The sequence below is a fragment of the Bacillus sp. PSXD-155 genome, assembly GCF_049310765.1.
GTDB classification, from domain to species: Bacteria; Bacillota; Bacilli; order Bacillales; family Bacillaceae_G; genus Bacillus_A; species Bacillus_A cereus.
In genome coordinates, this window is record NZ_JBMOWC010000027.1 from 1 (window position 1) to 57,671 (window position 57,671).

A 57,671-nucleotide genomic window follows, 5' to 3' on the forward strand; every position below is an offset into this window, starting at 1 on the left:
TCGTTATGGTTACCGTCGCATTCGTGATGAATTAACGAATCGTGGCCAGAAAGTGAACCACAAGAAGGTTCAGCGCATTATGAAAGAGCTTGGGTTAAAGTGTGTTGTGCGTATGAAGAAATATAAATCCTATAAAGGAAAAGTCGGTAGAATTGCACCTAATATTTTAGAGCGTAATTTTCATACAGATGCACCGAATCAAAAGTGGGTAACAGACATCACAGAGTTTAAATTGTTTGGAGAAAAACTGTATGTATCACCTGTATTAGATTTGTATAATGGTGAAATTATTACCTATACAATTGGTTCTAGACCGACGTATTCGCTTGTTTCAGGCATGTTAGAGAAAGCATTGGAACGTTTACCTGAAACCCACCAGCTACTGATGCATTCGGATCAAGGATGGCATTATCAAATGAGACAGTACGTCCGGACACTTGAATCAAGAGCTATCGTCCAGAGTATGTCTCGAAAAGGCAACTGTTACGACAACGCAGTAATAGAAAATTTCTTTGGGATTATGAAGTCGGAATTCCTCTACATAAAAGAATTTGAAAATGTAGAGCACTTTAAAATAGAATTAGAAAAATATATAGATTATTATAATACGAAACGGATTAAGGCAAAATTAAAAATGAGCCCGGTACAATACCGGACTCACTTTTATCAAGCTGCCTAATGAAATAACCGTGTCTAACTTTTAGGGGTCACTTCATTTTCTTACAGCTCTTCTTTTTCATATGTATTTCTAGTCATGGCAAATACACACATATCCCTTAATCCGTTTCCATCTACCGCAACACTCGCACTTTCTAACGTACCTTCTAACTTAAAGCCTAATTTCTCAGGTATCGCTCTACTCTTCTTATTTAAAGAATCACAACGAATTTCTACACGGTTTGCTTTCAATTCAGAAAAAGCGTAATCCGTTATACCTTTCGCAGCCTCTACCATATAGCCTTTTCCGCTAAACCTTGTATCAATCCAATATCCGATTTCAAATTGAGGTATATCCCAATTAATACGATGTAATCCGGCTGAAGCAATAAATTCACCTGTTTCTTTCGAAAATACTAGTAATCTTAAATCCTCACGTTGCAAAAATTGAATATGTGATTTTCTAATACTTTCTTCTATTTCTTGCTCTGTTTGCTCTTTTTGTGCAAACACCATCCAAGGTTTTAGTTCTTGTATTGAAGCCTGAATTGCATCATATACCACTTTACCATCTCCTGGTTTCGGCATTCGAATAAAAAGCCTGTCAGTATAAAATTCAGAAGGAAAATCGAATAATAACGGATTCACTGTAAACACTCCCCATAATTCTTTTATATATAATAATATCCATCTCAAGTTATATAGTAAAGAATTTTCTGAATTGAAAACCTTTTACTCATTCACTTCCGCCGCTACACGAATTCCAGATTCAATCGCACCTTGAATCCATCCGTGATATAGCGTTGTATGATCTCCAGCGAAGAATATTCTCCCCTCTGGTTTGACAATCGCTGGTTGCAGCTCAGATTCTTGACCTGCTTGAAAAAGTGCAAATCCTCCAAGCGCATACGGATCCAATGTCCAGCTTTTTGATATTCCAGATATGAACTCATCATACACTTGACCACCTAATATTGTTGCTAAGTTGTGTAATGCGTAATAAATACGATCACCTTTTGATAAACCATCCCATAACAATGCGTCATAAGACCATGTATAGCTACCTAACATCATAGCCGGTCCTTTCTCACCAATTCCATAACTTGGATAATAGGCATAACGAATTGGCAAATCTGTTATAATTCTGCCACCTAATTGTCCTTGTTCTTCCCAAAATCGGCTTTTAAATTGAATTCCTATTTTCGTCGCAGGCATATAATGTAATTCACGAATTGCTTTCCATTTTTCATGAGATATAGAATCAAACGGATCTACTTCTACAAAACGCATTGTCGAAAACGGAATGGTAACAATAACTAAATCTCCTGTAATACTGCTATATTCAAAAGTTTCCTCGTTCCGATAGAAAGCTGTCACACCATTATCGTGTTGATGTAGCTTCATTAATTTTTGATTATATATAATATTCTCTTCTAATTGCGGTAAAAATGACTTTGGCAATCTATCGTTCCCGCCCACAATTTCACAAAATCCGCTCTCCTCTTGCATAATGTATAGAAAGCGTAAAGTCTCTACAAACGATCGTTCCAAAAAACCTTCTAAATCTAATAGAACACCAATCATCTCAATTGTTACTGGCGAAAAGTAAGTATTATACTGATAAGGGTGATACTTCAAAAATTGTCCTGTGGAATATCTCCCAAAATCCTTCACTACAACATCCCAATTTTTCTCTGGATTTCTTTTAATAAAATTTATTATCGGCTGTACTGCTAATAACAATAGTTCTTCAGACGTTTTTCCCACTTCATTCATTTCCACAGGATACCTTAAAATATTTGGATCCTTTTCATATTGTTTCAACGTCGTTTTCCGTCCATTTACGTATATAATATCCGTCTCATTTCTATTAATAAAAGGACCCACCTGTAGCCCAAATTTTCTTATATACGCCATCGTTAATGTATGCGAATACGGAATTCTCATTGCTCCGACATCTAAATATAATCCGGTATCTTCCATTCTAACCGTTTCTATACGGCCACCTACCCGGTTGTTTGCTTCAAAAATTTTCACATCATGTCCTGCAGCCTTTAATAAAGATGCTGAAACTAATCCAGCCATACCAGCTCCCACTACAATAATTTGTTTTGGATTTATCGTCTTCTTCAATCCTTTATCTATAACTTTTAACGCTTCATCCATTTCAGTGTTATACATTATATCTTTCTGCACAATTCCACCCCTTACTTCATCAAATAGACGTTAGTGGTTTAGTGCATTTTATTCATAAATCTCCATAAACATAACACCATTGCAATTTGAATATTCACTAAAAGTACATAAGAGACAGATTTCATATTTCTTTATGCTTCGTATAATATAGCAATCGCAACGAAGGAGTGACTAAAAAATGAAACATACTTATGATTACCACGCTACAAAAAAGCATTTAGAATTAAAGAAACAAAACTTATGTAAAAAACTTAGCAATATGACACTATCTGAAAAAGAACGTGAACAGCTAAAATGTGAAGTTGACAACTATGAATATATTTTAAATCTGGTTGAAATGAATCATTATGAACGCGGATTTTCTCATTAAAAGCGGAAATAGGATTATCCACTTTTCATTTTGAGCATTTCACTACGCATTTTTCATAAGTAAATATATAATAGGATGTACATTAAGATTGAGAGGTATATTCTATGATCAAGTTAAGTGTATTAGACCAATCACCTATTTCAGATGGTAGCACAGCAGCCCAAGCTTTTTCACATACAGTTACGCTTGCACAAGAAGTTGAAAAACTCGGATTCACACGTTTTTGGGTATCCGAACATCATAATTCCGTAAGCTTAGCTGGTTCAAGTCCAGAAATACTTATTTCTCATATTGCCGCAAAAACGGATCGTATTAGAGTCGGTTCAGGTGGTGTTATGTTACCACATTATAGCCCATATAAAGTTGCTGAGAATTTCCGTGTTCTAGAAGCACTGTATCCGAACCGCATCGATCTCGGTGTTGGTAGAGCTCCTGGTGGTATGCCAATAGCAACTCGCGCACTTCAAGAAGGGAAAATGGTCTCACTTGATCAATATCCAGAACAAATTGCAGACGTTGCAATGTACTTACATGATCAAATACCAGAAAACCATCACTATGCAAACTTAAAAGCCACTCCAGTTATCCCAACATCTCCTGAAATGTGGATGCTCGGTTCTAGCGGAGAGAGCGCTAAAATTGCTGCAAACAATGGAGCTTCTTTCGCATTTGCACAATTTATTAATGGCTTCGGAGGCCCTGAAGTTATGAGGGCTTACCAAGAACAATATCAGCCTTCATTTTTAGGAGATAAGCCTAATTCAATCGTTGCCATCTTTGTTATATGCGGAGAAACAAATGAAGAAGCGGAAAAAATTGCTTCTAGTTTAGATTTATCAATCTTATTATTAGAGCAAGGAAAACGAACTACTGGTACACCTTCTATTGAAACTGCTCAAAATTATTCATACAGTGCTTATGATTTATTCCGTATAAAAGAAAATCGTCAACGTATGATTGTTGGTGATCCGTCTTCTGTAAAAGAAAAAATAATAAACTTAAGCAAAGCATACAATACTGACGAATTTATGATTGTCACGATTACCCATCAATTTGAACATAAATTAAAGTCTTATCGCTTACTAGCAAATGCTTTTAATTTATAACTCTAAAAAGAGATGCATCACATATGATGCATCTCTTTTTCTTACTACTTATTGTTTTTATTTCCTATATATTCAATAGCTTCTTTTAATAGCTCATCAAAGTTAATAGGATAATCATGATTTAAGTTAGGCACAACTTTATACTTATGTTCTATATTGTTATCTCTTAATAATCGTACAAATTGCTGCGTGGATTCGAAACAATCTCCATCTTGATCCCCGCATACTATATATCCTTTTATATGTTTATCCTGCAGCACTCTTAGCAACTCATCCCATTCTTCAATCTCAGGAAGCCATGGTGCCATAAAAATAAAACCATCTACATCTATATCTTTTTGTAAAATCGTATATAAAGCTACTCTTGCCCCTGCAGAAAAACCACCAATTATCACATTTTCTACTGTATGATTTTCTATAAACTTATTGTAATGCTCTTTTAATTCTTCTTTCCCTCTCTCTATATCATCCCAAACAAATCCATCTGAAAACTGAATTTGTGAAGACTGTGGTAAAGCTAACGTGTAATCTTGTGTCAAAACTGATTTCCAATATGGCTCTACTATTTGAATATTTTCTTGATCACCATGTAATGTAAGTAGTAGATTCCCCTCTTTCTTGCTGTATATATATTTCACATCTGGTCTTTCCTTTTTATGTGCTAATTCTTCTCTTTCTTTACATAATTGCACCATTGTATGAAATTCTTTAAATTTATGTAGTGATTTTAAATCTTCGTCAGAAATTAAATATTCATTTCCATACCAGAATCCCTTTTCTATAATGGCCTCCCTCATTAAATGTAATGCTTCTTTTTCAAGTCCTGATGCACTTGCGAGCGCATACTTAAAATTATATATTTGCGCCTCATTCCCTATTACACCTGTAGCGTTTTCCATTATATAATTGTACGCTTCAAAACTTCCTTTATTTGCATAACAACGTAACGTTTCATTTAATAATTGAATGTAAGTCATACTATTTTTCATGTACCAATTCCCCCGAAACTTTTTATAATATTTATTTTGCGAATCTTTATACCACTTTGTGAAGATTTTATATAACTCGCCCTAGCAATATCTTATTGTCCGAATGATACTTAATAGTTATCCTTCCCTGTCCAATACATTTAATATAAATATCAATAAACTGAAAAGTCAATATTTTTAAAAACAAAAAAAGACAACAATATATGTATTGTTGTTTTCATTACGTCTACCCGCTCTTTTGTTTTTTTCTATCTGGTTTACTTGAAACTAAATAATGTTTTTCTGAAATATATAAGTCTCTTTTTAAGCTACGATTTAAGTAAGGTCCTAGTTTCATTCCGCATATGAGGCGATCTTCGCTACCTTCAACAATTGGAAACATTTCTTTTTCTGTTACGTATTGATCTACTGCCTTTTGTACGACATCAATTTCTTTCACTAGGTTTAAATTTTCTGCTGTATGTTCAAATACCTCAAGCGTTTCCTTCGTTATGAGAAAATCATTTGTTGGAAATGCAGGTAAATACGGTTTTAACAAATCATAATTTACTGTATAATCTTCATTTACTAATACTGTATAAACGATATTAGCATTCGTTTCTAAAAACTGAGCCATCGCTTGTTCTAATTCATCTTTCGTAATTTCCCGCTCTTCTTTTCCAGTTCTGAAAAAGCGAAACATCGCATCGCCTCCTTTTTACTATATTATAGCATAAAAGAAAACTGAAAAATCATAAAAAAACCCATTGAAATAATTTTTCAATGGGTTTTTTTATATTTTTTATCGTTATTTTAAGAATGCACTTAGCATCCATACATGTTGTTCTAATGTTGTATGAATTGCTAACAGCATGTCAGCTGATGTTTCATCGCCAGCTTCGCCCGCAACTTCCATACCTTCTTTTAATTCTTGAATAAGTGCAGAATAGTCATTCACTAATGTTTGCACCATTTCTTCTGCAGATTCTTTGCTTGTCCCTTCGCTGACACTAGATGTTGCAAGATATTCTTTCATTGTCGCTAATGGTTTACCTTCTAAAGCTAAAATACGTTCTGCTAACTCATCAATATACGTTCCAGCTTCATTATAAAACTCTTCAAATTTCTCATGTAATGTAAAGAAGTGTGGCCCTGTCACATACCAGTGATAATTATGTAGTTTCACATATAACACATTCCAGTTTGCTACCTGCTTGTTTAATACTTCAACAACATTTGTTTTCGTACTCATACAATCCACTCCTCTTATCATTTTGTAATGTTTATCTTTTAATAACCTAATTACATTTTACCATACATTCCCTTTCCTTTCGAACAATCGGCTTATATGTAACAAAGTTTTAACACCTTTAATACTTCCCTAATATCATTTAATTCATGTATTTTTTCAAACACTTCATACGTCTAATTGTCCAAGCTCATACATATGCATAATAGTACATCAAGCTCATCATAGTAGAAAGAGGGATAACATGGACAATCAACAATGGCAAGTAGCAAAGAAAGTAGCCGCTACTTATATCGGAACTGTCGTTGGAGCTGGATTTGCTACTGGACGAGAAATTGTTGAATTTTTCACAGTGAATGGATTATACGGGACAATTGGCATATGTGTAAGTGGATTTTTTTTTATTTGGCTCGGCACAAAGATGATGTTACTTTCATCACAAATCGGGGCATTTTCAGCGCAAGAATTTAACAAGTATTTATTTGGGGATGTATTTGGGAATGTTGTAAACACATTATTATTACTCGTTTTATTCGGCGTAACGAGCGTTATGTTATCAGGGGCTGGTGCAGTATTTGAAGAGCAACTTCGCTTACCAAGACAACTTGGTATTCTCATTACAGTTATCGCTTGTCTCATTATAAGTAGCCGCGGACTACAAGGTGTTTTTGAAGTAAATACACTTGTCGTACCTATTATGATGATTTTTATTATCGGACTTGCTATTACAACCTTTTTTCACGGTACACCTTCCATTAATAACACTATTCCTGCAGAGAGTTGGAATATGAAATGGATTACTAGCCCTATTACATATGTCGCCTTAAATCTTTCTCTTGCCCAAAGTGTTCTCGTCCCATTAGCCAGTGAAGTAAAGGATCGAAAAGCCATTTTTTGGGGTGGGATTTTAGGTGGTGCTGGACTTTCTTTAATTTTATTATGCAGCCATTTAGCAATCTTATCAGTCGATCAATTTTATCAATATAACATCCCAATGGCTGAAGTCATAAGAAGATTTAATGCAACTTTTCACTTCTTCTTCGTTCTCATTATTTTCGGTGAAGTTTTCACAACTTTAGTTGGTAATGTGTTCGGGATGACAAAACAGATGCAATCTATTACCGGGTGGAAAAATAACAATATTATTTTCTTCATTTTACTAATTAGTTATTGCTTTAGTTACATCGGTTACAGTGACTTACTTCACATTCTATATCCTATCATCGGATGGGTAAGTATTGTTATACTTCCAATCATTGCGTTTAAACAACTTCAAAAAACATAAAAAAGCATCCATGTTATTGGATGCTTTTTTATGTTCATTCACAATCATCACATACTTCCCAGTACGGCCCCATTTCTAATGCTAAATATGGCTTTAACTGCAACCGAATCATTCGACTAGGCATGCGCTCTAAAACAAATTGGATACCTTCTTCATCTTCGTCTAATTCAACTTTTGAAATCGCAATTCTTTGCATAGTCGTAATGGGAATTCCATCTTTATATAAAGTGATTTTCACCTCATCGTATTCATTAAAATACAATTCGACACTCATTTGATTTTTCAGTATTTCATCAACAATTTTAAATGTATTATTTTGTTCTTGGATTATATATTTCCATCCGCCTCTATCTTCTTTCGGAGCTGTTTGAAATAATGTCTCCAAATCCTCGTATAGCATAAGATAACCCCTCTCTTACTAAAAAACGATGAGTATTTTATATACCCTTTATCTCTATCACTATCCATAGCTATTGTACCATATATCACCGTTCTTACCGTATTCATTTGCTTTATACATACTTATAAAATAACTAATTCTATCTCCATTATTATGTATATTACCTCATTACTCCATACACTCTTACAAGTTCAAATAACGTAAGACTTTAATCCATACAAATATTGTCTACTCTCCGCTTTTATTAGCTCACAACATTCACATTTTTACATATAGTAAGACTACCACAAATAAAAAAGGAGAGTGACTTATACCACTCCCCTTAAAAGAACTTCCCTATAGCTGCTAAAACTAATACGATTATTAAAATTGCAAATAATAATGAGACAATGAAACTAAAAATAGGTAACGCTTTCTTTTCATTCTTCTTAAATAGTAACTTTAAACTAAGAAAAATATTTACTGGTACAAGTATAAAATAAAAATATTTAACAATTTGTACCGAGCTATTCGAAAGTGTTTTTAATATAAACACTTCAATTAGAAAAACAATAAAAAATGAAATACTTAGCCAAAATGAGACGTAACTAAGCCAAGAATGTCTTTTTGTCCCCCAATACACTCCCATAATACTCTCCTTTTATTTGTATTCTATACGTTAATAATTATACACAAAGCTAACAAATACCTCTATTTTTCGACAAACATTATGCAAAATGCCATTTTAAACGTCATAAAGGAAGTTTACATCCCTATTTGATTTTACACAATAAAACAGACTACCCTCTAGTGGCATAATGCTACTAGGGGATAGTCTGTTCTCTATTAAACTTTAAATCTGTCAATTAGTCCTTGTAACTCTTCAGCCATTTGAGATAACGTGCCCGCTGCGGATCCAATTTCCTCCATCGAAGCTAGCTGTTCTTCAGCTGAAGCCGCAACGTTTTGTGTGCTTGTCGCATTATTTTGCGCTGTCATTGCAATTTGTCCTACCGAAATAGATACTTCATTTGCCCCTTTTGACATTCCATTAGCCGTTTCAACCATCGTCTTAATTTGATTAGCTATTTCATTTGTAGATTGTAAAATTTCAGCAAAGTTTTGCTTCGTTTCATTTGCGATAACAAGTCCAGATTGAACTTCCTCATTTACATGATTCATAGATTTGACTGTCTTACCCATATCATCTTGTATTTCACATATTAATTTACTAATTTCACTAGAAGATACGCTAGACTGCTCTGCCAATTTACGCACTTCATCTGCAACAATTGCGAAACCTCTTCCATGCTCACCGGCTCTTGCGGCTTCAATCGCCGCATTTAAAGCTAGAAGGTTTGTTTGATCTGCAATATTTTGAATTACTTCTAAAATATCACCAATTTGTTTTGATTTATTATTTAGTAATTGTATAACTGCATCTGATTGTGACACAGATTCTGCAATAGACTGCATCTGGTTTACTGTTCTTCCTACTAGTTTCCCACCATCTTCTGCTTTTTCACGAGTATGTGCAGAAGCCGTATTAATAGATGATGAACTATTTGCTACATGCTGAATTCCTTCCGTTACATCAAACAGTAACATAGCGCCATTTTCTACGCTTGTTGTTTGCGTCGTTGCCCCACTTGATATTTCATCCATGGCGATTGTGATTTGCTCAGTCGCTTCACTTGCTTGCCTTACACTTGCAGTTAGCTCTTCTGATGCCGCTGCAACATGCCCAGCTGAATCGTTAATTCTTCCGATTAACGTCCGTAACGAATTCGTCATCTCATTAAATCCTTTAGCAAGTTGGCCGATTTCATCATTAGAATGAATTTCAATTGTTTGCGTTAAATCCCCTTCACTTATTTCTTTAGAGGTAACAACTAATCTCTTTAAAGGCTTCGTAATTGAAAGTGTTACAAAATAAATAAGTGCTCCACCTATTACTAATGAGATAAGCATAACAATTAACATATTATAAAATACAGGTTGAGCAGCTTCAATTACTTCACTTGAGTACATAGTCCCACCAATTTTCCAACCTGTTTTTACATTTGTAGCAAATACCATATTCTTTTCACTACCGCCATAAGAATATGAAAAAGCACCGTGATTATCTTCATAAATTTTCTTTGCCCAAGAATCAGCCGCTTTTTCCCCTGATTTTTCTTGTGGATGAGCAATTATTTTTTGCTTTCCATCTAAAATGAAGGCATATCCTTTTTTACCAATATTAATTAACTTTGATGTTTTTAATAAATTATCTAAACTTAAATCTAGCGCAACAACCCCATTTTTATCTTCTGTTTGTTTTGCGATTGTTACGACAATATGTCCATTTCCTTTTGCCTTATATGGCTCAGTAACAACAATACCACCTTGTTTTGCAACCGCATCTTTATACCAAGAACGCTCTGTTGGATCATAGTCTGCTGCCATTTGTATATTTGGTTCTTGTACAAATTTTTTATCATTTCCGGCAACATATACTTGTTCAACATCTTTATTTAAATTTATATATTGAGATAACATTTTCCTTAATTCATCCTGATTATCTCCTTGATACATATTCCCCTGAATCACCCGTGCAAAATTATTCACATCATTAAATTTTGCATCAATCATTTGATTGATTAAATTATCCAGTATTTTTATATTGTCGTTGGCACTACTCTTAATTTGCGATTCAAAATTCTTTTTGGCTGTTTGATAAGACATGCCTCCGATTATAGAAACGGCTGCAATTAAAATTACAAAGAATGAAATTAATAGCTTTTTTGCTACTTTCATATCACGAAACAAATTTAATAGTTTACCCATTATGAACCTCCTAATTTTCAAATTTAAAAGTTAAATTGAGTTAATTATGAATATTTCCCATTCCTTAATTATTATTTTCATAACCTATTATGGTGAATACTTTGTAAAGTTTAAACAATTAATTTCTCTTTGTCTATATATACGAATAATATTATTATAAAATTTACAAATAGAAAAAACCAAAGGGGCCCCTTTGGTTTTTACATTTTTTTATGTTGTTTAGAAAGCTTTTTCCACTTATCACGCTCTGCTCTGGCAAGGATTACATCTTGTTTTCTCATAAAATACGCCAGTTCTCTTTGTAATTTTTTATAGCTTTTCAAACGATCTATCGTAATAAGTCCGTTATCAATTGCACTATGCACCGCGCATCCTGGTTCATTCTCATGCTTACAATCACGAAAACGGCATGTTGTCGCAAGTTTTTCAATATCAGAGAATGTTGTTTGAATCGCTTCGCTTCCTTCCCAAAGTTGCAATTCTCTCATACCGGGAGTATCAATTACGAGAGCGCCACTTGGCAATTGAAATAACTCTCGATGCGTTGTCGTATGCCTCCCCCTACTATCCTCTTCACGTATATCTCCCGTTTTTGCTACCTCAATTCCTATTAGTGCATTTAACAAAGTTGACTTTCCTACCCCTGATGACCCAACTAAAGCAATTGTTTTCCCTGAAGAAACGAATTGTTTCAACGAATCAATACCTGTATGCTCTAAACTATCAACAACGAAAATAGGAACACCAATTGCTATAGCTTCCGTTTCTACAATTTTCTGTTCCACATCATTACATATACTACTCTTTGTTAAAACAATAACTGGCATAGCACCGCTTTCATACGCTAATAATAAATAACGTTCCATCCTTCTAACATTAAAATCATGATTAAGTGCATTCACTAAAAATAAATAATCTACATTTGCTGCTATTACTTGTTCTTCCGTTCGAGTACCAGCTTCTTGTCTAGAAAAAGAGCTTCTTCTCGGAAAAACACGATGAATAATAGCTTTCTTTTCATTCTCTATTTTCTTTATATACACCCAATCACCAACAGCTGGATAATCTCCCTTCGTTACTGCTTCATGCCGAAACTTTCCAGACAGTTCTGCCATATATTCACCATCATTACAAATAATTCGATATATATGCTTATGCTCAAGTAAAATACGCCCTACTTCAAAGTTCTCTACAGCTTGTTCCTCAAAAAAAGAATCCCAGCCATACGATTCTAAAATATTTTGATTCAAATTGATATCCTCCCTAGTTTAAGCTAAGTGGAAGGATAGTGCGCTCACTTATATCGTTTCGCCCTTTCCATCCACCTTTGTATTTGGTTTATTATTCATATAAGTTATTTTCGCCATAATACATCACCCCGTTCTTATTTTAATTACTCTCATTATATGGAATTCTCCTATAAAAAGCTACATCATTTAACGTAATTTTCAAATAACTTGTTTTTGAGCATTCTAATTTGTCCTCGGTGACTAATTTCATCTTCTAGCACATGAAACCAAAGATAGTGCTGGTTATATACTACACCGTTAGGCCACTTTCTTTCTGACATGAGCCACTCATTACCTTGTTCACTTAAATACTTCAGAGATTCTTCTCGAACACTTTGTAGAAGTTGTACATAATACTGTATTTCATGACCACAGATTGCTCTACCCGCTTCCCCTAAATACAGTGCATCTTCCCATATTTCTAATTCTTCTTTTGTAAAGTCACGATCTTGAAATGAAATAAGCTGATGAACTTTTTCAATAGCTGCTATATGCTTTAATAAGGCGCCAATTGAATTTCCGCTGCTTTGCATAATTAAATCTAATTGCTCAACTGATAAATTTTTTACTTCGCCTAATGTTACAGCTCTCGTATGCTCAAGCAGGCTTACTAATTCCCCTATTTTTTTTGTATAACCATCTACACTTCTTATTCGATAATCTATATTCATATGACGCACCCCTTTCTGCATTCATATTATTGTAAAAATGATTCATATAATAGACTGAAATCTATCTAAATTTTCTGTTATAATTAATTTGAATACAAAATATACCCAAACAAACTTTCTCAATATGCTTATATGAAATATTAAAAGGAATCAATATAAAATAATCGAATCTTATTCACTAAAAGGAGTGGATTCGATGGAAATGTATCAATGGCTAACCGCTGTTCTTGTTGGTGGCATTACCGGCTTCGTTTCCCATCTAATCAATAACCAAGGTAAGTTATTGCTTCCACGCCGTTTGAAAACATTTTTTCATTTTGGATTTTTAACTGATATTTTTACTGGTAGCCTAGCCGCACTTCTTGGGCTCGTTTTATTCGATGTCACCGCAATAAAAGAAATTATAAAAGTATCCATTGTAACTGCTATTTCCGGTCAAACTTTTTTACTACATCAAGCTCTTGGTGGCGAACAGGCTAAAAATACGCAAATTGGGAAAGCTGATGAGAAGATTCAAGAAATTGACAAATTATTGCGACGTTAGTGTATACTTTCTTTTAAAATTATTGTTATAATGAGAAATAAATATTTTCTATTGCGTCGTTTGTCAGGAGAAAGGGTGTTTCGTATGACAAAAAAGAAAATAGAAGATTTCTTAACAAACTCCGAAAAAGAGGAACTGCTAGAAAACTATAAATGTTTACGAGAAGCCCGCACAAAAAGCGAAGCTAACTATTTTGGCGAAGCAGTAAACCATCTATTAAATAAAGCAAAACAACGAATTATTAAAGATGCAGGTATACATGATGAAAATGCTGCAACTGTTCAATCAAAGAGAAAAGCACTGTTTTAGCTACATTAGCTAAAACAGTGCTTTTTATTACAACATTTTTCACATTACTTTCACATCTATTTCACAATTATAAGTACTCCTATATGTTAAACTAGGTATATCCTTTTCCGAGGAGCTATATGCCGATATATAACCCCCTATCTATATAGGGGGTTTTTATTTTCCCATAATTTTATTACAAATCCTTTTCAATCATACAGCTCAACGACGAATTATTAAAAATACAGCAACTATGCAATCAAAAAGCACCTTTTTAACTTATCCTAAAAAATTGTTTTTTGATTTACTAAAACTTTATGATGCAATTCCTTTTTCATTATCTTTACTAATGTTTTCACCTTTTCTAAACAGAAATAAAGCTACAACATATAATAACGCAGTAAAGCTACCTACTAGTATAAAATTGTGAGATGTTGCAAATAACATTCCTGCTATTGCCGCACCAATCATTTGGCCAATGTACATCGAGGCGTTAGCAAGAGCAGCACCTGTTCCTCTTGCTATAGTAGACATGTTTTGTAAGTGTCTCATCATTAATACAAACAACATTCCTGTCACAAAAAATAAAACAAAGAAAAGTAATTCAACAAATATAATACTCTTTAAATAGGGCAGTATTACATATAACACTGCTATAAATATAATTCCACCATAGAAAGAAAGATTGTAACCAATTTTATTTACGAGTCTAGGGCCAAAAATATTACCAGCTAAATTTCCTAATCCTAGTACAAGCATAGCCGTACCTACTTCATGAACTTGTAAGCCAAATTGCATGGAAAGCCATACACCAAAGAATGAAAATGCAGCAAAATTTCCGGTTTGAAAAACAAAGTATGCAAAATAAGAAAGTGAAACCTTTGAATCTGTAAGTAATTGGTTATAACGCTGTAAAATAACTTTTTTATTTCCACCTATATGAACCGACTGTATTTCTGGTAATACAACATAAATAAGAATGACAAGTAGTGCTGATAATATACCAATGAAATAGAATGGGATTGTATAATGTATCGTTGCTAAATAAGCTCCCAGTGGCAGCCCTAAAATTTGAGAGACTGATAACCCTGCTGTTGCAACCCCAATTGCTTTCACAATTTGCTTCTTCTCTATAAGGAGCGGAATAGATGCCCACACTTGTGGAGATACAAAAGCTGCACTTACACCTGCTAAAAATCTAAATGTTAGCATCCATAAAAAACTCGGTGCAATTCCACACAAAAACGTACTTATTGCAAAAAAACTCATACCTAGTACCATCACTTTTTTTCTGTTTAATCCATCTGATATAGGACCAGCGATAAGCGCAAATCCAGCATATCCTAAAGCATACGAACTCACCATCCATCCTGACAACTCAGTTGAAACATGATATACCTGTTGTAATGTCGGCAACAGTGGTGAAATTAAGAAAGTGTCTGTACCGATCATAAACATTATCGTGAAAAATACAGCTAGTACTCTATTCATTTAGACCTTCTCCTTATATAAACAGAGGGTACTATCCCTCTGTTTCACTAATCTTCTAAAATAGATTGGATTTCTTTCATGACTCTTTCATTCAATGAAACGTCTACCGCTTTCACACTTTCTCTTATTTGCTCTGCCCGCTTTCCACCAGGTAAAACTGTATCAATTCCTTCTTTATTTAATAACCATGCTAACGCTAAATGAGACACTTCAATATCATTTTCTTTAGCTAGCCCTTTTAACTTTTCCACTTTCTTAAAATTACTCTTATATGTATTTTCTTCAAATAGATTTACATTTTGGCGCCAATCGACTTCATTCAATTTAAAATCTTCTGTATATTTTCCACCTAATATTCCAAAAGCAAGAGGCCCATATGGAATAAATGAAATACCCGCTTCTATACAATACGGCAACAGTTCTTCCTCAGCCGTACGTTCTAACATATTGTACGGAGATTGTACAACATCTATATGACCATGTTGGTTCGCTTCGTTTAATTGTTCTATGTTTACGTTCGATATTCCAATTGAACGAATTTTCCCTTCTTCTTTTAAACGAGTAAGCTCTCCGATTGAATCTATGTAACTTGTTTCAGGATTTGTAAAATGTAAATAATATAAATCAATATAATCAGTCTGTAATCTTCTTAAGCTATTCTCCACAGCATTTCTTAAATAACTTGGTTCATTGTTAATATAAGTTTCTCCATTTAACAACGGTTGAATTCCACCTTTTGTAGCAAGTATAAACTCATGACGTGTTCCCTTTAATACTTCTCCTACTAATTCCTCTGATCTACCGAAACCATATGAATCTGCTGTATCAAAAAATGTAATCCCTTGCTGAATAGCTTCTTCTACTAATTGCTTTCCCTCTTCTTCATTCACATCAGCATATAAATTATGTCCCCCTACTGCATTTGTACCTAAACCCAACTTTGAAATATTTAGTCCTGCCTTTTGCAATTTTGTATACTTCATTTTTTCTCCCCCTATATTTCTATTGTTCGAATATATTCGAACAATAGAAATATATCACTTTATATGTTATAGTGCAAATATCTTAACTTATACAAGTAGGTGAAATATGCGTACACTCTATCATCCAAATCGAGAAGAAATTCAATTTTCTTCTGTCTTATATGCACTTAGCGATCAAATCCGTTTACAAATTGTAAATATGTTACTAAAGAAAAATGAACAATCTTGTGGTGCTTTAAACATTCCTATTGCGAAATCAACTTTATCTCACCATTTCAAAGTTTTACGTGAGTCAGGTGTTATGTACACACGCCTTGAAGGAACACAACGTTTCATTTCAATTCGTCAAGAAGATTTAAATGCTAGATTCCCAGGTTTGTTACAAGTTGTATTACATGCGACAGAGCCATATTAAAAAACATCTCATATTCATATGAGATGTTTTTTAATATGGCTATTCTTTTAATAAATCTATTAATCCATTCCCTTCAGATGTACGTTCGTACCCTAAAGGTACAGTTCTTTTAATGAGTTGTGCATATATTTCCGGCTCTGATAACTTTCGACCGTATTCTTTCTCACACTGTTTAATGAGCAAGGCGAGCGCCCCAGCAACATGCGGCGTCGCCATGGAAGTTCCACTTAACACAGCATATTTCCCATCTGGATACGTAGATAATATTTCATCACCTGGCGCTACTAGATCAATTTCTTGATTTGAATTACTAAAACATGCAATCTTCCGCTCTAAATTCACAGCACCAACTTCAATTACCTCAGAATAAGCACCTGGGAAATCTAATTCTTCTGTTTCATCATCGCAATCTCCATTATTTCCAGCAGCACATACAACGAGAACATCCTGCTTTACCGCATTTTGAATTGCTTCATGTAATTCTGGAACATCTTGCGGACCACCAAGTGACATTGAAATAATTCTCACTTTCTCTTGATTCGGCCCTCTCCAATTTACAGCATAATGAATTGCCTCAATAATTTGCTCATAACTTCCAGAACCATCTCCCGCTAAAACTTTTAATACTAACATTTTAGCAAGTGGTGCAACTCCTAATACACCGACACCATTTTCAGTCGCGGCAATCGTCCCCGCTACATGAGTACCATGTCCGTTATTATCAAGATACACATTTGGATCAGCTTCATAATCTTTTGTGAAATTTCTTCCGTCGATAATACGATCTTTTAAATCTATATGATTAGTATCACACCCTGTATCTAATACGGCAACGACTACATCTTGCCCCTTCACACTCTTTTCCCATACTTGCGGAGCGTGAATCATTTGTACACCTGGTGGAATTTCATTTACTTGTTCTACCACCTTATTTACGGTAAACGGAATCAATTGTATACCTTTTTGTTTATTCACTGTACTACTCATCGTAATCCCTCCTGAAAATGTATTATTTTCATTTCAGACCACTTTTGAATACGTGTAAATGTAACATTCGTTTTATTCTTTTGGTTTTCCTTCTTTTCAAATATTTCTCAACATCATTTACTAACTCTATACTACTTTTTTATTTTCCCTATGATTTGTAGGAAGTAACACCCCATGTCGTTCAACTACTAACCAAAATAAGAGAACCAATTAATGGTCCTCTTACAGTCTTTTAAAAGAATGATATGTAATTTGAAAAATAATATAAATTAAGACTAAACCTCACTCTTGTTTAAAAACTTTTCTATTTCTTTTACTAAATATTCCGCTCCCTCTATCCCAACAGTAATATTTCCATTTGCTAATGATATGTTCTGTTCTGAAACATCACCTGTGATTTGGCAAGCATTGTAAGGTTGATATTTTTGTAAAATGATTTTATCTGCTTCTACAAAAATTTCAAGCGGTGATTTGATTTGTATTCCCAATACATCGCGTAATTCTTTAGGGATAACAATTCGTCCTAATTCGTCTACTTTTCGAATAACTCCTGTTGCTTTCATATTTCTCCCCCCCCTTACTCTATATTAATTTTTCCACCTCGCTTTTTCCATTTTATCACTTTTTGGCAATACTTGCCTCTTTTTAGAAAATTTTGTACTCGAGTTAAAAAAACACATTTAATGCATACGTAATCTCTCTTTCAATTGTTTTACATAACGGGATCTTATAAGTAAGAAGTATACAATTTGAATACCTATGAAAATACTTAATACAACTGTATTTTCTTTAAACAATGAGTACTCAAACATTTGCCCTAACGCAGTTAAGGCTACTGCCCCATGTAATGTTGCAACACCAATTGGAACGAAGAATAAAAGCGCCAATCGAATTGTAACTACCTTCGATAATTCCCCACTCGTCAATCCAACTTTTCGAATCATTTCGAACAAGCGAATATCATCCTCCAAATCGGAGAATAAACGGAAGTAAAGGAAACTTCCTGCGCAAACGAAAAATACTATACCAATAAAGAAACCTACAAATAAAATCGGTCCTGCAATTTGTAAACTTTGGTTTTGTTCGTACTCTTCCGCACTAAACGTTGACTGTTCTTGATACGGTTTAATTTGATGAGTAAGCTCTTTACCAATTTCAATCTCATCTTTCGTTCTTTCAGTTTTATACATATAATCTTTTGTCTCTATAAATCCATCTTGTAATGAATCATATTGATTATTAGAGATTACATAAACATTTCCTCTTAATATTTTCCCCAATGAAGATGAAGTAACTTTTTTCACCTTTAAACTTTCATTCATATTGGGTAAAGTAATTTCTTTTCTTTCTTTCATCGCTGGCCCTGGTATATCAGCTGACAAAAATACAATCTCTTTATTGGCTACAGTATTAAATGGTTCTCCTGTTAACTTTGCATATTCCTTATAATCTGATTCTTTTATAAAAGTGGCGCTTCTTAACGACTGTTCCTCCGTTTTCTTTGTCGAAATATTAGTTTTTGAAGCTGCTATATTATGTTTCTTTAATCCTTTGTCAATCATTTGTATATGTTGTGATTCGTTACTATTCCCTTGCTTAGAATGGTAATGAAACGCAATTGGTCTCTCCATTATCCCTTTCGTCATGGATGCGAAGCCGACTAATGTCCCTATTGCGGAAAATGCTACAGTAGAAATAATGGTTACAATAAAGAACATTCTTGCGTTATCTCTCATGCGATACGCTAAATCTGATAACGTAATAATATTAGTCTGTGTCCAATAGAAACGTTTACTTTTTTTACATAATCGAATAATAAAGACACTCAGCTGCTTGTACAACAAATACGTCCCAATAATAACTACCGTTGTAACAGGAATCATCATAATAAATACCATTGCGCCATGCGATAGAAGAGCTCCTACATAGCCAGCGCTAAGCAATACTACTGCTAATATTGAAGAAATGATTGATGCTTTCGGTTCCGGTTTTGCCTCTGCTGACCCTCTAAACAACTTCATAATTTTATTTTTACGAATCATTCCTGCACTAAACAATGATATGATCATAAATAATATGAAAAACATAATACTTGTTACAACAATTGCTTTCATCGGTATGTAATAGGATAAGGAGATATCTAGTTTTAATATCATCGGGGCGACAAATAGTAATACCCCTGAAAATAACATACCTGAAAGAATACCAAAAATAATTGCCCCTATTCCAATCATAATATTTTCAAAAAAGATAAGACGCTTTAATTGATATTTCGTCATACCTAGCATCATTAAAATTCCTAGCTCACGCTTTCTCGTTTTTAAAAACATTCCCATCGAATATAAAATAAAGAAGAATGTAAATAAGTAAATAATAGACTGTGCAAAAGACATACTTACGAATACGTACTGACCCAATTCTCCTGCACTTAATGCCGGATGAAACGCAAAAAATGAATACACAAAAAAGGCCATAATAGCAAATGCACTACTCAAAAAATAGGCTGAGTATGTCCGTCTATTTCGCGTTACATTCCGATATGCGAGTTCTCTAATGTTCATATTACTTCTCCGCCCTTCTTTCTACTAACTATGTTTTTATATTAGTAAAGTACGGAAATACCTTCCATCGATTCAAATGACAAAAACCTTACAGTTTTGAAAGGTTTAAAAAAATTGCTTATACGTAGTACTTTATTTATAATGACTACATTCATATTCATACACACATCCTATTGTATATTCGTTAATTTTGCGAAATAATAAAGGATAGAAGTATGTACCATTATACATATAAACTTATTTACCGCTTTAATATGAATAGGAGGAAACATAATGACATTACAAGAACAGATTATGAAAGCATTACATGTTCAGCCTGTAATTGATCCAAAAATTGAAATTCGTAAACGAGTTGATTTCTTAAAGGATTATGTAAAAAAAACAGGTGCAAAAGGATTTGTACTTGGTATTAGCGGCGGACAAGACTCTACATTAGCAGGACGCTTAGCACAACTTGCAGTTGAAGAAATTCGTAATGAAGGTGGTAATGCAACGTTTATCGCCGTGCGTCTTCCTTATAAAGTACAAAAAGATGAAGATGATGCACAATTAGCATTACAATTCATTCAAGCAGATCAATCTGTTGCATTTGATATTGCTTCGACTGTTGATGCTTTTTCAAATCAATATGAAAACTTATTGGGTGAATCATTAACAGATTTCAATAAAGGTAACGTGAAAGCACGTATCCGTATGGTTACTCAATATGCAATTGGTGGACAAAAAGGGCTACTTGTTATCGGAACAGATCACGCTGCAGAAGCTGTAACAGGGTTCTTTACAAAATTCGGAGATGGTGGTGCAGATTTATTACCATTAACGGGATTAACGAAGCGCCAAGGACGTGCATTATTACAAGAGTTAGGTGCAGACGAGCGACTTTACTTAAAAATGCCAACAGCTGATTTATTAGATGAAAAACCAGGTCAAGCTGACGAAACAGAGTTAGGTATTACTTATGATCAATTAGATGATTATTTAGAAGGTAAAGCAGTTCCAGCTGACGTTGCAGAGAAAATTGAAAAACGTTACACAGTGAGTGAGCATAAAAGACAAGTACCAGCGTCAATGTTTGATGATTGGTGGAAATAAATAAAACATAAAAAAGAAGCTAATCTCATTTAGCTTCTTTTTTATATGTTAACGATATACCCCTACTCTTTTCTCCAATAAATCTTGCAGGCAATCTTCATGCTGTTTACAAAATAACGGTGGCATGTCGTCTAACGGGAAAAACTTCAAATCCAACGTTTCATCACCATCTACTTTTTTTTCGCCTCCAACTATTGAGAATGAAAAGAACATCGTAATTGACTGTGCCTTGTCTCCATTTGGATATGATTGAAAATATTTTGTATACACTCCAATAAGCTCATTTATTTCTACATCATACCCGGTTTCTTCTTTTATTTCTCGGATTGCAGTTTCCGCAGCCGATTCTCCTATCTCCATTGCGCCACCTGGAAAGCCCCAAGCGTTAAAGTCTCCTCTTTTTTGCAGTAATACTTCCCCTTCTTTATTAAATACACAACCACCGGCAAAGTTTAAGAAAACATAATCATGCCCTACTTTTTCACGTAATTCTTTTATATAATTCGCCATTCTCTTCCCCTTTTCATACTTCTTCTATCGCTATTTCTTATCTTTTTCAAGCAATTCAATAATTCGATCTAGCTTCTGGTTCATATTAATCACGTGGTGTTTCTTTGCAACGCTGCTTTGTAATACTCTTCTAATAAACAAAGTAAATGATATGAAAAACAAAACGATAAGTCCGATTACTAAACAAGTATATATCAATGTGAAAATATTACTTTCGAACAAGTTCATTCAGCATTCACATCCTCTCCTTTTTATTTTATCACATAATTCCCAATATTTTAAAGTGATCAACAAATATAAAAAGAGCATCTTTTACAGATGCTCTTTCTCATTGCTTAATACGTAAATGTAATTGTCGCCAATGAATAACCAGCCAATGCACTATAAGGCGCTACTTGATAAGACACACGCTTTGCACCTTTTGGCCAATTTATTTCATTTAATACTTTCTTTATATCTTGCATCGTCCCATCCATGGACTGCTTATATCGCACTTCTACTTTTTCTGGTTTGGCTGCAAACTGTTGCTGCAACTTTTGCTTAAATTCATTATAATTTTCTGCTCCGTATTCTGCAGATAAGTATTGTAAATTTGTTTCTTTTAACATCTGCTCATATACGACCGTTTTTGAGCTACCAGCTTTTATTTTGTTTGTTAATTCACCAAAATAACTTGTAGTTGCTGCTGGATATTTACTACGATCCCAGTCGTGATCTTTACTTAACTGTTCGTCAGACATGTTAAAATATGAGTAAGTTACACGCCCTGCTTTATCTGGTACTGGATCATCAAATGTAGTATCTAGGTGATACCATTTGTTTTCAATGTTCACTAAATTCCACGCGTGAGCTTGTCCGTTTCCTGTGCCTGTTACAATATGGTTTTGAATACCTGCCTCTTTTAACAACTCATACGTTAATAATGTATATCCTTGGCAAACGGCAGAACGATTCGCTAATGCTTCATATGCTGTATACGCTTGATAAGACGTATCATAAGACACATGCTTAACAACGTAATCGTGAATAGCTTTTACTTTCTCATGCTCATCCATCCCTGGTTTTACAATTGATCCAACAATTGATTTCGCCTGAGCTTTTACATATTGAGTTTGTTCTTTTGATTCACGGTATTTTACTTGCAGTGTAAACGTATAGTCCCCTGGCATTCCTTTAATAGAATATCTAGTAGACGCTACATTATATTTTACATACTCATCAGCATCTACAATTTTATTAAACTCACCATACAATTGATCCATAATATTTCTAGCATTTCTATCTTTTGTTTTATATGTGATTGTAATATTTTCTTCTCGATTATCAATCTGTTTTTTTAATTCTTTTCTGAAATCATCTAATAACTTTACATCTGATTGTGCTGTCACTGTAGTCGGATTTGTAGCTGCATAAGATACAGATGACGCTTGCAAACCTCCCATTACTATAGTTGAACAAAGTGCGGCAGCTGTCACATACTTACTTGTCTTTCCCATCTTGTCACTCCTTATATTCTATAACTATACGAAAAAGTATCGTATAGTTTCAGAGTATACAATACTTTTTCGTATAGGTCATATGAGATTATGCATATTAACTAATTCACATAAAAAGGTTGTTCTTTTTAAAAGAACAACCTTTTTTCATTAGCATGTTTGTAATACACAGCATGTATTTTCAAAACGTTGATTTTTCAAATCTTCATTACTAATACAGAAATATAGCATCCCTAGTTCTCCCCAAACCATATTACAATTTTTATGATCTGAATCAATTTGGAATAAAAGAGTCATTTGTTGCGGGTCTACTCCCATATATTCTCCTGTCTCATATAACACTTCCTCTTGTACAGAGAATGGCTCACCAAAAATTTGATGGTTATCGTAGTTATCCGGAATTAGCTCTTCAAGTAATTGCAAGAAACGATCTGAATCAGCCTCATCTTCAATGAAAAGTTCTGGTAATTTGTATGTCAGTTCAAAAGTAATTGTACACTGGTTATATTTCGCTTGTACTTCATTTCCTCTTCGTAATTGCTCTACAGGAACATCATAATAAAGTACACGCCCAGCCTCTGTTAGCTTCACATTTTCTTCAAAATAATTTTCAATGCAAAAGAAATACAGCATCCCCGTCTTAGGAAGATTGTGATCCATACCAACGTTTTGTAAATCACTTAAGTTAAATTGCGCGATAAATTGTAGTGGATTTCCTTTATGCTTTGGATATTCAAATAAAGCTGGTAAATCAGGAACTCCTCCCATTTTCGAACTACCTATCGCAACAGTTTCCTGCTGCTTTGGCACAACTTTTATACAAGGAAATACAGTATTAATAAGTTCATCTTTCAAGTGTGTTAGTTCATATTTATCAATTAATACTTCAATTTTTTTATTCATAAATTCTCCTTACATTTACATACTTATTTATATCATAGTACAAAGATTATACTTCATTCTTTACAAAATCAACAAGCCTCCAAAAAACGGGCTTATCCTTCGTACGCGAACAAGTTTAAAAAAGCATACTATACATTGTTCCTACAAACACGATAGTTCTTTAGTTCTTCCAGTACATTTTCCCCTCGTTCATTTTTATTTTTAATATAAGGAGGAATTCCACATGGGTTACGGATATAGTTGCGGCGGTTACGGTTACGGCGGTAGCTGTGGTGGTTGTGGTTACGGAGGTTTCGCTTTATTAATCGTTTTATTTATCCTTCTAATCATCATCGGAGCTAGCTGTTGGGGCGGCTTTGTAGGCTGCTAGTAAACTTAAAAACCATTGTAAAAAAGCACGTACACTACGTGCTTTTTTGCCATTTCCAAATCTTTTATTTGAAAGGAAGTATGTTTAATGAAGATCGATGGTGTTTTTGAAGGAGGCGGTGTACGCGGTATTGCACATGTTGGAGCGATTTGCGCATTAGCCGAAAAAGGTTATGAATGGGAACGTGTAGCTGGAACATCAGCTGGTGCAATTATCGCGGCACTTTTAGCTGCAGGATATTCTTGTTCAGAGCTAAAAACCATTATAACTGATATCGATTATAACAAATTTACGAAGAAAACCTTTATTGACAAAATCCCCTTTATCGGAAAAGGACTAAGTGCATGGACTACTCTAGGTATATACTCTAATGTATTTATAGAAGAATGGATTGAAGAATTACTTCGAAAAAAAGGTGTTCATTTATTTACTGATTTACCGGATCTAAACAAACTCAAAATCATCGCTTCTGATATTAGTAATGGTAAAATGGTTGTCTTTCCTGACGACTTACCAAACTACGGATTTTTAAATTATCGCTTCTCTATCGCTAAAGCGGTAAGAATGAGTAGTACAATCCCCTTCTTCTTTGAACCCGTAAAATGGAGAACTCCAAAATGGAAGCAGCCTTGTTATATGGTTGATGGAGGAATTCTAAGTAATTATCCAATTTGGATCTTCGATTCACCTACCACTCCTCGCTGGCCGACTTTCGGATTTCATTTTGTAAAAGATGAGATTCAAGCTGACCCTGCTCACTATAACGAGCCTATTTCTATGTTCAAAGGACTATTTAAAACAATGATGCAAGCTCATGATTTACGTCATTTAGATAAGGAATCAAAAGCAAGAACGATTACAATTCCAACAGGAACGATTACAAGTACTAATTTTGAACTGACGAAGGAAGAAAAAGAATGGCTTTACAATTCTGGTTATAACTCTGCTAATAAATTTTTACAAGCTTGGAACTTTAGGCAATATATTGATGAATATAGAAAAGGAAATCAAGACCGAAAGACAAATCGATTTTTTCGTCAACTTGACTCATAATATTATTACTTTGCATATAAATACGAGAACGTTTAACAACTTAATAATAAATAAGCCTAGTAATTTCTTATATTACTAGGCTTATTTATTATTATATAATCTCGTACATTGTTTAAGGATACGTTAACCCTTCGGCTTCCTCTGCAGTAATAACTATGTAACGATTTCCCGTTCTTAATCCTAACAGTTCTGCTTTTTCAATCGCTTCTTGCTTCGTCTCCGCATAAGCAGCTAAATATTTTTCTCCATTGATCATTTGGCAAATTACATATTGTTTCATTACTTTCTCCTCTTACTTTTTCATTAGTTGTGCAAGTTTTTTTATACCTATTTCAATTTCTTCTAACGTTGCGTATGAATACGATAGGCGCAAAAATTGATTTGCACTTCTATCATATAAAGTACCTGGGTTTAATAAAACCTTTTCTTGCAGAGCTTTATCAAATAAACTGCGATATGAAATGGGTACTTTTATATGTACCCATATATAAAATCCCCCTGTTGGTTCATGCCAAGTTGCTATTTCACGAAGATATTTATCTAACATTAGTAACATAAAATCTCTTCGTTTTTTCAATTCACTTCTTACAAAGCGCAAATGCTCATCATATAGACCATTTGTAAACCACTCCGCTGCAATTTGCTGGGATATAGTGCTTGAACCATAATCTGTTTGCATTTTTATGTCTGACAATCTTTGAATTACTGGCTCAGGTCCAACAATCCATCCAATTCTTAACCCTGGACTAATTACTTTGGACATGCTTCCAATATGTAGTACAATTCCATTTTTATCATAGGCTTTTAAAGGTTTCGAACAAGGTGCATCAACCCATAAGTCTTGATACACTGCGTCCTCTATAATAGGTAATCCAATTTCATTACATATTTCCATCACTTCTATTCGTTTCTTCGCATTCATACTAAAGTTCGTTGGATTATGAAAAGACGGGATTGTATATAAAATAGATGCATTAAATTGCTTCTTATATTTTGTAATATATGATGTATTTAAACCGTTCTCATCCATTGGTATTCCAATGAAACGCATTCCTGCGGATTGAAAAACATTAAGCGAATATAAATAGGATGGTTTTTCTAATAAGATGGATGCCCCTTTTGGAAGCAGCCCCATAGAGATAAGTTGCAGCGCTTGAATTGCTCCTGAAACAATTAATATAGAGTCAGGAGATACATATACACCATGCCCCTTTAAGTATTCGGAAATCTTTTCCCTTAAATAAAAATTTCCTTTCGGCTCTTCATACCCAAGCGTCACATTTGACTTTAAAAGCTTATTCATAATTTCTTTCATCTTTTTCTCAGGTAAGAGACTCGGCGCGAGCTCACCTGTTCCTAATCGAATTACATGTGGATAAAATTCAGCTTGATTAATCTCCTGAATAGCTGGGAGATTCGGATAATGAAGTCCTGTTTCTACATAAGACTGCCAATTAGGCGGGGGTGCGTAAGTTGAAGCATTCTCATTATTATTTACAACAATTGTTCCTTTCCTGCCATTCCCTTCAATGTATCCCTTCGCAACTAGTTCATCGAAAGCCATTACAATTGTGCTTCGATTCACACCAAATGTATGTGCCAAATCTCTTTGTGAAGGTAATTTCGTTCCAACGGTCCATTCTCCATTAACGATCCTTTCTTTTATATACGTTTCTATTTGTTTATACAGAGGAGTCGCTAGAGACATATTCGGTTTCCAAACGAATCTTTCCATTATATCACCTTATATTCTTTTTGGTTGGTAACCTCCCCAACCATATGGATGGATACAAATTTTCATTTCTTCTATACAATATACACTATCATAATGAATTAAAATAGGAGGTAATATGATGAGTGAAGCAATTATTCATGGTATCATTCTTGCATTTGGACTTATCATTCCATTAGGTGTACAAAATGTTTTTGTCTTTAACCAAGGTGCGAGCCAACCAAACATTTGGAGGGTAGCCCCCGTAATATTAACTGCCTCTATATGTGATACGTTACTCATATTGATTGCAGTGCAAGGTGTCTCCCTTGTACTCCTTACTTTTTCTTGGCTAACTAACTCGTTATATATAATTGGATTTTTCTTTCTTCTATACATGGGCTTTGTTATTTGGAGAAGTAACCCTTCCAACGATGTAAAACAAGAAAAAAGTATGCCCTTAAAAAAGCAAATCCTTTTCGCAGCATCCGTTTCGTTATTAAATCCACATGCTATTTTAGACACAATCGGTGTAATTGGAACAAATTCTATTCAATACATAGGAAGTGAAAAATGGGCTTTCACACTTGCAACTATTATCGTTTCTTGGATTTGGTTTATAAGCTTAGCGTTAGCGGGGAAATTTCTAAAAAGACTAGACTCAACCGGAAAGACAATTTTATTATTAAATAAATTTTCTGGTCTCATCATATGGGGTGTCGCGCTTTATATGCTAAAACAAGTTATTTATTCTTAATGAACGAAAGAGAATTGCATGTTACTCAAAACATCATGCAATTCTCTTACAAATTATGAAGTAGGTTCCGGTTTCTGTTTTACCGTCTTTGCATCCTTTGCTGGTTTAATCCAAATGATTGCTATGACAGCACCAATGGCAGCGAAAATACTAGTCAAATAAAACACTTCATGGTCCGCCCCTTTCATGAAAAAAGAATATAAAGGTGGTCCAGCTGCTACACCGATAAATCGCATTGAACTATAAAAGGACGTAACCGTTCCCCTCTGCTCCTTTTCAATTCCTTGTGTAATGAGGGCATCTAAACATGGGAGAGCCATACCAATCCCTATCCCCATAATAACGAGACAAAGAAGTAGTAAATAAATCCCTTTTATAAATAAAGGAATGATGACTGATGCAGCTGCCATTAAAAAACCAATATAAATACACTTCTTCATAACATTTTGATTATCTCCAATTTTTTTACCGGCCATATATGAACTAATTGACAGTACAAGTAACGGGATAGCAAGCACACACCCTTTCCATATACCATGAATGTCATACTTTGATTCCAGTATAGTCGACAAATAAAAGAGAATTCCGAATAAAATAAGCATAATAATTGCACCTAATGCAAAAATGGCAATTAACCATCTTCCTTTTTCTCGAAACGTAGAAAGAATAGATTTTATAAACTCTTTAAGTGGTGGTACTTCTCCTTCTTGTTTCTTTGCCTTTACTAGAACAAGTAATAAAACAATTGATACTACGCATAAAACTGGAATCGCCCAAAACGGTAAGAACCATACAACAGCAGCAAGAGCAGACCCTAAAATAGGGCTCAGCACTTTCCCAAATGTATTGGATGTTTCTATGATTCCTAAACCTGTACTAACTTGTTTTTCGTCTTTGTATAAATCACCAACACACGGTATAACAACTGGCATTGCACCAGCAGCACCAATACCTTGAATCGCTCTACCAATCAATATCCAATTGTAGGGATTATCAACTTTCCAAGATACCCAACCAGTTATCGCTCCTCCTATAGCTGCAATCAGCAAACTCGGAACCATTACCATCTTTCGTCCCCATCTATCTGATAAATAACCAGCAATCGGTATAAGTAGAATGGCTACGATAGAGTAAATTGTAATAATCATGGATACTTGAAACGATGAAATATGTAATTTCTTTTCAATAGTCGGCAGAATTGGGATGAGCATTGAATTCCCTAATGTCATAACAAGTGGAACTGATGCAAGCGCAATTAAACAACAGTTTTCTTTTTTTAACATGTTGGCTTCGAAACCTTTCATCATATATTTCTTACCATATAATAGCCCCGCTGGAACGTAACTTTTCATTCCACCAGGGCTATTACATCTTTACTACTTCCCATTCACAACAAAAGAAATTGGGGAAATTATAGTATTATTCCTATTCTTTGAATCCAGTTCACAATATATCCATACCAATTAATTGAAAAAAAAAGAAAGGAAGAATCCTTCCTTTCTCCTATAACCTTCTACAATTAGCGAGTATATCCGCCACCAAGTTGTTGTTCTGCCATCGCTACAAGGCGTTTTGTAATTTCACCGCCTACAGAACCGTTTGCACGTGAAGAAGTATCAGCGCCAAGTTGTACACCAAACTCTTGTGCAATTTCATATTTCATTTGATCTAAAGCTGCTTGTGCTCCATGTGATGCTAATTGATTAGAATTACGATTTCTAGCCATTACCAATCACCTCCTTATTTATATATAAATTGTGTTAAATTCAAATTAAAATACATGGAAATTTTTGGTTATTTTTTACCATAAAAAAAGAGCCTCTAAAACGAGACTCTCACATCATTTCACATTACGAAGTTACTACTTCTAATTTTCTATTTATTAATACTTTCATTTCTTCTTTTAATATCTCTTTTGCATTATGTCCAAACCATTCTAAGGAAGCAAAAAGATCCGTACCTCTCACTTCCTGAATAATCTCATCATAATTTACAATACCTTCAAATAACGGAACCATACCAATACGACTTCCTGCTGCAGCATATACATTATTAGGTTCAAACACATGCAAATAATCCGCTGAAGATATATTCTTAAAATGGTAATGTAGTGTCCACAGCTTTAATCGATGGAAACTGTCTATTGGATCTGCGCCAGACTCCCATATATGAAGAAAATCAAGATTTATTTTTAAATTCGGATGATTTACTTCTTCTAATAGTTCTATAGTAGAAGGCAATGTGTCTGTTAGTGTATTGGGATGTGTTTCTAACAGCACATACATATTGTGCTGAGCAAACACATCACAAATCTTACGTATTCGCTTTACATACTCTTTTCTCTCTTGTTCCGAGAAGTCCTTGCTCCCTTTTTGCCCAGCAAACGTGCGAATTTTATTCGTATTAAACCAATTAGCTAGTACTACAAGTTGTTCACTTTTCTCTATCGTTTTTTCAAAATCTGCTGATAATGATATATCTAAGTAATCACTTATCATCGTAATTTCTAAGTTTTTATCCTTTAGAAAAGTCAATTCTCGTTCTGTCGTTTCGCGTTCTTGTATATACAAATTTTGTGCATGAGTCCCCCACAATTCAATTCCTTCAAAACCGTTTTCATATGCAAATTGAACAATATCAGTAAATGAAATTAATTGATGACGAAATGAAATGGTACATAGCGAATATTTCATAGCATTAAACTCCCCTATCTTAAATTCAGTTAGCTTATTAAAAAGTTGCGACAGACTGATTTGTTTTCATACCTTTCCATGATAGAAACTGTCTCTCTAATTCCTTCTTAATTTGCAGTTCAATTGCATTCATTTCATCCAGTTTTTCAATAATCGATACTAGCATACCTTTATTATTCGTCATTGCCATTTTAATTGCACGATACTGTACATTTGTAAATCCTTGTACAATATCCTCTACCCGATCACACCAATAATCAAATTCTTGCTCCGAATATTGCAACGTTTCACGGAAGTATGCAAAGGCATGCTCATAACTATATTTACGAATTGCAAGTACTGGTATTTGTTTTACTGCTGCTACAAGTCCAGAAAGCGCATATCCTTCTTCCTCATTTGCCATTTTTACAATTAAATTTTTCAGTTCCATAGTCAGTTCATTGTCGTTCTTTTTGAATGTTTCTGTGAAATAACTAGCTACTGTTTCTTGCGTTGGCTCCCCAATTCCTTCTATATCAATGAAATACCCTCCACCAAATGGGTTATCTTGAATAGAGTGAAGTACTTTTTCTCTTTCCATATTTCCTTCCCAACGAAAATCAGGATCTAGCATGAACCACTCTTCTTCTTTCTCTGTTTTTGATATCATTAAATAATGTGGAAACGGTTTTTGATGAAATTTATTTTCCCTCTCTGGTAATAGAGACATATCAACCATTACAATGACATAACGATTTTCCGGCTTGTTTTCTACTAATTCTAAAAACGTTTCTACATTGCTATCTTTATCTTTTGCATGATCATACCATTCGTTTACTTTAATACCGTACAATTTTTCAAACCAAAGTAAATAATGATCATGGTTAATGTTTTCAGAGTGATATGAAATAATTCCGCCTTCTGTTATATCAAAATCTCCATCCCATAGTCCAAAATAAAATGGACGAAAATCAATGTCGCTACGCCTTTTTATAATTTCACAAAAACAACTCACTAAACAGTGCACTTTAATTGAAGTCATACTCTCATCCACTTTCCTAAAGGTTAGTTATTCACATTTACTTCCTGTAACGGCTGTAACTCCTCCATAAAATCAAGCAAAGATCCTACAGTAAGAAATGCCTTTGGATCTACCTCATCCTCTGGAACGCATAGCTTTACATCCATTTCTATGTATACAATAAGCTGTAACATCATTACCGAATCTATATATAAATCTTGATTTAAGCGCATCGTTTCTTCTAAATGCGTTACATTTTTCAGTTCCATTTTTTCTATCATAATTTTTAACACGGCATTCTTTAACGCTTCCCGTCTCATGTTGTAACCTCTCCCATCTCTAGTAACTTTCTACTTACTTTTCCAGTTTTATTTTTAGGAATTTCATTTACACTTTCAATTTCATGCGGAACTTTATAAGAAGGTAAGTGCTGAATACACCATTCTCTTATTTGTACTGGATCAACATGAGATATCACTTTCGCTTTAACTATTTCGCCCATGACAGGATGTTTCCCTCGATATACAATTGCCTCTTGCACACCTTCCAATCGAAGCATCGTTTCTTCTACCTCTATAGGAAAGACTTTTAATCCTGAAACATTAATTACATCGTCCATACGCCCCATAAAATGAATGCCACGCTCAGATTTATACCCTAAATCTTTCGTGAAAATTTCCTTATCATTCATTTTCACGACGATTTCTTCCGGTGCATTTTCATCTGAACCTATGCTTATACTCGCATGAGGTAGAGGGTTTCCTAAATCTAAATGGCTCTTCATATCATGACATATACTAATACAACCTGCTTCAGAACAACCGTATTGCTGCATCATATATGTTGTCATTTCTTTTAGTTTATAAAATAGTGCTTCTGGCAAAGGCGATCCTGATGTCATAATTTTATGAAACTGAAACGTTCCTAATGGAAAACTCCCCATAATGTGTAACATAAGTGGTACTGCATATATAATATGTTTTTCTGTATTGCGAACTACATTTAATGCGAATTTAGGATTTTTGTTCGTAATGATTACAGGCTTGCTCCCCCTCGTAATTGCTGATAACGTACCACATATTAGTCCGTATGAATGTGAAACAGGAGCCATAACGATTGGCACTTCATCTACTTCACAGTTTAAAGCTTCATTATAGGCAGTAATTTCTGTATCAACTTCCATCCATGCTCTACGAATCAGTTTCGGTTCTCCCGTAGTTCCCGAACTATATTGCAATAAAGAAGGCTCTTCTAGTAAAAAGTTCCCTACTTCTAATTTTGTAAAATCGCCATATTCTCCATATAAAACTCCTACACAATTTGCACGCTTTGCCATTTCAATAGCCGTTTCTTTTGGCGTATCTTCATGTATAAGTAATACTGATGATTTCTTTTCTTTTAAGAAAAACACAAGCGTAATAATATCGAATGGATCTTTCAGACAAAGTGCAAATCTATTTCCTTCTGCTTCTTGAAATTGTTCCATTTCCTCATAAACTTGTAATCTCAAATTAAAATCACTTTTGCTATACTCTTGTTTATTAACGATTAGCATAATTTCCCCCTGTAACAACTGATTTTTGTTTCATAAGTTGTCTTACTCTATACAATGGATTTGGAACTTCATGAACAAGCGATTCCACATCCATATATAATCGACGTTTCGTTAATTGTTCAGCATAGAATGTAGGTGCATATAATTGAATATTTTCAAATCTACCTTTCAAATGTGGATATATTCTTAAATGATCTTCAATTTCTTCAACAACCATCATCCAAAAATGTTCTTCTTTCAATCCATATTCATCCGCAAGTACGAATGCTAATTCTCCTAAATTAAACAGGAAAAGTGCATCTAACACCATCTCTTGCAAACATTCGATGCGATCCATTTCAAAGAAATCATTCATTTTTCCATTCGCATATGTTTTATGCATTTTAGTAAAGTCGGGACATTTGTCAACTTCTTTCAAATATGGACGATAAAACTCAAGCCCTTCATGAAAATCCTTTAACGCAATACGAACAGGCACCCCTTCTTTATGGACTAGAATCATATTTTGTCCATGTGATTCCAGTGCGATCCCATGCTCTACAACAAGATGTATAACTGGTATTATCGCTTTTTGAATAAGTAATTGTAGCCAATCCTTCATTCCATATTTGTTCAACCACGCATCAATAATTGGTGTACCATCTTTCTCTTTAGCGTATAAACCATTAACAGGAATTGCATCCTCTTGTGCATCTAAATACTTATGAATGCTTTCGCGCCAAATACATCCTAATGAACCATATATAGCTTTCTTATTCGTGTCATAAGTTACACTTGAAAACTCGCTTAACAAGATTAAACGTGCTTCATCCATTAAATAGGCGTCATTACTTACAACATCATTTAACCAATTTGATATTGCTGGTGCACTCACAACAGAGTATGGTTTCAGTGTACGGAGTGTTGAAGTGTTGAGTAAATTCATCGATAATTTAACGTACGGTTTCTTTGGACTCGTAATATTTCTTAACGTTCTCATTGACTGTTGCGCGCAATAATCGTCCTCTGATGTTCCTAAATAAATAATAAAATTACCCTGTATATGATCCCCATAATTTGAAATGATGAAATTCTCCCACTGCCATGGGTGAACAGGTATAAACACGTACTGTTTTGGATAACATCCCCTATTACGAATTCGTTCCATAAACTCTTCTAATTTACGATCGTCAATCTCCTCTTTTAAAAGGTCGTTATACATCACTTCATTCTCATAACCTACAGTCGCATAATTCTTATGCGCTGCAATCCAAATGAGTTTTATTGGCTGCATAAATTCATATCCATATTGAAAATTGTCACGATATTGAAATCCAACACGTGCTTTATAACTAGGGTGATATGGATGGCCGTCTATTAAATGGCTTTCAAACTCATCGTAAGATTTTTGAGTATATTCTTTCTTATTATTTCTTTCATATTGTGCAATCGTGTCTTTAAATATTGTTTGTTCTAATTCGTGCATAAAAGAATCTAATTTAGCTTGTTCTACACTAGCAACCCGAAAAACTTCTTCTAGAAATTGCGAGACAGATTGTATTTCTTGCTGTTCATCTTGGACTCTTACTATTAATGAGTCTAAAGAAATACGTCCAAATGTCATCCGTTCCCTGCCATAGCATTTGTACGTGACACTTTTTTCTTCTTCATCAAGTCCTTGTATTATAAAAAGAATTTGTTCTTCTTTTTCTATGCGAACCGGTGTAATAATCCCCTCATAAATTAACGATTCTACTAATTGACGTAGCACTCTTCTTCGTACTGAAATGTAATCTTCTGATTCGAGCGCCTTCAATACTTTCGTATGATACATGTCCACTCTCATAAAACCCTCCACCTTATGACAAAATACCATTATTTGTATTACGTGAAATTTTAACGCTATTTATGAACGAACAGCCACTTCTCTAACGAGCGGATTATGTACTTGCACATAAATTGCTTGCTCTAATGGATTACTTAACTCATCGACATCGAAAAATCTCGTTAGTAAATTTGCTTTACACGCTAACTTATCTTCGTCCAATAATTCTCTTAAAAATGTTGAAGGTTCCCGGTTATACGGAAGGAATGATTCAAGTACAGACCTTAATTCCGAGAGAAGAATTTCCTCCTTAATTAATCCTGCTGTGCCAAAACCATTAATGAGGCCAAACATATGATTGAAAATTAAGTAGTAACGAAATCTCTCATCCACAATATAGTCGTCATATAAATTTCCAGTACGTTCTCCAATACCAACTAATTCATTATTAAGCATCTCTTTCATTGAATTACAGAAATAAAATCCTTGATTATCACGGAAATAATATTTGACCGGATAACCATCTTTTAGCTGAACAACGCTATTTTGCTGATGAGCTTCTAATGCAACACCATACTGTAAATACATCCATACCATTGGCTTTAAAGAAATATTCATATATCGTCTAAACCACTCTAAGCTTACTTCTTCACAGCTTTTACTTTCTAAATCTGCTAGGCGATGAATAATATTCGATAACCGCGTACGCTCCCCAGGTATAGCGTCTTGAACTAGCCCAGCAATTAATGTTGCGTCGTTTGCATGTTCACTATAAAAAGGGTTCTCGCGAATAATCACTTCAAATCCAGATTCTTGTGTTCCATAATTTAATGTAATATAGGCTGGATCACAAATAAAATCAAAGCCTGGAAATCTTTCTCGTACTTCACCAATAGCCGTATTTAACATTTCCTTCCCTTCAAGACCACTCTCAAGTTCTTTCAGTTTATTAATACGCATTGAATTTGTTACTTTCACCGGAAATGAAAACTTAAGCATATACTTCGAATCGGGATGATACAGTGTCCTTAGTGATGATGTTGCCATATAATACTTACCTACAGGTCCAATATACTCAAGCAATTCTTGAACTATCCAATCTTGTACGTAAGCTTGATGCAAGAGCCATTCTGCCTGAAGCGGATGAATTGGAATTAATGCATATTGATCTTCCTTACAGTACTTCGCTATAAATTCCTTACTAACCATCTCATCATTACTTAATTCTTCTTTTATAATCGTTGTTGTAGAATCTGATAATAATGATTTTTCATTTACTATACTTTTATGGGCCCGAAAATAATGAAGCTGACATTCTCCTTTTAATTCTGGAGAATACATTTCACTTTTCCAATCTAATATCCCCTGTCTACTCTTTGGTGTAGGATGAGTTAAATGCCCAAATAATAAAGACTGCTCCGCTTCTATAAAAGTTGTATGGAAACCGTATAATGCGGATGTATCTTCTATTCTCTCTTTTGTAAATTCCTCAATATTTTGACAACTACAGATAACTCGAAGCATAAGTTCCGCAGGATTCGTTCCTTCTCCGTAGTTGATAGACATCTCTTTTATTAAAAATGTAATAACTGTAACGTAATCTGCTTTAATAACAGAATTACTATCTCCAATTTGATAATACAATTGTTCTCCAAACAAATGACGATCTGTTGATGATTTATATATAACTTCTCCATACAAAGTAACGTTCTGTGCCGATAGCCGACAACATAAATATGTGGGGACTGTATCTCTATTCAACGTATTACTGAAGATACTCTTCATTCTTTCATCCTCTGTAATCCATTCTCCACTCCCCGTTTCTCTTAAATAACAGTTTAAAAAGCTTTGTAATGTTGCATGTTCTGCGATTTGTTTCGCATGCTGCATACTGGTCCTCCTCTTTATATTAAAGCTATCGAAATTTCATATAATAAACGATAATTGAATGTCGTTATCAATTATGATTCTAATTGATAATGATATTCAATTCAAGAGTATATTTCAGAATTTTTTTATCTGATTTAATTTTTCTTGTTTTCTCTCTTTTCTTTAATCTAGTTAAAAATACACGAAAAAAATACTCAGTTTCAAACTACATACTTACTATTTTTCATTAGTAATCTATCCAAAATGGTTAAACAAAAGAGGTATACCTTAATTGGTATACCTCTTTCAAATATAAAGTTTACATAATAATATTATTTAAGCAAATCTATATAACTTTTTGTATAACAAATTCAAATCTCTCCAACAATACGCTGTTTCTTCTACCCTTACTCTCTCTAAAAATTTCGTATCAATTTTTTCAGGGTTAAATTTTTCATAAAACTTTTTAGAAGGATTATTCGTAACAACCCAAACTAAAAGTGATTGCATATCATTGTTTATACAATCCGATAATAAAGCTTGAAATAACTTTTGTCCTATTTTCATTCCTTGATACTCTTGTAAAAGGTAGATTGCATATAATTCTCCATCACAATTATATGTACCAGTTCTTTCTACTCCCCCATCGATGAATCCAACTATATCTCCATTTAAATTCTCTGCTACAAATCTAAATTGATGATTACCCTCTTTTTGAAAAATATCTTCCCATTGTTTTTCTCGTTTCTCATATGCTACATTATCTAGAATTTCGTCAGCAAATATCCCTTTATACGTTGTTTTCCAACTATCAACATGCACCTTTGCTATACCTGGTATATCATCCTTTATTGCTCTTCTAATATGTATTCCCATCATTTCTCCCCCTTGTTACTCATCATTATATCAATTTCATTCCTTAAAAATCCAAATAAAAAAGAGTGAATTCACTTCACTCTTTTTTATCACAATTATCTACTTTCCACTTCAACTGAAACTACTCGATCAATCTCTTTCAGGGAACTATATAACTCTGTTGTATATAAATCTTCTGGAGCTAAAATAACCATCTCCAGTTGCTGAAATGCTCCACTATCTATATCTTTAATTTTCACGCGTTTCACATGCATGCCTAAATTTTTAATTTGCTTAAATATACCATCTAACTCATGATGCTCTTTAACAGTAATTTTTATAGATAAATCCTTTTGTCTTAATGAATACGGTCCTGCAATTTTCACAAGTTGCGGAAGTACATTAATCGCTAAAATAATTAAAACCATAGCAACTGTCGCTTGTAAATAAAATCCCGCACCAATTGCGATCCCTAAAGCTGAAGCAGCCCACACCATAGAAGCTGTTGTTAATCCAGAAATAACATCATTACTTCTTCGTAAAATGACACCTGCGCCAAGAAAACCAATTCCACTAACAATTTGAGCGGCCAGTCGCATCGGATCCATATTTGTATGTCCTGGAACAGAATATACATGCACAGATTCAATTGAAACCATCGTAATTAAACAACTTGCTACAGAAATAACCATACTTGTTTTCACACCAAGTGGTTTATTCTTTAGCTGCCTATCTATCCCGATGAATAATCCTAAAAAGAGTGCTAAACCTAATTTGAGTAAAAATTCATATGACATATTTCCATTCTCCTTACTTTACAATGTTTCCCTTAGAATAACTCACTATAACTCTTTTATGATATCAATTCCAGTCTTTTCTATTCATTTAACGTAAAAAACCGAAAAAACATTTATAACGATGTTTCTCCGGCTTTTTATTACACTTTAGATTCTTCTTTATTTCTGATCTTTAATCTTAATTTCTGCATCTTTGTAGAATGCTAATTTACTGTCATTATACTCTTTTGTAAATTTGTTAAACTGCTCTTTCGACTTTTGTGCTTCCACATTTAATTCATTAACAGTTTTAACTTTTTCACCGATTTCTTTTAATTTCGTTTCTTTTACTTTTAATTTTTCATACAGTTCTTTTTCAGTCGCTAACACTTTCGTGTAATTTTCATTCATCTTTTTGAATGCATCATAACGATTTTTATACGACTCTTCTACTGCTTTTGCTTGTTTTTGTAACTTCTTATCTTCAATCTTCTCTATATTACTTTGAACAGATTTCGTTTCCTTCTGTGCTTTTTCTAGCATTTCTTTTTCACTTTTCAATACTTTTTCACGATCATCTACATTTGCAGTAGCTTGCTCTATTTTCTTCACAACTGCTTCATTATGATCTTTACCTTCTTGCAAAATTTGAGCATATAATTCTTGCCCTTGTTTCTCTAACTGCTCTAATTTTTTTGCTTCATCCATTAAAGATTTTTCTTGTGTTGCTGCTGTTTCAAAAGCTGTATATAGATTTTCTTCTGGCTTTTCACCGAAACAACCTGTTAAAAGTCCTACTGATAATGCTCCAACTACTGCTACTTTTCCATACTTCAACGTTCATTCCTCCATTACATACGGTTATCATGCCAGAAGTTCACTGGGAAGTGACTCTCTTCATGATAAGCTTCAAACTCATAACCTTTTTCTTTTAGCCCCTTTAAAATTGCTGGCACAGCAGCAACTGATTGCGGGTGAATATCATGCATTAAAATTACTTCTTGTGGTTTTGTTGCGTTTGTTAATACGTTTTGAGCAATTTGTGCTGCAGCTGCATCAACTGGCATTTTATTGTATCTCCAATCTAATGAATCAATTGTCCAATCCCATACTTTAAATCCGCCTTCTACCACTTTATTTCGAAGACCTTCATTCAATCCAGGCATCGAACCATATGGAGGACGTGTTAATTTAGGTGATTTCCCAATAATATTAGCGATTAAACCTTGATCTTCTTTCATCTCATTTACATACTCGCCATTTTTATATAACTTTGCGAAATTATGTGTCATACTATGCATGCCTACATAATGACCCTCAGCATTTTCACGTTTCACTAAATCAGGAAATTCTTTTACATTCGCTCCAATTAAAAAGAACGTCGCCTTCGCATCATGTTGTTTTAGCGTATTTAATAATTCAGCCGTATATTTCCCTGGCCCATCGTCAAATGTAAGATAAGCAACTTTTCTTTCTTTTCCATTAAAACGACTTGGTGCCGTTTTATTCATTTCAACTTTCGGCTGTTCACTTGCAAGCTGCACTACATTTTCTTGTTTCGCAACAGCTTTTGCTGGTGAAGTAATTGATTGAAACATGTAATACCCAATAGCTACTGCGGCAATCGCTATTAAAACGACTACTATTTGTTTAATTTTTAAAGCTTTTTCCATTCTATCGAATTCCTCTCCCTATTAATCTTATATATAAATCGCCCAATATAATTATACATCTATTTATTTTTATTTCACCATATAAATAGATTTTATTTGTATTATAATGGGAGTTTTATCAAAATTGTTGTTCCTATTCCTTCTTTGCTTGTAACACTAAGCACACCGCCATGAAGCTCTACCATTTTTTTAACGATAGCTAAACCAATACCTGCACCTGCAGCATGATTATTAATTTGGTAAAATGATTGCTCAATATATGGTAAATGTTCTTTAGCAATTCCAATCCCTTCGTCTCTTACCTTAATCACTGCTTGTCCTTCTATTTTAGTCGCTTCAATGTGTATTGTACTTTTTTTATGTGAATACTTAATTGCATTTTGAACAATATTCAAGAAAACTTGCTTTAACCTATTTCGATCTCCCATCAATTCAATTCGGTCTATAGTAGTAATAAATTGAATTTCCTTCTCTTCCGATTTAGGAGTTAATTGCCAAATCGTCTCCTCTAGTATATCGTACAACTGCACCTTTTGTTTATATAAATTAAAATGATTTGATTGTAATCTTGAAAAATCTAGCAATTCTTCTACTAAATGAATCAATCTATCTGTCTCACCTGAAATAATGCCCATACCTTGCTTTATTTCTTCTTCTGTTAAATGATCTACTGTTTTTAACGTCTCACTCCAACCTTTAATTCCTGTTAAAGGCGTTCGTATTTCGTGCGAAATAGAAGCAATGAATTCATTTTTCATCTGCTCAGCCTTATCTATTTTATAGGCCATATAATTTAAACTATGTGCCAAGTCCCCTAATTCTCCAGGATAATCTTCTTTAATTTTTTGCTTTAATGTGCCTTCTGCAATTTGTGAAGAGGCTTGAATAATGGATTCAATTGGCTCAACAAATGAATTTGCCAAACGTCTACTAATTAAGAAGGCGACTCCCGAAATAACAATACCTACAGAAATAGCAAACGTAATAATTTCAATAATCTTTTTATTTACATTTGTTAAAACAGTCGTATATTTTAAAACACCAATAGTTTGTCCTTGATGTATAAGTGGGCTTAGCACCTCTAGTTGTTTTTTATTACCTTTCGTAGTAACTTGATTATACATTTCACCTTCTAATAATGATTGTGGAATATTCACTTTACCTTCTACCTTTTCACCACTTGAAGATTGTATAACCGAGCCGTGACGATCAATTAACTGTAATTCTGTTCCTTCTAATTGAAAGCTACTAATTATGTCACCACTATATTCTTGTAATCGAATAAAGTATAGTGAATTGTATTCTGAAAAAAAACGTGTACTCGTTTTCGCATGAGACTCTATATATTGCACAATACCATTATAATAGTATCGATAAATTGAAACTGAAAATACAACTTCAAATAATACAAGCATAAGTGTAATGACCGTCATAAAATATAAAGTCACTTTCCGTTTCATCTCATACTTTCCTTCCACACATATCCTTTTCCCCACACCGTAAGAATAAATTCAGGTTCTGATGGATTACATTCTATCTTTTGACGTAACCGTCTCATATTTACATCTACTACTTTCGTCTCACCTACGTAATTGGTTCCCCAAATCATATTTAAAATTTCATCACGCGAAACTGGCTTTGAAGCCTGATTCATTAAATACTGTAATATCATATACTCTGTAGGTGTTAAATCGACTAATTGTCCATCTTTATACAATCTTTCTTCTATAATATTTAACGAAAATGGACCTGACGTAACAATATTCGTTTTTTCTTCATGTACTTCTATTCTTCTTAATAAAGACTGTATACGTGCAGTTAATACTACTGGACTAAACGGTTTTGCAATATAATCATCTGCACCTATTCCTAGTCCTTGCACCTTATCTTCATCTTGTACACGTGCGGTTAACATAATAATACCCATTTTTTTATTTTCTTTCCTGATAGCCTTACAAACTTCTAAACCATCAATCCCCGGTAACATTACATCCAGCAGTGCTATATCAACAGTTTGTTCACTCAAAATCTGTAACGCTTCTTCTCCAGTAGTAGCTTCTATTACATAAAATCCAGCACGTTTTAAATTTAAAACAATAAAGCTACGGATCGTTAATTCATCTTCTAAAACTAAAATTTTTGACATAATTCCCACCTCCTACTCTTGTTGATAATCCGCTAGCGGTTTTATATATGCTTTCACTTTTTCAAATTCTGATTGCTTCGGTACTGCATATACGTGAGAAGCCGTTTTAATTGCTGCGCTGTAGCCTTTTATATTGAACCATTCTTTCCGCTTAAAAATATGAACTTCAAGCCATATTTTATTTGTTCTTGTATCCAAAAACTTTTGAGAATTTGATTCTTTTTGCTGATCTGGTATTGTAATTTTCCCTATTAACTCTTTAGGAATTTTCACATAATACCCTTTTTCTATATCTATATATCGTTCTTCAATTGGTTTAATTCCAGATTCACTCCACTGTATGTAACGTTCAAAAAGCGGACTATCACCATGTGATTTATCCTCCCAACCTTTTGGACGTACAGTACGAACAAATTCAATAATGCCGTCTTCATTAACATCTTTACTTTCTACAACATATTCATTAAATAAATCTTCTTTCCCACCTATAGGTAATACTTCATAATGATCCTGATCAAATTTTGCTACATAAGTTATACCTGAATGAGCCCCTGTTCCCGCATCGATTACAACTGCCTTTAATGATTTAGAAATACGGCCCATTTGTATTCTTTGAATACTATTTATATACGGATCAAATGTAACCTCTGACAATACCTTAAACTTTTCAATGAACTGAACCTTCAACTGTTCATCTTTCATATACGAAACAAGGCTTATGTCTTTAAAACCATTTTTGTTTAAATCATCTATAAATAACTTTGTATACTTCTGTCTATAAAATTCCTTTATATCGTCACTCTCATTGGAAAAAACATACATTGTGTTTTCTAATAAATCACGATTGGTAGTTATTCCTATCAATAGTTCCCTTTTTCCACTCCCTGTGAAATCTCCTACCTCAACAATATCTACTTCTTCCCCATCAAATGTATAGGTTGACTTCATATTCCATCCATTATTTTTCTTCTCATATACGGCTAAATATATATGATAATCTTCATTAGGTATTTTATATACGATGACAGCTTCTTTTTTATTATCTCGTTCGAAATTCATTGACCATGTCGTCTGTTTATCTCTATTAGACATTGGAGTAAGTAAGCGATAATTAACAGGTAAATCTTTATCAATTTGTTCCTTTAATTCATTAATCCATTTTTCATTTGTAGGAGCTTCCATTAGACTTGTTGGAGCTTCAGACATTTTACATCCAGTCAATATAAAGATAATTCCCATCATGCTTAACCATTTCTGCATATGATATCTTTCCTTACCACAAATTTTGAATATGTCCTTTTACTTTTTTACCTATCCATTATACTCATACATATGAGTATAATTTTTCTAAACTAAAAAATCGTTACAGAAAAGTTACAAATACATTCCAAAAAAAAAGATTGGCAAAAGCCAATCTTTTTTTATTATTCGTTTCGGACTGATTTTGGCGTTACACCTAAATGATCATTTAATTTTTTTGAAATATCTTTTACATTTTTTTCATTTGGAATGTAATAATAAATACCACCGATACGTTTATCTGTACCTTCTATTTGCAATTTTTCCATTTCCAAATTAGATCCTGCCATATTTTTTGTAATGGCAAGCATATCGTCAAATGTTAAGTTCGTTTTCATGTTTTTATCAACCGCATCTAGTAAAGAGCCCATTTTGCTAATTGATTGAACAGACATCGCTTTTTTGGCAATTGCTTCTATTACAAGTTGCTGTCTCTGTCCACGCATTGCGTCACTATCAATTTTACGCGTTCTTGCAAGTGCAAGTGCTTGTTCTCCATTTAAATGTTGGTAACCTTTTTCTAAATGGATCATACCAGCTTGGTCTTTACTATCTTGTTCAGTGAAAGTAACTGGTACATCAATATCAATACCACCAATTGAATCGACAATTTGTACGAATGATTCAAAGTTAAACTTCACATAATAATCAACAGGGACATTTAAAAATCTTTCCACCGTATCGCGTGTGCTTTCTACGCCACCAAATACGTGAGCATGAGTAATTTTATCTAATTTTTTTCTAGTTGGAATATAAACACGTGAATCACGTGGAATACTTACTAGCTTAACAGACTTATCATCTTTATTAATTGTTGCTAATAAAAGTGCATCTGTTCGAACTGCTTCGCCATATTGGCTTTTTCTCATTTCACTTCCATCTACACCCATGATTAATATTGAAATATTATCCTTTAAAGGTTCAACTTCTTTATCACGCTTTGATGACTTTTCAATTTTCGCATACGCATCATTTACAACAGCTTTTGCTTTATTATATATAAACGAACCATATCCTACTCCTCCAAAAATAAGTAGGAAAAATGGAATTAATATGAACCATTTTATTGACTTTCTTTTAGAACGCTTTTTATTACTTCTCGTATTTTGTTCTAATTCAGAGCTCATACCCATTCGCCTCTCTTTCTCTTTACCAAGTATAATGTAAGTCTATTTATCTTCATATTGAATTTCCTTTCATTAACCTTACAATTTTGTAAGGTTACTACTAAAACCCAATATGTATTCCATTTCACATTATACTCTCGTACTTATTTTTGGCAAGTCACTATTTACCAATTTCAAAAATTTAGCACTTCGCAACATGCAAATTTATAAATTCATTAACTCTTTCATTTTAAATTAGGATATCTTTTTCCAGATAAACGATATGAATAAAGAGTCCAGCTAATGATAAAACCTCTATGAATACAGTATATTTCACGTTATTATTTCTCAAACGGCGTATACATGCTTTTCTTCCCCTGATTATCAATAAAAGCCGACTTTGCTTTTATTTTCGTTTTTTCTACTTCCATGTCTTCATTTGAGAAGTTCACAATGATTTTAATATTTTTTCCATAAGAAACAGATTGTACTAGCTTATCTTCTGACAAATACGCAAAATTCGTCATCTCTTCTTTTACTGCTTTTTCATGAACTTCATTCCAAACTTTTAGATGCTCTGTAATTTCTTTTTTATGCTTATTCCACTCTACTTCATCTAAATGGTACAACGGAGGAACATTATACAATAATTCAGACAGCATTCGATTTCCAACTTCATCTTTTACCTTTAAACTTCCCCATTCCCAATGATGCGTTGTAATAACGGAATCATTGTATACTAATTTATATAATGGTACCGAATATACTGGATTTAAATATACTTGTTTATATTCTTCCTTCAATGGTACTTGTTTTGCATATTTTTCAGGAACATTTTGATTTGGTGACCAATATCCGCCAACATAATACGGACTTGTTTTATTTTTCCTCATATCTTCATCGTCCCATTTAATAACGGGTGTTTCAATTCCGTGTGCAAATGCAATCGTATTACTAGCAAAATCATTTCCACCTTCAGAACCAACGACCATACCCTTTTCTTGCGCAATGTAGTCCATTCGTTTTAAACGTGCTTTTAAATCTTGCTCTTGTGTCGTTATATGTTTCGCTGAATAATCATCGTAAATTTCACCTGTCGCATCACAATCAATAAACCATGAATTATATTTAGGACCATTTTGTAATATATCATTCATGCGTTCCTTTACACTAGGCAGCGATAAAGTCGGGTTTAACTTGCGACCTCTGCCTAAAAAGCCTTGCACCTTTTCTCCGTTTTTCTTCGTTACAGTAGCCTCTTCGTATAATGATGGGTCATTAAAGGATGCTGTGTTCCAATTTTTATCACTTTTTTCGTGAATGGAATGATATGAATCATACGGACCAACTAAATACCCCATTTCCTTAGCTTTTGTCACGAAATTTGGTTGCATAAATCCTTGTTCCCAGTTCGGCAGACCAATCCACGCTTTTTCTATTCCTGCCTCTTTCATTTCCTTTAGTATGTCTGTTCCATCTGCATTACCCCATTTACTTACCTCTTCAACCGCATCACCAAGTAGCGACTTTAATAAATGCTTATTTAAGCTATACAATTCTGTGTTCGTTAAGTGACCTACACCTTTCTTTAATAGCACACTAGCTTCCTGATCAACGTTTTGAAAAATATCCTCTTTATAAAATTCCTTCATGGATAATACTTCGTTTATATAACGTAAAATAACATTTTTTTGATACTTATCAATGAAATCTTGTTTACTTACTTGATCTAATACATTCAGTTCCCCAGGCTCTGAACTATTCTTTTGAATAAGTTCTTTTATATGACTAAACAGCGGGCTATTTATTTGCTCCCTTAGTTTTGGCCAATTTATATTACTTTCTGATAAACCATTTTGATTCCAAAAATAAAAATGCGCCGCTCCATATAACTTTTCGATTTCTTTATTTTTTCTAGCCTTTTCTTGTAATGTTTTAAATTCACCTTTTCGAACAATATCATCCTTATACAGTTTAGCAATGCTTACCGCATCATTATTTGTCACATATAATTGAAATCCATATGTTTTATTTTTATTTATGCTCGGAAATTCATGTGTAAAATCAAATCCTATTTTCGGATCCGAATGAAATTTCAATTCATTATTAAACATATTGTTTGCAATATATACAATTGCATATTTCGAACCATTTAATGCGAAAAACTTCATAGAAAATGATTCAGCAAATGAATATGCATCATCCTTTAAAAACTTCTTCCAATTCTCATCATTGCTCGAAATTTGCTTACCCTCCCATAACGGAAGTGTATAATTTTCAGCTTCTACTTTCGGCCATGTAAAGCTTTCTGCACCAGTCGATTCCACTTCAATGTTTAAGTGGTCTTTTTTCTTTTCTAATTTTATTTTTACTTTTTGATCTGGATATTCCCACGATGTACGATCCTTTTCTTTTTTTACATTCGATACCTTCATTTTCGGTAGGGGTTGTGATGCCTGTTCCTTTACCCCCTCATATTCTACAGTTAATGTGAATGTTTCTGGATTTACATCATAAGTAAAATCTTTATACGTCGATTTCTTTATTTTAGACTCTTGTACAGCATTACTACCTTTTACGTCACAACCGACTAAAGTCGAAAATGGCATAGTTGTTAGAAGACATATCGCTATCATTTTTTTCATCCTCTGCACCTCCACCAATGAATATACAGGTGGTTTGTTACAGGAATGTGGCAAAAAAATAATAGAGCTAGCATTTTGCTAGCTCTATTTGGAGTATTAAAAGTTGATATAAACAACTATAATTCGCTTAGAAGATATGTAATACAGTAACTGCATTTTTTCTCAACAATTATGAAACTAAACAAATCAAAATTTTAACAAGCATTCTTTAACTGAAAAAACAAGTGTATACAATGTATCCTAAAAGTAGTACTAAAATGATTATCCCTGTACCTTTCCAATTCATACCGCCTGCTATATCAACTGGACTACCTGTTTCCGCTCTATTGAGTCCGTCATGTAAAGAACCCGTAGGATTACTTTTTAATTCACTTTGTCTCATACGCTCTCTTTTTTCTTCTGGTGACTCTTTATTCATTTAATCACCTCCAAAATGAATGCACTCTTTACTTACATTATTCAAAATCAACATTTGTTTTATATTTTTTCCCGAAAAAACCTAATTTAAAATAGGTTTGCAACGTAAAGAAAGCTAGCCATGCCAGCTTTCTTTACGATCCAATATGCTCTTGCTTATTTACAATAATACCTTTATGGTCGATTTCAAGCTCACATACTTTCATATCTGTAAATACTCTCGCTAATTGCTCAGCGATTTCTTGACGTTTCTCATATGGCGTTAATATAAAAATAGATGGTCCCGCACCGCTAAGTGCTGTGCCGTACGCACCAAATTCTTTTGCGCATTTACGAATAGATGGTAATAACGGTACGAGTTCTAAACGATATGGCTCGTGAAAATGGTCTCTCTCCATCATTTCACCTACAACTTCCCACCGCTTTTGACATAATGCAGCTACTAATACGTTACTTATCGCACTAGCTTTAACTGCCTCATGAAACGGAAACATCTTTGGTAATACAGATCGACTTTCATCTGTATTTAATTCTTCATTCGGAATAAGAGAAATTACCCCTAATTCCTTGCTCTCAATTCTTACGACGGAAATATCCTTTCCATCAAGTGCTCCGATTACAGTTCCACCTAATATAGAAGCAGCAACATTATCAGGATGTCCTTCAAAATTTGTAGCAATTTGAACTTTTTGATCAGCAGTTAAGTTCAAATTGCCTAGTTGATTCGCAAGCTCTATCCCAGCTACAATCGCTGATGCACTACTTCCTAGCCCTCTTGTTAATGGGATATTACTAGTAACTTCTATTATATGGGGTGATATAGAAGGACATACTTTACATGCCGTGCTAACGATTAAATTTTTATCGTCTGTCGGAATTGATTCTTCAAAGGAATGGATTACTTGCCATTTATCAGCTTTTTCTTTAACCACCACATCTAAATACAATGACAAAGCTATTCCAACTGAATCAAATCCAGGACCAACATTTGCCGTACTAGCAGGGACACGAACACTTAGTGGTATCACGACATAATCACCCCTTTAATATGATCTTTAATCTGTTCTATATCATTTGACAAACTTGCGATGTCTAGTTGATTTGAAGAAATAGCGATATCAGGATCCTTCAAACCATTTCCAGTTAATACTGCAACAACTGTTTCTCCCTTTTTGATTTTTCCAGATTTAACATGTTTAATTACGCCAGCTAATGAAGCATTTGATCCCGGTTCAGCGAAAACTCCTTCAGTTTTTGCCAATAACCTATACGCATGTAAAATTTCTTCATCTGATACCATATCTATTTCACCACAAGACTGCTCGGCAGCCTCTACTGCATACGACCAACTTGCTGGGTTACCAATGCGAATTGCTGTTGCAATTGTTTCAGGCTCTTCAATTACATGCCCTTTTACAATTGCCGCTGCTCCTTCTGCTTCAAAGCCATGAATTCTTGGCTTCTTATAACCTTTTTCTTTCTCATATTCACAGAAGCCTTTCCAATATGCTGTAATATTCCCTGCGTTCCCAACAGGGATAGCTAGAACATCTGGTGCATTTTGCAATTGGTCACAAATTTCAAATGCTGCTGTTTTTTGTCCTTCAATTCGATAAGGATTCACTGAATTTACTAATGTAATCGGCTCTTCTGCAGCAATATTTCTTACAGCCTTAAGTGCATCATCGAAATTCCCTTCTATTGAAATAATTTCAGCTCCATAAGCGACCGCTTGCGCTAATTTTCCATGCGCAATCTTTCCTTCAGGGATTACGATTATACATTTCATCCCAAGACGTGCCGCATATGCTGCAGCTGATGCTGATGTATTACCTGTTGATGCACAAATGATTGCTTCTGAACCTTCTTCTTTCGCCTTAGCAACTGCCATCACCATACCACGATCTTTAAAAGAACCTGTCGGATTCGCTCCTTCGTACTTACCATATAGCTGAATCCCTAATTGCTTTGATATATTTAATAACGGAATAAGAGGTGTATTTCCTTCCATTAAACTGACATCAGGTGTGTTTTCATTCACCGGTAAATAAGAAGCATATTGTTTCAATAGTCCTTTATACATATTGTTTTTCCTCCTCAATAATGTAGTAACTGTTTATTTCACTTGCGACAGCTTCTATCGCTCCTAAAACTCGTTCGAATTGATACTTGGAAGTTCGATGTGTCACAACAACAACTTCTGCCAGTTCACGGTTTAAAGGTAATTGAATAACTTCTTTTAAACTCACAGAGTAATTAACGAAACATTCTGTTATTTTTTGTAACATCCCAGGCTCATCTCGTAATGAAATACGCAAGAAATATTTCGAAACTACTTCTTCATCACCTTGTAATTCATAAGGAACTGGTTCTTTTAACGCACTTTTATTTTTCGGCACTTGATTCATATTTTTAACGATGGAAATAATATCACTTACTACAGCAGAACCAGTTGGCAACTTTCCAGCTCCAGGTCCGTAAAACATTACTTCTCCTACCGCTTGACCGTGAACATATACTGCATTAAATTCATTATTTACATTCGATAATGGATGACGACTTGGTAAAAGTGTCGGTTCTACACTTAAATGAATGGCTGATCCTTGTTTTTCTGCTTTCCCAATTAACTTCATAGTAAATCCTAACTTTTCAGCCATTTGTAAATCTTCTTTTTCGACCTTTCGAATCCCTCTTACTTGCACATCATCTAATGAAACATTCATCGAAAAACCTAAGTTTGCAAGAATTGCTACCTTTCTCGCCGCATCTAGTCCATCTACATCTGCTGTCGGATCCGATTCTGCAAAACCTAATTTTTGCGCTTCCTGTAAAGCCTCTTCATAAGACCACCCATTTTGACTCATTTTTGTTAACATATAATTTGTTGTACCATTTACAATTCCCATTATTTTTTCAATTTGATCTGATGCTAGCCCGTCAGTTAGTCCTCTTAACACTGGAATACCGCCTGCTACGCTCGCTTCATAACATAAATCACAATCATTATCGTTTGCCAGTTGAAGAAGCTCTGCACCATATACAGCCATTAAATCTTTATTTGCTGTTACGACATGTTTTTTATTTTCTAAAGCCTTAACAATATGCTGTTTTGCTTCTTCAATTCCGCCCATTACCTCTACTACAATATCAATATTTGAATCATTTAGAACTTCATCTACATGACTTGTGACTGCAATTCCGTCAATACAAACATCGCGTTCTTTTTCCAAATCACGTACAACGACTGTTTTCACTTTCACTGCGTATCCTGTATCAAGAGCGATTTTTTTATAATGTTCTTTCAAAATATGAACAACACCACTTCCGACCGTACCTAAACCTAATACCCCAACATTTATAACGTTATTCATCTTCTAATCTCCTCCTAAAAGTTTAATTGTTACACCTATAAATCACCTTACTCTGCTTTTTTGTCATGCAGGTGGTGGTTATTTCCGTACTTATAAATAGTTTCATGCTACCGCACCTCCCTTCAAAGTAATAAAAAAAACACACCCATCCCTAGGAAAGGGACGAATGTGTTTTCGTGGTTCCACCCTTGTTCCAATCTAGACGTATTTCTCCCTAGATTGCTCAAGTTCAGATAACGGCTGATACCGTCAATAATTACTAGATTACTCGTTCACTATTGAAGTTCAAAGGTGGTAAAATCATTTCTCGTGTTAGGAAGCTCACACCCTTGGCTTCCCTCTCTGTAAACCGTAAAAATGATTTCTTGTCCTTATCGTTACTTTTTCGTTCATGTTTATTTGTTAACTCATTATACTCGCATAAAAAACAAAATCAATACTATTTTTTAATTATTTTAAATTTTCAATCTCTAAATCCGTAAAAAAACACACTCATCCCTAGGAAAGGGACGAATGTGTTTTCGTGGTTCCACCCTTGTTCCAATCTAGACGTATTTCTCCCTAGATTGCTCAAGTTCAGATAACGGCTGATACCGTCAATAATTACTAGATTACTCGTTCACTATTGAAGTTCAAAGGTGGTAAAATCATTTCTCGTGTTAGGAAGCTCACACCCTTGGCTTCCCTCTCTGTAAACCGTAAAAATGATTTCTTGTCCTTATCGTTACTTTTTCGTTCATGTCTATTTGTTAATTTATTATAGTTATCAACTTTTTAAAAAGCAAGCCTATTTTTACTAACTATTTTCAAGAATTTTTTTTATTATATTTCACAATATCATTATGCAACCGCCACTCAATTTACCTATTTTGTTATTTCTCCAGTTTATAAATCAACGGTTCATATATAAATTCCCCATTCTAAAACCCGTACATATCCGCTCTACAAAACTATATTAATAAAATTTTTAATACAATCTTTTTGTATAACTTTCTTCTAAAGAACGTGCAACATCTTCTTCTGAAGTATTCACTTTCGCATGCTCCAGCAACATTTTTGCTGCTGATGGTAACTCTTTTTTATTTAACCAAGATTCTGGATCCCACATCTTAGAACGAATAAACGCTTTTGCACAATGAATATAACACTCTTCTATTTCAACAACAATTCCAAGCAACGGATTGCGTCCATTCGCCTGCATTTCTTTCAAAATTTCTTCGTCGTTTGTAATATACGCTCGGCCATTTATTCTGAGTGTCTCCCCAAGACCTGGAATAAAAAAGATTAGTCCTACATGTGGATTTGAAATAATATTCAAAATGGAGTCTATACGACGATTTCCTGGTCTTTCTGGAATGATAATTTTATTATTATTGAGTACGTATACAAATCCAGGTGCATCTCCTCGCGGCGAGGCGTCACACTCCCCCAACTTATTTCCAGTGGATAATACTAGAAAAGGAGATTTAGAAAGAAAATCTACGCAATGGTGGTCTAATGATGAAATGACTTTTTTCAACGCTCGCTCACTTGGTTGCCCCAATATTTTCCGTAACTCTTCCTCTGTTGAAATAATCGATTTTATTTCCGTACGCTCGATCCCCACTTATAACCACTCCTTTTTCTTTATTTTCCCAAAATTCAATACAAATATTGTATAATAAAATTTGAGGAAAGGGGAATTAAAATGACAGAGTGGTTAACAATATTTGATTCTGAAAGAAATACACTTGGGAAGAAATTACGTGATGAAGTGCATCGTGACGGCGATTGGCACGAAACATTTCATTGCTGGTTTGTAGAAAAAGATAATGAAGATATGTTTTTATATTTCCAATTACGCTCTAAAAATAAAAAAGAAGCTCCATGTATATGGGATATTACTTCAGCTGGACATATTATGCATGATGAAGATGTACAAATTGGTGGTCTTCGTGAAATTGAGGAAGAATTAGGGCTTTCCTTTCAAACTAATGATTTAACATACAAGGGAATCTTTAAAATAGATTATGAAATTTCAAATCTTACTGATCGCGAGTTTTGTCATATGTATTTTCACAACGTCATCAATCCACTTCCATTCGCACCAGGTGAAGAAGTAGACGATGTGATGAAAGTACATGCAACTTCTTTTCTACAACTATTAAAAGGAGAGATTTCATCTTTAACGACTATTTCAGTCTTAAACAATACACCGATTACGATAACATTTGAAGATATTTATCCGTATGATCTTGCATACTATGAATTTGTTATAGAGCAAGGAAAAGAATTATTAAAAAATAATAGTTTATAAATAAAATAGGACTCCTAGCATAATATTGCGTAGAGTCCTATTTTTTATTATTGTTCAAGTATTTTTAATCTACCCTCTACTTGTATAAATAAACGAATGATTAATAACAGCATAACCACTATAATCGCTATTATTGTATGTGGATATCTAAACAGTATACTAATAACACTTCCAATTAACATCATGATAAATCCGTTTTGCTTCATCACTTCTGCACTATACCTGTTACCCGCATCCCATAATTCCTTATTTTTCATAGATCGTTTCGTGCGATAACCATATGCCGCATTAATATCGGTCGGTGGATTTTTTTGAAGAATAATTGCCGCAAGTATAAAAATAATACCAATCAATATGCTTATTCCTATGTTTACTAGTGCATCAATCAATTATATCCCCCCCCTAACTTACACTTTCATTATACGACACAACCCTTATTTTTCCAATTTATAACACATTCACTTTCTTTCTTTCGATGTCTGGAACATACTTGGAAGTGTTACAAAACGTGCCCCTTTCGTTTTTAACTGCGGAATGATTTTGTCTAGTGCATCAACAGATCCTTGTAAATGCCCACCTGGAGTAGAATGCTGCAGTATGACACTACCTGGAAATGAATTCCCTAACACATTATTTGTAATCGTATCGGCACTTACACCTTTCCAATCAACTGTATCAACACTCCACTGTACAATCATAAAATTTTGCTCAGTTGCCCAATTCAATTGATTTTCAAGTATTTCACCATACGGTGGACGTATAAATTTAGGAGCATAGCCGGCTAAACGTTTTAATATTTCTTCCGTTTTTATAATTTGATTACGGTACTCAGCGTCATTTACTTTCGCTAAATTCGGATGACTGTACGTATGATTACCAATTACATGCCCTTCATTTGCAATACGCTTTACTACATTCGGAAATTTTTCTGCGTTTTCACCAAGTAAGAAAAAAGTAGCTTTTACATTATGTTGTTTTAACTTATCTAATATTTTTGGCGTGAATTCTGAATCTGGTCCATCATCAAATGTAAGAGCTACTTCCGCTTTATTATACGGTCCTGAAAATGCGTACGCATATTTTTCAACCCATGTAAATGGTGTCCACGATCCACGATCATCTGCTTTCATTTGTACTTCATAGCTTTGAGGGATATATGCGTATGGCAATGCGCTTATATAGTCTCCATAATAAAATGAGTTATATGGCATATAAGCATACGAAACATCTCGTTCTAGTCCCCATTGATATGGAGCAAACATTTCTGGCGAATAAAAATAATACATGATAAAAAACCTCCCTAAATTTTCATATGTGATTCATCTGCACTTTGTTAGAGAAATTGTTATTCATAAACAAAAATAAGACTGTCCTTAATTAGGACAGTCTTACTGCTCACTATTATTAATAAATCGATGTACTATCTTTTGGCAAAGCTTTCACATGTTTTAAATAGTTCGTCACTTTATCATCATCATCTTGCGGATATTGATATTCATATTTGTTAGCGATTTCGTTCGCCACTTCCCTAAATAAATCACCCATGACAAAGAATGACTCCCATATGTTTTCATATTCTGCATTAGAAAATGTTCTTTTAAATTGCACCCACATATCTTTTTCAATATATTGCTCGAAATGCTTTCCAAACTTCCCTGCATTAACTGTAAAATCTGTTTTCATACCAATATACCATTCTAGCATTACGATGAACATATCTCGCACTGGTCCCTCAAGCATTCCTTTTGCATAAGAAAGCTCTTCTCTCCATAGCCCTTTTGCCACATTCGTACTACACCACCAAAATTCATTACAACAATCCAAAAACTCTTTTTCTGTAGGCTTTTTTATTAAGTAATCTTTATCGCTTGCTGGCGGGAATCCTTCCATACAATTATCTTTATCGAGAAGTAATTTACTTAAACTATCTTGTCCAACGAACTTTTTTATTAACTCAACTGGAACTAGCGTTAAATCAATCCGATTCCCATCCATGAACTGCATTAAATACGGAAACTTCCCATCTTCATCTGGTTGAACTAACGACATTTCTTCTGGCATTTGTACTATCATTATTTCTCCAAATCTATGAACCCAATTATGATTAGACGTAAAAGATTGTATATCATTTACAACATACATAATATCATAGTCTTGAAAACAATCTCTTTTCACATTTGGATTTACACGCGATCCATTCATGATAACTGCTCGAATTCTTCCATCCTCTTTTGCTGTATTAATAATTAAGTCTAGCATTTCTTTTTCAGTTCTCATCTACTTATAGCCTCCAATTTTTTGATATATAATATAGTGTTATGTATGTCGGAGGCCCACGAGCTAATCTCGTTATACAAGATACATGTTATAATTTTTCAAACATCTTTTTCATTCTATCTATCTCCTTACCTCATTCTTTTACGATTGCCATTACAAATCCATCGTATCCCTTACTTCCGACAGTTTGAAGCGCTGTAGCACTAACACGTGGCTCAGCAGCTATTAATTCATAGAAACGACGTATCCCTTGTACACGAGGATCGGTACTAGTATTGTCAATAACTTCTCCTTCACGTACTACGTTATCCCCAATAATTACAGTACCCGGTCGTGATAGTTTTAGTGCCCATTCAAAATAAGCAGGGTTATTTTGTTTATCAGCATCTATAAAAATAAAATCAAACGGTTCATACTTCTCGTTTTCTATTTGTTGTAAAGAATCGAACGCTAATCCTGTTCGTATTTCAATTTTATCAGTCAAATTAGCACGCTCAATATTGCTACGTGCAATTTCAGCATGTTTTTCACTTGCTTCCAATGTAACAACTCGGCCTCCAGATGGCAATGCTCTAGCAAGCCATATCGTGCTATACCCGCCTAGCGTGCCAATTTCTAAAACATTACGAGCCCCTTGAATTTGTACTAACAGTTGTAAAAACTTCCCTTGCGTTGGTGATACATCATGTGCTGGCAAATTAGCTGCAGCATTAGTTTGAAGAACCCCTTCTAATGTAGAATCTTTCGGTATTAATACATCACTCATATATTGATCAACAGCCGTCCATTTCTCAATTCCACTCATGCAAATATCACCCCTTTCAATTTTCCAATGCTTTCTAGCATTCACTTTTGATTATACCGAAAATTCTGTCTCGAATACAAAAAATAAAGAAGGGACATCTACCCCTTACAGAATAGATATCCCTTCTTTTAAAGTTAAATTTACTTCCTATGGATTAGTAGACCAAAGCCCAGCAGATTTAATAAATGTACGTTTATTTAATTTCAGCTGCGCTACGATAAATTCTGCAATATCTTCTGCTTGCATTACTTTATCAGGGTTTCCATCAGTTAATCCTAAATCTACAGCCATATCAGTCGCTACTGTACTTGGAGTTAAAGCTGTTACACGAATGTTATGTTTGCGAACTTCCATCGCTAACGATTCTGTTAGGCCAAGGACACCAAATTTAGAAGCACTATATGCACTTGTTACAGGTGCACCTTTTTGTCCTGCTGTAGATGAAATGTTAATGATATCACCAGATTGTTGTTCAATCATGCTTGGTAAAGCAGCACGAGTTGCATAATATACACCCATTAAGTTTACTTGAATGATTTTTTCCCAATCAGCAACATCTAATTCTAAAAACTTACCGAACTTAGAAATACCAGCGTTATTAATTAAAATATCGATAGATCCTAAACCATTTTTTAACGTTTCAATCGCAGTAGTCACTTCTTCGTATGAAGAAACATCAGCAGTTGCAATAACAGCTTTTACACCTTCTGCTTCTACTTCTTTCGCTACAGCTTTTAAGTTTTCTTCTGAACGAGCTAATAAGCCTACATTTACACCTTCTTTCGCTAATGCGATTGCTACAGCGCGACCAATCCCTCTACCTGCTCCTGTAATTAAAGCATTTTTACCTTGTAATAATTCTGCCAAGTATAACACTCCTTAATCATCTCAGTTATGTATTATATTAAAATTGTATCTATGTTT

60 protein-coding genes, 1 pseudogene and 2 other annotated features are annotated in these 57,671 nt (G+C 34.1%); of the genes and pseudogenes, 12 read left to right on the plus strand and 49 right to left on the minus strand.

Going from position 1 to position 57,671, the window contains the following annotated elements:
* On the plus strand, positions 1–679 hold a 679-nt coding region (locus tag ACO6VI_RS22970; RefSeq protein ID WP_422423579.1), incomplete at its 5' end, for an IS3 family transposase.
* Between the two features lie 41 nt (positions 680–720).
* Here the strand turns inward: ACO6VI_RS22970 and ACO6VI_RS22975 are convergent.
* Both ACO6VI_RS22975 and ACO6VI_RS22980 read right to left on the minus strand, forming a co-directional pair.
* Complete coding sequence (locus ACO6VI_RS22975) at positions 721–1,305, minus strand: GNAT family N-acetyltransferase (RefSeq protein WP_016124471.1); 585 nt, start codon at positions 1,303–1,305, stop codon at positions 721–723.
* Between the two features lie 84 nt (positions 1,306–1,389).
* Complete coding sequence (locus tag ACO6VI_RS22980; RefSeq protein WP_023521742.1) at positions 1,390–2,853, minus strand: flavin monoamine oxidase family protein; 1,464 nt, start codon at positions 2,851–2,853, stop codon at positions 1,390–1,392.
* A gap of 178 nt (positions 2,854–3,031) precedes the next feature.
* On the opposite strand from ACO6VI_RS22980, the gene ACO6VI_RS22985 reads away from it, so the two are divergent.
* Positions 3,032–3,223: a DUF3896 family protein gene (locus tag ACO6VI_RS22985; protein ID WP_000683367.1), complete on the plus strand. Its 192-nt coding sequence runs from the start codon at positions 3,032–3,034 to the stop codon at positions 3,221–3,223.
* A gap of 104 nt (positions 3,224–3,327) precedes the next feature.
* A complete protein-coding gene (locus tag ACO6VI_RS22990; protein ID WP_000594040.1) occupies positions 3,328–4,329 on the plus strand; it encodes an LLM class flavin-dependent oxidoreductase in 1,002 nt (333 codons plus the stop codon).
* Between the two features lie 44 nt (positions 4,330–4,373).
* Here ACO6VI_RS22990 and ACO6VI_RS22995 read toward each other — a convergent pair whose 3' ends face one another.
* The 3 genes from ACO6VI_RS22995 to ACO6VI_RS23005 form a co-directional block, all read right to left on the minus strand.
* Positions 4,374–5,318: an alpha/beta hydrolase gene (locus ACO6VI_RS22995; RefSeq protein ID WP_161519799.1), complete on the minus strand. Its 945-nt coding sequence runs from the start codon at positions 5,316–5,318 to the stop codon at positions 4,374–4,376.
* 226 nt (positions 5,319–5,544) lie between these two features.
* Positions 5,545–6,000: a DUF3939 domain-containing protein gene (locus ACO6VI_RS23000; protein ID WP_000488209.1), complete on the minus strand. Its 456-nt coding sequence runs from the start codon at positions 5,998–6,000 to the stop codon at positions 5,545–5,547.
* Between the two features lie 105 nt (positions 6,001–6,105).
* Positions 6,106–6,549 carry a Dps family protein gene (locus ACO6VI_RS23005; protein ID WP_000105199.1) on the minus strand — a complete coding sequence of 148 codons (444 nt, stop codon included), beginning with the start codon at positions 6,547–6,549 and terminating at the stop codon, positions 6,106–6,108.
* Positions 6,550–6,790: 241 nt separating this feature from the next.
* On the opposite strand from ACO6VI_RS23005, the gene ACO6VI_RS23010 reads away from it, so the two are divergent.
* On the plus strand, positions 6,791–7,831 hold the full coding sequence (locus ACO6VI_RS23010) for a GerAB/ArcD/ProY family transporter (RefSeq protein WP_000370209.1): 1,041 nt from the start codon (positions 6,791–6,793) through the stop codon (positions 7,829–7,831).
* Between the two features lie 34 nt (positions 7,832–7,865).
* Here the strand turns inward: ACO6VI_RS23010 and ACO6VI_RS23015 are convergent, their stop codons facing one another.
* The 6 genes and pseudogenes from ACO6VI_RS23015 to ACO6VI_RS23040 form a co-directional block, all read right to left on the minus strand.
* On the minus strand, positions 7,866–8,231 hold the full coding sequence (locus ACO6VI_RS23015) for a DUF3979 family protein (RefSeq protein WP_000965068.1): 366 nt from the start codon (positions 8,229–8,231) through the stop codon (positions 7,866–7,868).
* Between the two features lie 322 nt (positions 8,232–8,553).
* Positions 8,554–8,859: a hypothetical protein gene (locus tag ACO6VI_RS23020; RefSeq protein WP_000539571.1), complete on the minus strand. Its 306-nt coding sequence runs from the start codon at positions 8,857–8,859 to the stop codon at positions 8,554–8,556.
* 197 nt (positions 8,860–9,056) lie between these two features.
* Positions 9,057–10,004, minus strand: a complete 948-nt coding sequence (locus ACO6VI_RS23025) for a methyl-accepting chemotaxis protein (RefSeq protein WP_406566133.1) — start codon at positions 10,002–10,004, stop codon at positions 9,057–9,059.
* Positions 9,999–11,039 (minus strand): annotated as a pseudogene (locus ACO6VI_RS23030) (HAMP domain-containing protein); the annotation flags it as partial. The pseudogene ACO6VI_RS23030 and the gene ACO6VI_RS23025, both read right to left, overlap by 6 nt.
* A 200-nt stretch (positions 11,040–11,239) precedes the next feature.
* Positions 11,240–12,289, minus strand: a complete 1,050-nt coding sequence (gene rsgA / locus ACO6VI_RS23035) for a ribosome small subunit-dependent GTPase A (protein WP_088020873.1) — start codon at positions 12,287–12,289, stop codon at positions 11,240–11,242.
* Between the two features lie 182 nt (positions 12,290–12,471).
* Positions 12,472–12,999, minus strand: coding sequence for a DinB family protein (locus ACO6VI_RS23040; protein WP_065228693.1), 528 nt, complete (start codon positions 12,997–12,999; stop codon positions 12,472–12,474).
* Positions 13,000–13,195: 196 nt separating this feature from the next.
* Between ACO6VI_RS23040 and ACO6VI_RS23045 the strand changes: the two genes are divergently transcribed.
* Positions 13,196–13,543: a DUF4257 domain-containing protein gene (locus ACO6VI_RS23045; protein WP_000426317.1), complete on the plus strand. Its 348-nt coding sequence runs from the start codon at positions 13,196–13,198 to the stop codon at positions 13,541–13,543.
* Between the two features lie 84 nt (positions 13,544–13,627).
* A complete protein-coding gene (locus ACO6VI_RS23050) occupies positions 13,628–13,852 on the plus strand; it encodes a hypothetical protein (protein ID WP_000162602.1) in 225 nt (74 codons plus the stop codon).
* A 294-nt stretch (positions 13,853–14,146) separates the two neighbouring features.
* On the opposite strand, the gene ACO6VI_RS23055 is transcribed toward ACO6VI_RS23050, so the two are convergent.
* Positions 14,147–15,322 (minus strand): MFS transporter, encoded by a 1,176-nt coding sequence (locus ACO6VI_RS23055; protein WP_088020872.1) that lies wholly within the window; start codon positions 15,320–15,322, stop codon positions 14,147–14,149.
* 47 nt (positions 15,323–15,369) lie between these two features.
* Complete coding sequence (locus ACO6VI_RS23060) at positions 15,370–16,305, minus strand: aldo/keto reductase (protein WP_088020871.1); 936 nt, start codon at positions 16,303–16,305, stop codon at positions 15,370–15,372.
* A gap of 106 nt (positions 16,306–16,411) precedes the next feature.
* Between ACO6VI_RS23060 and ACO6VI_RS23065 the strand changes: the two genes are divergently transcribed.
* Positions 16,412–16,720, plus strand: a complete 309-nt coding sequence (locus tag ACO6VI_RS23065) for an ArsR/SmtB family transcription factor (protein WP_001259912.1) — start codon at positions 16,412–16,414, stop codon at positions 16,718–16,720.
* Between the two features lie 39 nt (positions 16,721–16,759).
* Here the strand turns inward: ACO6VI_RS23065 and ACO6VI_RS23070 are convergent, their stop codons facing one another.
* The 3 genes from ACO6VI_RS23070 to ACO6VI_RS23080 all read right to left on the minus strand — a co-directional run bounded on the left by ACO6VI_RS23070 (position 16,760) and on the right by ACO6VI_RS23080 (position 20,268).
* Positions 16,760–17,707 carry a serine protease gene (locus ACO6VI_RS23070; protein WP_063547095.1) on the minus strand — a complete coding sequence of 316 codons (948 nt, stop codon included), beginning with the start codon at positions 17,705–17,707 and terminating at the stop codon, positions 16,760–16,762.
* A 275-nt stretch (positions 17,708–17,982) separates the two neighbouring features.
* Positions 17,983–18,270 carry an AbrB/MazE/SpoVT family DNA-binding domain-containing protein gene (locus ACO6VI_RS23075; RefSeq protein ID WP_000648324.1) on the minus strand — a complete coding sequence of 96 codons (288 nt, stop codon included), beginning with the start codon at positions 18,268–18,270 and terminating at the stop codon, positions 17,983–17,985.
* Positions 18,271–18,387: 117 nt separating this feature from the next.
* Positions 18,388–20,268, minus strand: coding sequence for an FtsX-like permease family protein (locus ACO6VI_RS23080; protein ID WP_088020870.1), 1,881 nt, complete (start codon positions 20,266–20,268; stop codon positions 18,388–18,390).
* A 273-nt stretch (positions 20,269–20,541) separates the two neighbouring features.
* On the opposite strand from ACO6VI_RS23080, the gene nadE reads away from it, so the two are divergent.
* Positions 20,542–21,360: an ammonia-dependent NAD(+) synthetase gene (gene nadE / locus ACO6VI_RS23085; protein WP_000174891.1), complete on the plus strand. Its 819-nt coding sequence runs from the start codon at positions 20,542–20,544 to the stop codon at positions 21,358–21,360.
* A gap of 48 nt (positions 21,361–21,408) precedes the next feature.
* Here the strand turns inward: nadE and ACO6VI_RS23090 are convergent, their stop codons facing one another.
* From ACO6VI_RS23090 to ACO6VI_RS23105, 4 genes are all read right to left on the minus strand, one after another.
* Positions 21,409–21,870 (minus strand): NUDIX hydrolase, encoded by a 462-nt coding sequence (locus ACO6VI_RS23090; RefSeq protein WP_023521733.1) that lies wholly within the window; start codon positions 21,868–21,870, stop codon positions 21,409–21,411.
* 30 nt (positions 21,871–21,900) lie between these two features.
* Complete coding sequence (locus tag ACO6VI_RS23095; RefSeq protein ID WP_001048104.1) at positions 21,901–22,098, minus strand: DUF4083 domain-containing protein; 198 nt, start codon at positions 22,096–22,098, stop codon at positions 21,901–21,903.
* 107 nt (positions 22,099–22,205) lie between these two features.
* On the minus strand, positions 22,206–23,366 hold the full coding sequence (locus ACO6VI_RS23100) for a transglutaminase domain-containing protein (protein WP_000520862.1): 1,161 nt from the start codon (positions 23,364–23,366) through the stop codon (positions 22,206–22,208).
* A gap of 150 nt (positions 23,367–23,516) precedes the next feature.
* Positions 23,517–24,269 carry a YwqG family protein gene (locus ACO6VI_RS23105; protein ID WP_001034827.1) on the minus strand — a complete coding sequence of 251 codons (753 nt, stop codon included), beginning with the start codon at positions 24,267–24,269 and terminating at the stop codon, positions 23,517–23,519.
* A 223-nt stretch (positions 24,270–24,492) separates the two neighbouring features.
* On the opposite strand from ACO6VI_RS23105, the gene ACO6VI_RS23110 reads away from it, so the two are divergent.
* Together ACO6VI_RS23110 and ACO6VI_RS23115 are read left to right on the plus strand one after the other, a co-directional pair.
* Positions 24,493–24,639: a YjcZ family sporulation protein gene (locus ACO6VI_RS23110; protein ID WP_000540425.1), complete on the plus strand. Its 147-nt coding sequence runs from the start codon at positions 24,493–24,495 to the stop codon at positions 24,637–24,639.
* A gap of 87 nt (positions 24,640–24,726) precedes the next feature.
* Positions 24,727–25,692, plus strand: a complete 966-nt coding sequence (locus tag ACO6VI_RS23115) for a patatin-like phospholipase family protein (protein ID WP_000686790.1) — start codon at positions 24,727–24,729, stop codon at positions 25,690–25,692.
* 112 nt (positions 25,693–25,804) lie between these two features.
* On the opposite strand, the gene ACO6VI_RS23120 is transcribed toward ACO6VI_RS23115, so the two are convergent.
* A complete protein-coding gene (locus ACO6VI_RS23120; protein ID WP_000816389.1) occupies positions 25,805–25,972 on the minus strand; it encodes a DUF3933 family protein in 168 nt (55 codons plus the stop codon).
* A 12-nt stretch (positions 25,973–25,984) separates the two neighbouring features.
* Complete coding sequence (locus ACO6VI_RS23125) at positions 25,985–27,427, minus strand: PLP-dependent aminotransferase family protein (protein WP_063547093.1); 1,443 nt, start codon at positions 27,425–27,427, stop codon at positions 25,985–25,987.
* A 118-nt stretch (positions 27,428–27,545) separates the two neighbouring features.
* Between ACO6VI_RS23125 and ACO6VI_RS23130 the strand changes: the two genes are divergently transcribed.
* Complete coding sequence (locus ACO6VI_RS23130; protein WP_001287319.1) at positions 27,546–28,160, plus strand: LysE/ArgO family amino acid transporter; 615 nt, start codon at positions 27,546–27,548, stop codon at positions 28,158–28,160.
* A gap of 53 nt (positions 28,161–28,213) precedes the next feature.
* Here the strand turns inward: ACO6VI_RS23130 and ACO6VI_RS23135 are convergent, their stop codons facing one another.
* The 22 genes from ACO6VI_RS23135 to ACO6VI_RS23240 form a co-directional block, all read right to left on the minus strand.
* A complete protein-coding gene (locus tag ACO6VI_RS23135) occupies positions 28,214–29,443 on the minus strand; it encodes an MFS transporter (protein ID WP_140157254.1) in 1,230 nt (409 codons plus the stop codon).
* 236 nt (positions 29,444–29,679) lie between these two features.
* Entirely contained in the window at positions 29,680–29,886 is a 207-nt protein-coding gene (locus ACO6VI_RS23140; RefSeq protein ID WP_000113545.1) for an alpha/beta-type small acid-soluble spore protein, read from the minus strand.
* Positions 29,887–30,010: 124 nt separating this feature from the next.
* Entirely contained in the window at positions 30,011–30,853 is an 843-nt protein-coding gene (locus ACO6VI_RS23145) for a sugar phosphate isomerase/epimerase family protein (protein WP_088020868.1), read from the minus strand.
* A 37-nt stretch (positions 30,854–30,890) separates the two neighbouring features.
* On the minus strand, positions 30,891–31,874 hold the full coding sequence (locus ACO6VI_RS23150; RefSeq protein WP_000200704.1) for a DUF6005 family protein: 984 nt from the start codon (positions 31,872–31,874) through the stop codon (positions 30,891–30,893).
* Positions 31,875–31,897: 23 nt separating this feature from the next.
* Entirely contained in the window at positions 31,898–32,173 is a 276-nt protein-coding gene (gene asbD / locus ACO6VI_RS23155) for a petrobactin biosynthesis protein AsbD (protein ID WP_001250562.1), read from the minus strand.
* Entirely contained in the window at positions 32,170–33,408 is a 1,239-nt protein-coding gene (locus ACO6VI_RS23160) for an AMP-binding protein (protein WP_023521730.1), read from the minus strand. The genes asbD and ACO6VI_RS23160 overlap by 4 nt, the downstream gene beginning before the upstream one ends.
* Positions 33,395–35,233: an IucA/IucC family protein gene (locus ACO6VI_RS23165; protein WP_140157247.1), complete on the minus strand. Its 1,839-nt coding sequence runs from the start codon at positions 35,231–35,233 to the stop codon at positions 33,395–33,397. Before ACO6VI_RS23165 ends, ACO6VI_RS23160 begins: the two co-directional genes overlap by 14 nt.
* Before the next feature lie 60 nt (positions 35,234–35,293).
* A complete protein-coding gene (locus ACO6VI_RS23170; protein ID WP_001163357.1) occupies positions 35,294–37,102 on the minus strand; it encodes an IucA/IucC family protein in 1,809 nt (602 codons plus the stop codon).
* 315 nt (positions 37,103–37,417) lie between these two features.
* Complete coding sequence (locus tag ACO6VI_RS23175) at positions 37,418–37,960, minus strand: GNAT family N-acetyltransferase (RefSeq protein WP_088020867.1); 543 nt, start codon at positions 37,958–37,960, stop codon at positions 37,418–37,420.
* Positions 37,961–38,052: 92 nt separating this feature from the next.
* Complete coding sequence (locus tag ACO6VI_RS23180) at positions 38,053–38,733, minus strand: MgtC/SapB family protein (protein WP_000119510.1); 681 nt, start codon at positions 38,731–38,733, stop codon at positions 38,053–38,055.
* A gap of 159 nt (positions 38,734–38,892) precedes the next feature.
* The gene (locus ACO6VI_RS23185; protein ID WP_088020866.1) at positions 38,893–39,549 is read right to left on the minus strand and encodes a YkyA family protein; all 657 of its coding nucleotides are present in this window, start codon (positions 39,547–39,549) and stop codon (positions 38,893–38,895) included.
* A gap of 14 nt (positions 39,550–39,563) precedes the next feature.
* On the minus strand, positions 39,564–40,385 hold the full coding sequence (locus ACO6VI_RS23190) for a peptidoglycan-N-acetylglucosamine deacetylase (protein WP_000409484.1): 822 nt from the start codon (positions 40,383–40,385) through the stop codon (positions 39,564–39,566).
* A 101-nt stretch (positions 40,386–40,486) separates the two neighbouring features.
* Complete coding sequence (locus tag ACO6VI_RS23195; protein ID WP_422424192.1) at positions 40,487–41,845, minus strand: sensor histidine kinase; 1,359 nt, start codon at positions 41,843–41,845, stop codon at positions 40,487–40,489.
* Complete coding sequence (locus ACO6VI_RS23200; protein WP_000036071.1) at positions 41,842–42,531, minus strand: response regulator transcription factor; 690 nt, start codon at positions 42,529–42,531, stop codon at positions 41,842–41,844. Before ACO6VI_RS23200 ends, ACO6VI_RS23195 begins: the two co-directional genes overlap by 4 nt.
* A 12-nt stretch (positions 42,532–42,543) precedes the next feature.
* Positions 42,544–43,791 (minus strand): hypothetical protein, encoded by a 1,248-nt coding sequence (locus ACO6VI_RS23205; RefSeq protein ID WP_001174877.1) that lies wholly within the window; start codon positions 43,789–43,791, stop codon positions 42,544–42,546.
* Between the two features lie 164 nt (positions 43,792–43,955).
* Positions 43,956–44,957 (minus strand): LCP family protein, encoded by a 1,002-nt coding sequence (locus ACO6VI_RS23210; protein WP_002182662.1) that lies wholly within the window; start codon positions 44,955–44,957, stop codon positions 43,956–43,958.
* 320 nt (positions 44,958–45,277) lie between these two features.
* A complete protein-coding gene (locus tag ACO6VI_RS23215) occupies positions 45,278–47,581 on the minus strand; it encodes a glycoside hydrolase (protein ID WP_088020865.1) in 2,304 nt (767 codons plus the stop codon).
* Positions 47,582–47,789: 208 nt separating this feature from the next.
* The gene (locus tag ACO6VI_RS23220; RefSeq protein WP_063547088.1) at positions 47,790–47,999 is read right to left on the minus strand and encodes a DUF6366 family protein; all 210 of its coding nucleotides are present in this window, start codon (positions 47,997–47,999) and stop codon (positions 47,790–47,792) included.
* Between the two features lie 133 nt (positions 48,000–48,132).
* Complete coding sequence (gene thrB, locus ACO6VI_RS23225) at positions 48,133–49,026, minus strand: homoserine kinase (protein WP_063547087.1); 894 nt, start codon at positions 49,024–49,026, stop codon at positions 48,133–48,135.
* On the minus strand, positions 49,023–50,081 hold the full coding sequence (gene thrC / locus ACO6VI_RS23230) for a threonine synthase (protein WP_000276434.1): 1,059 nt from the start codon (positions 50,079–50,081) through the stop codon (positions 49,023–49,025). Before thrC ends, thrB begins: the two co-directional genes overlap by 4 nt.
* On the minus strand, positions 50,074–51,369 hold the full coding sequence (locus tag ACO6VI_RS23235) for a homoserine dehydrogenase (protein ID WP_023521724.1): 1,296 nt from the start codon (positions 51,367–51,369) through the stop codon (positions 50,074–50,076). Before ACO6VI_RS23235 ends, thrC begins: the two co-directional genes overlap by 8 nt.
* 155 nt (positions 51,370–51,524) lie before the next feature.
* Positions 51,525–51,756: a binding site (T-box leader), on the minus strand.
* Positions 51,757–51,871: 115 nt separating this feature from the next.
* Positions 51,872–52,103: a binding site (T-box leader), on the minus strand.
* A gap of 233 nt (positions 52,104–52,336) precedes the next feature.
* Positions 52,337–52,975, minus strand: coding sequence for a pyridoxamine 5'-phosphate oxidase family protein (locus ACO6VI_RS23240; RefSeq protein ID WP_000510726.1), 639 nt, complete (start codon positions 52,973–52,975; stop codon positions 52,337–52,339).
* A gap of 81 nt (positions 52,976–53,056) precedes the next feature.
* Between ACO6VI_RS23240 and ACO6VI_RS23245 the strand changes: the two genes are divergently transcribed.
* Entirely contained in the window at positions 53,057–53,665 is a 609-nt protein-coding gene (locus ACO6VI_RS23245; RefSeq protein WP_023521722.1) for an NUDIX hydrolase, read from the plus strand.
* Between the two features lie 47 nt (positions 53,666–53,712).
* Here ACO6VI_RS23245 and ACO6VI_RS23250 read toward each other — a convergent pair whose 3' ends face one another.
* The 5 genes from ACO6VI_RS23250 to ACO6VI_RS23270 form a co-directional block, all read right to left on the minus strand.
* Positions 53,713–54,051 (minus strand): SdpI family protein, encoded by a 339-nt coding sequence (locus tag ACO6VI_RS23250; protein ID WP_161519801.1) that lies wholly within the window; start codon positions 54,049–54,051, stop codon positions 53,713–53,715.
* 72 nt (positions 54,052–54,123) lie between these two features.
* Positions 54,124–54,951, minus strand: coding sequence for a peptidoglycan-N-acetylglucosamine deacetylase (locus ACO6VI_RS23255; RefSeq protein WP_000291203.1), 828 nt, complete (start codon positions 54,949–54,951; stop codon positions 54,124–54,126).
* Between the two features lie 118 nt (positions 54,952–55,069).
* Complete coding sequence (locus ACO6VI_RS23260; RefSeq protein ID WP_001258527.1) at positions 55,070–55,942, minus strand: aminoglycoside 6-adenylyltransferase; 873 nt, start codon at positions 55,940–55,942, stop codon at positions 55,070–55,072.
* 133 nt (positions 55,943–56,075) lie between these two features.
* Positions 56,076–56,747, minus strand: a complete 672-nt coding sequence (locus ACO6VI_RS23265; protein ID WP_063547086.1) for an O-methyltransferase — start codon at positions 56,745–56,747, stop codon at positions 56,076–56,078.
* 147 nt (positions 56,748–56,894) lie between these two features.
* Positions 56,895–57,614: a 3-ketoacyl-ACP reductase gene (locus ACO6VI_RS23270; RefSeq protein ID WP_000818985.1), complete on the minus strand. Its 720-nt coding sequence runs from the start codon at positions 57,612–57,614 to the stop codon at positions 56,895–56,897.
* Positions 57,615–57,671: the final 57 nt, after the last annotated feature.

Excerpts from the sequence above, each read along its gene's own strand:
- ACO6VI_RS22985 (WP_000683367.1), top strand. The coding sequence starts at position 3,032 with ATGAAACATACTTATGATTACCACGCTACAAAAAAGCATTTAGAATTA.
- ACO6VI_RS22990 (WP_000594040.1), top strand. The coding sequence starts at position 3,328 with ATGATCAAGTTAAGTGTATTAGACCAATCACCTATTTCAGATGGTAGC.
- ACO6VI_RS22995 (WP_161519799.1), bottom strand. The coding sequence starts at position 5,318 with ATGAAAAATAGTATGACTTACATTCAATTATTAAATGAAACGTTACGT.
- ACO6VI_RS23000 (WP_000488209.1), bottom strand. The coding sequence starts at position 6,000 with ATGTTTCGCTTTTTCAGAACTGGAAAAGAAGAGCGGGAAATTACGAAA.
- ACO6VI_RS23005 (WP_000105199.1), bottom strand. The coding sequence starts at position 6,549 with ATGAGTACGAAAACAAATGTTGTTGAAGTATTAAACAAGCAGGTAGCA.
- ACO6VI_RS23010 (WP_000370209.1), top strand. The coding sequence starts at position 6,791 with ATGGACAATCAACAATGGCAAGTAGCAAAGAAAGTAGCCGCTACTTAT.
- ACO6VI_RS23015 (WP_000965068.1), bottom strand. The coding sequence starts at position 8,231 with ATGCTATACGAGGATTTGGAGACATTATTTCAAACAGCTCCGAAAGAA.
- ACO6VI_RS23020 (WP_000539571.1), bottom strand. The coding sequence starts at position 8,859 with ATGGGAGTGTATTGGGGGACAAAAAGACATTCTTGGCTTAGTTACGTC.
- ACO6VI_RS23025 (WP_406566133.1), bottom strand. The coding sequence starts at position 10,004 with ATGACGAATTCGTTACGGACGTTAATCGGAAGAATTAACGATTCAGCT.
- ACO6VI_RS23040 (WP_065228693.1), bottom strand. The coding sequence starts at position 12,999 with ATGAATATAGATTATCGAATAAGAAGTGTAGATGGTTATACAAAAAAA.
- ACO6VI_RS23045 (WP_000426317.1), top strand. The coding sequence starts at position 13,196 with ATGGAAATGTATCAATGGCTAACCGCTGTTCTTGTTGGTGGCATTACC.
- ACO6VI_RS23050 (WP_000162602.1), top strand. The coding sequence starts at position 13,628 with ATGACAAAAAAGAAAATAGAAGATTTCTTAACAAACTCCGAAAAAGAG.
- ACO6VI_RS23055 (WP_088020872.1), bottom strand. The coding sequence starts at position 15,322 with ATGAATAGAGTACTAGCTGTATTTTTCACGATAATGTTTATGATCGGT.
- ACO6VI_RS23060 (WP_088020871.1), bottom strand. The coding sequence starts at position 16,305 with ATGAAGTATACAAAATTGCAAAAGGCAGGACTAAATATTTCAAAGTTG.
- ACO6VI_RS23065 (WP_001259912.1), top strand. The coding sequence starts at position 16,412 with ATGCGTACACTCTATCATCCAAATCGAGAAGAAATTCAATTTTCTTCT.
- ACO6VI_RS23070 (WP_063547095.1), bottom strand. The coding sequence starts at position 17,707 with ATGAGTAGTACAGTGAATAAACAAAAAGGTATACAATTGATTCCGTTT.
- ACO6VI_RS23075 (WP_000648324.1), bottom strand. The coding sequence starts at position 18,270 with ATGAAAGCAACAGGAGTTATTCGAAAAGTAGACGAATTAGGACGAATT.
- ACO6VI_RS23080 (WP_088020870.1), bottom strand. The coding sequence starts at position 20,268 with ATGAACATTAGAGAACTCGCATATCGGAATGTAACGCGAAATAGACGG.
- nadE (WP_000174891.1), top strand. The coding sequence starts at position 20,542 with ATGACATTACAAGAACAGATTATGAAAGCATTACATGTTCAGCCTGTA.
- ACO6VI_RS23090 (WP_023521733.1), bottom strand. The coding sequence starts at position 21,870 with ATGGCGAATTATATAAAAGAATTACGTGAAAAAGTAGGGCATGATTAT.
- ACO6VI_RS23095 (WP_001048104.1), bottom strand. The coding sequence starts at position 22,098 with ATGAACTTGTTCGAAAGTAATATTTTCACATTGATATATACTTGTTTA.
- ACO6VI_RS23100 (WP_000520862.1), bottom strand. The coding sequence starts at position 23,366 with ATGGGAAAGACAAGTAAGTATGTGACAGCTGCCGCACTTTGTTCAACT.
- ACO6VI_RS23105 (WP_001034827.1), bottom strand. The coding sequence starts at position 24,269 with ATGAATAAAAAAATTGAAGTATTAATTGATAAATATGAACTAACACAC.
- ACO6VI_RS23110 (WP_000540425.1), top strand. The coding sequence starts at position 24,493 with ATGGGTTACGGATATAGTTGCGGCGGTTACGGTTACGGCGGTAGCTGT.
- ACO6VI_RS23115 (WP_000686790.1), top strand. The coding sequence starts at position 24,727 with ATGAAGATCGATGGTGTTTTTGAAGGAGGCGGTGTACGCGGTATTGCA.
- ACO6VI_RS23120 (WP_000816389.1), bottom strand. The coding sequence starts at position 25,972 with ATGAAACAATATGTAATTTGCCAAATGATCAATGGAGAAAAATATTTA.
- ACO6VI_RS23125 (WP_063547093.1), bottom strand. The coding sequence starts at position 27,427 with ATGGAAAGATTCGTTTGGAAACCGAATATGTCTCTAGCGACTCCTCTG.
- ACO6VI_RS23130 (WP_001287319.1), top strand. The coding sequence starts at position 27,546 with ATGAGTGAAGCAATTATTCATGGTATCATTCTTGCATTTGGACTTATC.
- ACO6VI_RS23135 (WP_140157254.1), bottom strand. The coding sequence starts at position 29,443 with ATGTTAAAAAAAGAAAACTGTTGTTTAATTGCGCTTGCATCAGTTCCA.
- ACO6VI_RS23140 (WP_000113545.1), bottom strand. The coding sequence starts at position 29,886 with ATGGCTAGAAATCGTAATTCTAATCAATTAGCATCACATGGAGCACAA.
- ACO6VI_RS23145 (WP_088020868.1), bottom strand. The coding sequence starts at position 30,853 with ATGAAATATTCGCTATGTACCATTTCATTTCGTCATCAATTAATTTCA.
- ACO6VI_RS23150 (WP_000200704.1), bottom strand. The coding sequence starts at position 31,874 with ATGACTTCAATTAAAGTGCACTGTTTAGTGAGTTGTTTTTGTGAAATT.
- asbD (WP_001250562.1), bottom strand. The coding sequence starts at position 32,173 with ATGAGACGGGAAGCGTTAAAGAATGCCGTGTTAAAAATTATGATAGAA.
- ACO6VI_RS23160 (WP_023521730.1), bottom strand. The coding sequence starts at position 33,408 with ATGCTAATCGTTAATAAACAAGAGTATAGCAAAAGTGATTTTAATTTG.
- ACO6VI_RS23165 (WP_140157247.1), bottom strand. The coding sequence starts at position 35,233 with ATGAGAGTGGACATGTATCATACGAAAGTATTGAAGGCGCTCGAATCA.
- ACO6VI_RS23170 (WP_001163357.1), bottom strand. The coding sequence starts at position 37,102 with ATGCAGCATGCGAAACAAATCGCAGAACATGCAACATTACAAAGCTTT.
- ACO6VI_RS23175 (WP_088020867.1), bottom strand. The coding sequence starts at position 37,960 with ATGATGGGAATACATATTAGAAGAGCAATAAAGGATGATATACCAGGT.
- ACO6VI_RS23180 (WP_000119510.1), bottom strand. The coding sequence starts at position 38,733 with ATGTCATATGAATTTTTACTCAAATTAGGTTTAGCACTCTTTTTAGGA.
- ACO6VI_RS23190 (WP_000409484.1), bottom strand. The coding sequence starts at position 40,385 with ATGGAAAAAGCTTTAAAAATTAAACAAATAGTAGTCGTTTTAATAGCG.
- ACO6VI_RS23195 (WP_422424192.1), bottom strand. The coding sequence starts at position 41,845 with ATGAAACGGAAAGTGACTTTATATTTTATGACGGTCATTACACTTATG.
- ACO6VI_RS23200 (WP_000036071.1), bottom strand. The coding sequence starts at position 42,531 with ATGTCAAAAATTTTAGTTTTAGAAGATGAATTAACGATCCGTAGCTTT.
- ACO6VI_RS23205 (WP_001174877.1), bottom strand. The coding sequence starts at position 43,791 with ATGCAGAAATGGTTAAGCATGATGGGAATTATCTTTATATTGACTGGA.
- ACO6VI_RS23210 (WP_002182662.1), bottom strand. The coding sequence starts at position 44,957 with ATGAGCTCTGAATTAGAACAAAATACGAGAAGTAATAAAAAGCGTTCT.
- ACO6VI_RS23215 (WP_088020865.1), bottom strand. The coding sequence starts at position 47,581 with ATGAAAAAAATGATAGCGATATGTCTTCTAACAACTATGCCATTTTCG.
- ACO6VI_RS23220 (WP_063547088.1), bottom strand. The coding sequence starts at position 47,999 with ATGAATAAAGAGTCACCAGAAGAAAAAAGAGAGCGTATGAGACAAAGT.
- thrC (WP_000276434.1), bottom strand. The coding sequence starts at position 50,081 with ATGTATAAAGGACTATTGAAACAATATGCTTCTTATTTACCGGTGAAT.
- ACO6VI_RS23235 (WP_023521724.1), bottom strand. The coding sequence starts at position 51,369 with ATGAATAACGTTATAAATGTTGGGGTATTAGGTTTAGGTACGGTCGGA.
- ACO6VI_RS23245 (WP_023521722.1), top strand. The coding sequence starts at position 53,057 with ATGACAGAGTGGTTAACAATATTTGATTCTGAAAGAAATACACTTGGG.
- ACO6VI_RS23255 (WP_000291203.1), bottom strand. The coding sequence starts at position 54,951 with ATGTATTATTTTTATTCGCCAGAAATGTTTGCTCCATATCAATGGGGA.
- ACO6VI_RS23260 (WP_001258527.1), bottom strand. The coding sequence starts at position 55,942 with ATGAGAACTGAAAAAGAAATGCTAGACTTAATTATTAATACAGCAAAA.
- ACO6VI_RS23265 (WP_063547086.1), bottom strand. The coding sequence starts at position 56,747 with ATGAGTGGAATTGAGAAATGGACGGCTGTTGATCAATATATGAGTGAT.